At 68.5% G+C, this 53,564-nt stretch carries 63 protein-coding genes and 3 tRNA genes (2 of these 66 only partly in view); 33 read left to right on the top strand and 33 right to left on the bottom strand.

The window, feature by feature from the left end; genetic code table 11:
- The 21 genes from K0H49_RS30430 to K0H49_RS00525 form a co-directional block, all read right to left on the bottom strand.
- Positions 1 to 983, bottom strand: partial view of a phage major capsid protein gene (locus K0H49_RS30430; protein ID WP_257624520.1) — the 5' portion only. It extends 304 nt beyond the left edge of the window; only the first 983 of its 1,287 coding nucleotides appear in the window; it begins with the start codon at positions 981 to 983; its stop codon lies off the left edge, out of view.
- Between the two features lie 2 nt (positions 984 to 985).
- Positions 986 to 1,822: a head maturation protease, ClpP-related gene (locus K0H49_RS00620; protein ID WP_219209210.1), complete on the bottom strand. Its 837-nt coding sequence runs from the start codon at positions 1,820 to 1,822 to the stop codon at positions 986 to 988.
- Complete coding sequence (locus K0H49_RS00615) at positions 1,819 to 3,141, bottom strand: phage portal protein (RefSeq protein WP_219209209.1); 1,323 nt, start codon at positions 3,139 to 3,141, stop codon at positions 1,819 to 1,821. The genes K0H49_RS00620 and K0H49_RS00615 overlap by 4 nt, the downstream gene beginning before the upstream one ends.
- Positions 3,142 to 3,152: 11 nt before the next feature.
- Positions 3,153 to 4,898 (bottom strand): terminase large subunit, encoded by a 1,746-nt coding sequence (locus K0H49_RS00610; protein ID WP_219209208.1) that lies wholly within the window; start codon positions 4,896 to 4,898, stop codon positions 3,153 to 3,155.
- Complete coding sequence (locus K0H49_RS00605; protein ID WP_374122281.1) at positions 4,898 to 5,446, bottom strand: terminase small subunit; 549 nt, start codon at positions 5,444 to 5,446, stop codon at positions 4,898 to 4,900. The genes K0H49_RS00610 and K0H49_RS00605 overlap by 1 nt, the downstream gene beginning before the upstream one ends.
- Positions 5,447 to 5,730: 284 nt before the next feature.
- Positions 5,731 to 6,060, bottom strand: coding sequence for an HNH endonuclease (locus K0H49_RS00600; protein ID WP_257624519.1), 330 nt, complete (start codon positions 6,058 to 6,060; stop codon positions 5,731 to 5,733).
- A gap of 127 nt (positions 6,061 to 6,187) precedes the next feature.
- Positions 6,188 to 6,263, bottom strand: a tRNA-Gly gene (locus tag K0H49_RS00595).
- 455 nt (positions 6,264 to 6,718) lie between these two features.
- Positions 6,719 to 7,438, bottom strand: coding sequence for a zinc finger-like domain-containing protein (locus K0H49_RS00590; RefSeq protein ID WP_219209207.1), 720 nt, complete (start codon positions 7,436 to 7,438; stop codon positions 6,719 to 6,721).
- A gap of 32 nt (positions 7,439 to 7,470) precedes the next feature.
- Complete coding sequence (locus K0H49_RS00585) at positions 7,471 to 7,719, bottom strand: hypothetical protein (protein WP_219209206.1); 249 nt, start codon at positions 7,717 to 7,719, stop codon at positions 7,471 to 7,473.
- A complete protein-coding gene (locus tag K0H49_RS00580; RefSeq protein WP_219209205.1) occupies positions 7,716 to 8,036 on the bottom strand; it encodes a hypothetical protein in 321 nt (106 codons plus the stop codon). The genes K0H49_RS00585 and K0H49_RS00580 overlap by 4 nt, the downstream gene beginning before the upstream one ends.
- Entirely contained in the window at positions 8,033 to 8,593 is a 561-nt protein-coding gene (locus tag K0H49_RS30930) for a nuclease domain-containing protein (protein WP_219209204.1), read from the bottom strand. The genes K0H49_RS00580 and K0H49_RS30930 overlap by 4 nt, the downstream gene beginning before the upstream one ends.
- Entirely contained in the window at positions 8,590 to 9,030 is a 441-nt protein-coding gene (locus K0H49_RS00570; protein ID WP_219209203.1) for a hypothetical protein, read from the bottom strand. The genes K0H49_RS30930 and K0H49_RS00570 overlap by 4 nt, the downstream gene beginning before the upstream one ends.
- Positions 9,027 to 9,230 (bottom strand): hypothetical protein, encoded by a 204-nt coding sequence (locus tag K0H49_RS00565; RefSeq protein ID WP_219209202.1) that lies wholly within the window; start codon positions 9,228 to 9,230, stop codon positions 9,027 to 9,029. The genes K0H49_RS00570 and K0H49_RS00565 overlap by 4 nt, the downstream gene beginning before the upstream one ends.
- Complete coding sequence (locus tag K0H49_RS00560; protein ID WP_219209201.1) at positions 9,227 to 10,318, bottom strand: phosphoadenosine phosphosulfate reductase domain-containing protein; 1,092 nt, start codon at positions 10,316 to 10,318, stop codon at positions 9,227 to 9,229. The genes K0H49_RS00565 and K0H49_RS00560 overlap by 4 nt, the downstream gene beginning before the upstream one ends.
- Complete coding sequence (locus K0H49_RS00555; RefSeq protein ID WP_219209200.1) at positions 10,315 to 10,764, bottom strand: hypothetical protein; 450 nt, start codon at positions 10,762 to 10,764, stop codon at positions 10,315 to 10,317. Before K0H49_RS00555 ends, K0H49_RS00560 begins: the two co-directional genes overlap by 4 nt.
- Entirely contained in the window at positions 10,761 to 11,327 is a 567-nt protein-coding gene (locus tag K0H49_RS00550) for a hypothetical protein (RefSeq protein WP_219209199.1), read from the bottom strand. The genes K0H49_RS00555 and K0H49_RS00550 overlap by 4 nt, the downstream gene beginning before the upstream one ends.
- On the bottom strand, positions 11,320 to 12,177 hold the full coding sequence (locus K0H49_RS00545) for a hypothetical protein (protein WP_219209198.1): 858 nt from the start codon (positions 12,175 to 12,177) through the stop codon (positions 11,320 to 11,322). The genes K0H49_RS00550 and K0H49_RS00545 overlap by 8 nt, the downstream gene beginning before the upstream one ends.
- A gap of 29 nt (positions 12,178 to 12,206) precedes the next feature.
- Positions 12,207 to 12,473 (bottom strand): winged helix-turn-helix domain-containing protein, encoded by a 267-nt coding sequence (locus K0H49_RS00540; RefSeq protein WP_219209197.1) that lies wholly within the window; start codon positions 12,471 to 12,473, stop codon positions 12,207 to 12,209.
- A 2-nt stretch (positions 12,474 to 12,475) separates the two neighbouring features.
- Positions 12,476 to 12,865: a hypothetical protein gene (locus K0H49_RS00535; protein ID WP_219209196.1), complete on the bottom strand. Its 390-nt coding sequence runs from the start codon at positions 12,863 to 12,865 to the stop codon at positions 12,476 to 12,478.
- Between the two features lie 180 nt (positions 12,866 to 13,045).
- Positions 13,046 to 13,297: a hypothetical protein gene (locus K0H49_RS00530; protein ID WP_219209195.1), complete on the bottom strand. Its 252-nt coding sequence runs from the start codon at positions 13,295 to 13,297 to the stop codon at positions 13,046 to 13,048.
- A gap of 36 nt (positions 13,298 to 13,333) precedes the next feature.
- Positions 13,334 to 13,543, bottom strand: coding sequence for a hypothetical protein (locus tag K0H49_RS00525; RefSeq protein ID WP_257624517.1), 210 nt, complete (start codon positions 13,541 to 13,543; stop codon positions 13,334 to 13,336).
- Between K0H49_RS00525 and K0H49_RS00520 the strand changes: the two genes are divergently transcribed.
- The 19 genes from K0H49_RS00520 to K0H49_RS00430 all read left to right on the top strand — a co-directional run bounded on the left by K0H49_RS00520 (position 13,536) and on the right by K0H49_RS00430 (position 27,215).
- Positions 13,536 to 14,294, top strand: a complete 759-nt coding sequence (locus tag K0H49_RS00520) for an XRE family transcriptional regulator (protein WP_219209194.1) — start codon at positions 13,536 to 13,538, stop codon at positions 14,292 to 14,294. The genes K0H49_RS00525 and K0H49_RS00520 overlap by 8 nt on opposite strands.
- Before the next feature lie 30 nt (positions 14,295 to 14,324).
- Positions 14,325 to 14,609 (top strand): zinc-ribbon domain-containing protein, encoded by a 285-nt coding sequence (locus K0H49_RS00515; RefSeq protein WP_219209193.1) that lies wholly within the window; start codon positions 14,325 to 14,327, stop codon positions 14,607 to 14,609.
- A gap of 277 nt (positions 14,610 to 14,886) precedes the next feature.
- The gene (locus K0H49_RS00510) at positions 14,887 to 15,102 is read left to right on the top strand and encodes a hypothetical protein (protein WP_219209192.1); all 216 of its coding nucleotides are present in this window, start codon (positions 14,887 to 14,889) and stop codon (positions 15,100 to 15,102) included.
- Positions 15,099 to 15,431: a hypothetical protein gene (locus K0H49_RS00505; protein ID WP_219209191.1), complete on the top strand. Its 333-nt coding sequence runs from the start codon at positions 15,099 to 15,101 to the stop codon at positions 15,429 to 15,431. The genes K0H49_RS00510 and K0H49_RS00505 overlap by 4 nt, the downstream gene beginning before the upstream one ends.
- Positions 15,428 to 15,742 carry a hypothetical protein gene (locus K0H49_RS00500; RefSeq protein ID WP_219209190.1) on the top strand — a complete coding sequence of 105 codons (315 nt, stop codon included), beginning with the start codon at positions 15,428 to 15,430 and terminating at the stop codon, positions 15,740 to 15,742. Before K0H49_RS00505 ends, K0H49_RS00500 begins: the two co-directional genes overlap by 4 nt.
- Positions 15,739 to 15,918, top strand: coding sequence for a hypothetical protein (locus K0H49_RS00495; RefSeq protein ID WP_219209189.1), 180 nt, complete (start codon positions 15,739 to 15,741; stop codon positions 15,916 to 15,918). Before K0H49_RS00500 ends, K0H49_RS00495 begins: the two co-directional genes overlap by 4 nt.
- Entirely contained in the window at positions 15,915 to 16,181 is a 267-nt protein-coding gene (locus K0H49_RS00490) for a hypothetical protein (RefSeq protein ID WP_219209188.1), read from the top strand. Before K0H49_RS00495 ends, K0H49_RS00490 begins: the two co-directional genes overlap by 4 nt.
- Before the next feature lie 8 nt (positions 16,182 to 16,189).
- On the top strand, positions 16,190 to 17,002 hold the full coding sequence (locus tag K0H49_RS00485) for an ERF family protein (RefSeq protein ID WP_219209187.1): 813 nt from the start codon (positions 16,190 to 16,192) through the stop codon (positions 17,000 to 17,002).
- Between the two features lie 2 nt (positions 17,003 to 17,004).
- Positions 17,005 to 18,708: a YqaJ viral recombinase family protein gene (locus tag K0H49_RS00480; RefSeq protein ID WP_219209186.1), complete on the top strand. Its 1,704-nt coding sequence runs from the start codon at positions 17,005 to 17,007 to the stop codon at positions 18,706 to 18,708.
- Complete coding sequence (locus K0H49_RS00475) at positions 18,705 to 18,878, top strand: hypothetical protein (RefSeq protein WP_219209185.1); 174 nt, start codon at positions 18,705 to 18,707, stop codon at positions 18,876 to 18,878. The genes K0H49_RS00480 and K0H49_RS00475 overlap by 4 nt, the downstream gene beginning before the upstream one ends.
- Positions 18,875 to 21,121, top strand: coding sequence for a DNA cytosine methyltransferase (locus tag K0H49_RS00470; protein WP_219209184.1), 2,247 nt, complete (start codon positions 18,875 to 18,877; stop codon positions 21,119 to 21,121). Before K0H49_RS00475 ends, K0H49_RS00470 begins: the two co-directional genes overlap by 4 nt.
- The gene (locus tag K0H49_RS00465; RefSeq protein WP_219209183.1) at positions 21,118 to 23,631 is read left to right on the top strand and encodes a DNA methyltransferase; all 2,514 of its coding nucleotides are present in this window, start codon (positions 21,118 to 21,120) and stop codon (positions 23,629 to 23,631) included. Before K0H49_RS00470 ends, K0H49_RS00465 begins: the two co-directional genes overlap by 4 nt.
- Positions 23,632 to 23,704: 73 nt before the next feature.
- Positions 23,705 to 24,943 (top strand): recombination-associated protein RdgC, encoded by a 1,239-nt coding sequence (gene rdgC, locus K0H49_RS00460; protein ID WP_219209182.1) that lies wholly within the window; start codon positions 23,705 to 23,707, stop codon positions 24,941 to 24,943.
- Positions 24,944 to 24,952: 9 nt separating this feature from the next.
- Positions 24,953 to 25,546 (top strand): J domain-containing protein, encoded by a 594-nt coding sequence (locus K0H49_RS00455; RefSeq protein ID WP_219209181.1) that lies wholly within the window; start codon positions 24,953 to 24,955, stop codon positions 25,544 to 25,546.
- 8 nt (positions 25,547 to 25,554) lie between these two features.
- On the top strand, positions 25,555 to 26,067 hold the full coding sequence (locus K0H49_RS00450) for a hypothetical protein (RefSeq protein ID WP_219209180.1): 513 nt from the start codon (positions 25,555 to 25,557) through the stop codon (positions 26,065 to 26,067).
- Positions 26,064 to 26,342 carry a hypothetical protein gene (locus tag K0H49_RS00445; protein ID WP_219209179.1) on the top strand — a complete coding sequence of 93 codons (279 nt, stop codon included), beginning with the start codon at positions 26,064 to 26,066 and terminating at the stop codon, positions 26,340 to 26,342. Before K0H49_RS00450 ends, K0H49_RS00445 begins: the two co-directional genes overlap by 4 nt.
- A complete protein-coding gene (locus K0H49_RS00440; RefSeq protein WP_219209178.1) occupies positions 26,342 to 26,641 on the top strand; it encodes a hypothetical protein in 300 nt (99 codons plus the stop codon). The genes K0H49_RS00445 and K0H49_RS00440 overlap by 1 nt, the downstream gene beginning before the upstream one ends.
- Positions 26,641 to 27,015, top strand: coding sequence for an ASCH domain-containing protein (locus tag K0H49_RS00435; protein ID WP_257624516.1), 375 nt, complete (start codon positions 26,641 to 26,643; stop codon positions 27,013 to 27,015). The genes K0H49_RS00440 and K0H49_RS00435 overlap by 1 nt, the downstream gene beginning before the upstream one ends.
- Positions 27,012 to 27,215: a helix-turn-helix transcriptional regulator gene (locus K0H49_RS00430; protein ID WP_219209177.1), complete on the top strand. Its 204-nt coding sequence runs from the start codon at positions 27,012 to 27,014 to the stop codon at positions 27,213 to 27,215. The genes K0H49_RS00435 and K0H49_RS00430 overlap by 4 nt, the downstream gene beginning before the upstream one ends.
- Here the strand turns inward: K0H49_RS00430 and K0H49_RS00425 are convergent.
- The 6 genes from K0H49_RS00425 to K0H49_RS00400 all read right to left on the bottom strand — a co-directional run bounded on the left by K0H49_RS00425 (position 27,180) and on the right by K0H49_RS00400 (position 32,572).
- Positions 27,180 to 28,346, bottom strand: coding sequence for a tyrosine-type recombinase/integrase (locus K0H49_RS00425; RefSeq protein ID WP_219209176.1), 1,167 nt, complete (start codon positions 28,344 to 28,346; stop codon positions 27,180 to 27,182). The genes K0H49_RS00430 and K0H49_RS00425 overlap by 36 nt on opposite strands.
- A gap of 176 nt (positions 28,347 to 28,522) precedes the next feature.
- A tRNA-Ser gene (locus K0H49_RS00420) sits at positions 28,523 to 28,610 on the bottom strand.
- Positions 28,611 to 28,675: 65 nt separating this feature from the next.
- Positions 28,676 to 30,007 (bottom strand): serine--tRNA ligase, encoded by a 1,332-nt coding sequence (gene serS, locus K0H49_RS00415; protein WP_219209175.1) that lies wholly within the window; start codon positions 30,005 to 30,007, stop codon positions 28,676 to 28,678.
- Between the two features lie 55 nt (positions 30,008 to 30,062).
- Positions 30,063 to 31,034, bottom strand: a complete 972-nt coding sequence (locus tag K0H49_RS00410) for a threonine/serine dehydratase (RefSeq protein WP_219209174.1) — start codon at positions 31,032 to 31,034, stop codon at positions 30,063 to 30,065.
- A 111-nt stretch (positions 31,035 to 31,145) separates the two neighbouring features.
- Complete coding sequence (gene ispH / locus K0H49_RS00405) at positions 31,146 to 32,117, bottom strand: 4-hydroxy-3-methylbut-2-enyl diphosphate reductase (RefSeq protein WP_219209173.1); 972 nt, start codon at positions 32,115 to 32,117, stop codon at positions 31,146 to 31,148.
- Entirely contained in the window at positions 32,114 to 32,572 is a 459-nt protein-coding gene (locus K0H49_RS00400; RefSeq protein ID WP_219209172.1) for an FKBP-type peptidyl-prolyl cis-trans isomerase, read from the bottom strand. Before K0H49_RS00400 ends, ispH begins: the two co-directional genes overlap by 4 nt.
- A gap of 108 nt (positions 32,573 to 32,680) precedes the next feature.
- On the opposite strand from K0H49_RS00400, the gene radC reads away from it, so the two are divergent.
- Together radC and K0H49_RS00390 are read left to right on the top strand one after the other, a co-directional pair.
- On the top strand, positions 32,681 to 33,358 hold the full coding sequence (radC, locus tag K0H49_RS00395; protein ID WP_219209171.1) for a RadC family protein: 678 nt from the start codon (positions 32,681 to 32,683) through the stop codon (positions 33,356 to 33,358).
- A 93-nt stretch (positions 33,359 to 33,451) separates the two neighbouring features.
- Entirely contained in the window at positions 33,452 to 34,108 is a 657-nt protein-coding gene (locus tag K0H49_RS00390) for a Smr/MutS family protein (RefSeq protein ID WP_219209170.1), read from the top strand.
- 80 nt (positions 34,109 to 34,188) lie between these two features.
- Here the strand turns inward: K0H49_RS00390 and K0H49_RS00385 are convergent, their stop codons facing one another.
- The 3 genes from K0H49_RS00385 to K0H49_RS00375 form a co-directional block, all read right to left on the bottom strand.
- Entirely contained in the window at positions 34,189 to 34,566 is a 378-nt protein-coding gene (locus tag K0H49_RS00385) for a helicase SNF2 (protein WP_219209169.1), read from the bottom strand.
- A gap of 267 nt (positions 34,567 to 34,833) precedes the next feature.
- The gene (locus K0H49_RS00380; RefSeq protein WP_219209168.1) at positions 34,834 to 35,244 is read right to left on the bottom strand and encodes a group II truncated hemoglobin; all 411 of its coding nucleotides are present in this window, start codon (positions 35,242 to 35,244) and stop codon (positions 34,834 to 34,836) included.
- Positions 35,245 to 35,288: 44 nt separating this feature from the next.
- Entirely contained in the window at positions 35,289 to 37,805 is a 2,517-nt protein-coding gene (locus tag K0H49_RS00375) for an ABC transporter permease (protein ID WP_219209167.1), read from the bottom strand.
- Positions 37,806 to 37,906: 101 nt separating this feature from the next.
- On the opposite strand from K0H49_RS00375, the gene K0H49_RS00370 reads away from it, so the two are divergent.
- The 11 genes from K0H49_RS00370 to K0H49_RS00320 all read left to right on the top strand — a co-directional run bounded on the left by K0H49_RS00370 (position 37,907) and on the right by K0H49_RS00320 (position 51,240).
- On the top strand, positions 37,907 to 38,281 hold the full coding sequence (locus K0H49_RS00370; RefSeq protein WP_219209166.1) for a hypothetical protein: 375 nt from the start codon (positions 37,907 to 37,909) through the stop codon (positions 38,279 to 38,281).
- A 113-nt stretch (positions 38,282 to 38,394) separates the two neighbouring features.
- The gene (gene fdnG / locus K0H49_RS00365) at positions 38,395 to 41,469 is read left to right on the top strand and encodes a formate dehydrogenase-N subunit alpha (RefSeq protein WP_219209165.1); all 3,075 of its coding nucleotides are present in this window, start codon (positions 38,395 to 38,397) and stop codon (positions 41,467 to 41,469) included.
- Between the two features lie 186 nt (positions 41,470 to 41,655).
- Positions 41,656 to 42,648, top strand: a complete 993-nt coding sequence (gene fdxH / locus K0H49_RS00360) for a formate dehydrogenase subunit beta (protein ID WP_219209164.1) — start codon at positions 41,656 to 41,658, stop codon at positions 42,646 to 42,648.
- 17 nt (positions 42,649 to 42,665) lie between these two features.
- Entirely contained in the window at positions 42,666 to 43,289 is a 624-nt protein-coding gene (locus K0H49_RS00355; protein WP_219209163.1) for a formate dehydrogenase subunit gamma, read from the top strand.
- A 76-nt stretch (positions 43,290 to 43,365) separates the two neighbouring features.
- Positions 43,366 to 44,400 (top strand): formate dehydrogenase accessory protein FdhE, encoded by a 1,035-nt coding sequence (gene fdhE, locus K0H49_RS00350; RefSeq protein ID WP_219209162.1) that lies wholly within the window; start codon positions 43,366 to 43,368, stop codon positions 44,398 to 44,400.
- A complete protein-coding gene (gene selA / locus K0H49_RS00345; protein ID WP_219209161.1) occupies positions 44,400 to 45,848 on the top strand; it encodes an L-seryl-tRNA(Sec) selenium transferase in 1,449 nt (482 codons plus the stop codon). Before fdhE ends, selA begins: the two co-directional genes overlap by 1 nt.
- 24 nt (positions 45,849 to 45,872) lie before the next feature.
- A complete protein-coding gene (locus K0H49_RS00340; RefSeq protein ID WP_219209160.1) occupies positions 45,873 to 46,988 on the top strand; it encodes an acyl-CoA dehydrogenase family protein in 1,116 nt (371 codons plus the stop codon).
- A 184-nt stretch (positions 46,989 to 47,172) separates the two neighbouring features.
- Positions 47,173 to 48,033 (top strand): phosphate/phosphite/phosphonate ABC transporter substrate-binding protein, encoded by an 861-nt coding sequence (locus K0H49_RS00335; RefSeq protein ID WP_257624515.1) that lies wholly within the window; start codon positions 47,173 to 47,175, stop codon positions 48,031 to 48,033.
- Positions 47,999 to 49,204, top strand: a complete 1,206-nt coding sequence (locus K0H49_RS00330; RefSeq protein WP_219209159.1) for a ferritin-like domain-containing protein — start codon at positions 47,999 to 48,001, stop codon at positions 49,202 to 49,204. The genes K0H49_RS00335 and K0H49_RS00330 overlap by 35 nt, the downstream gene beginning before the upstream one ends.
- Before the next feature lie 16 nt (positions 49,205 to 49,220).
- Complete coding sequence (gene selB, locus K0H49_RS00325; protein WP_219209158.1) at positions 49,221 to 51,131, top strand: selenocysteine-specific translation elongation factor; 1,911 nt, start codon at positions 49,221 to 49,223, stop codon at positions 51,129 to 51,131.
- A gap of 16 nt (positions 51,132 to 51,147) precedes the next feature.
- A tRNA-Sec gene (locus K0H49_RS00320) sits at positions 51,148 to 51,240 on the top strand.
- A 25-nt stretch (positions 51,241 to 51,265) separates the two neighbouring features.
- Here K0H49_RS00320 and K0H49_RS00315 read toward each other — a convergent pair.
- The 3 genes from K0H49_RS00315 to K0H49_RS00305 form a co-directional block, all read right to left on the bottom strand.
- Positions 51,266 to 51,487: a hypothetical protein gene (locus K0H49_RS00315; RefSeq protein ID WP_219209157.1), complete on the bottom strand. Its 222-nt coding sequence runs from the start codon at positions 51,485 to 51,487 to the stop codon at positions 51,266 to 51,268.
- A gap of 61 nt (positions 51,488 to 51,548) precedes the next feature.
- Positions 51,549 to 52,034 carry a GNAT family N-acetyltransferase gene (locus K0H49_RS00310; protein WP_219209156.1) on the bottom strand — a complete coding sequence of 162 codons (486 nt, stop codon included), beginning with the start codon at positions 52,032 to 52,034 and terminating at the stop codon, positions 51,549 to 51,551.
- A 60-nt stretch (positions 52,035 to 52,094) separates the two neighbouring features.
- Positions 52,095 to 52,991: a LysR family transcriptional regulator gene (locus tag K0H49_RS00305; RefSeq protein ID WP_374122280.1), complete on the bottom strand. Its 897-nt coding sequence runs from the start codon at positions 52,989 to 52,991 to the stop codon at positions 52,095 to 52,097.
- A 109-nt stretch (positions 52,992 to 53,100) separates the two neighbouring features.
- On the opposite strand from K0H49_RS00305, the gene K0H49_RS00300 reads away from it, so the two are divergent.
- On the top strand, positions 53,101 to 53,564 hold the 5' portion of the coding sequence (locus tag K0H49_RS00300) for an SDR family NAD(P)-dependent oxidoreductase (RefSeq protein ID WP_219209154.1). It continues 277 nt past the right edge of the window; 464 of the gene's 741 nt are visible here — the first part of the coding sequence; its start codon is at positions 53,101 to 53,103; its stop codon lies beyond the right edge, outside the window.

Here is a 53,564-nt window from a genome sequence, read left to right as displayed (position 1 = left end):
CGGAAGGCCGCCTGCGAGCTGCGGTTCATCACGAACTTGGCCTCGCCGGTGTACTCGTTCGGCAGCGCCGTGATCAGGTCGATCACGCTGTCGGCCGTCACCGCGGCGGCCTGACCGGTCGGCACGACCTTGATGTCACCCCACGGGTGAACAGCAGCTGCGGCGCCGCCCGTCACGTACGTGAGGATGCCGCGCGGCTTGTTGGTGCCGTTGCCCGTCAGGAACGCCACGCCTTCCTGGTATGCGAATTCGGTCTCGACTTCGGCCGCCAGCCAGGCTTCGAGGTCGATTTCGGAGTCGTCCAGCATCTGCTGCGTGGCGGCCGGGTTGGCGTAGATCTCGCCCGGGGTGTAGGTCAGCGGGCTGAAGGTCGGCGTGTTGGTCTGCGGACGTGCGTCCGTCTCGCCCACCCAGCCCGAGGTCGTGCCGCGGTTGTTGAACAGCTTCGAGAAGCCGGCCGTCGAGATCTTCTGCACCTGGGCGATCTGGCGCATCGGCGACACGCGGATCAGGCGATCGGTGATGGTGCGGTCCCACTCGATGGGGGCCAGATAGCCGCCCTCGGTGGCGACGCCCTTGTTCAGCGCCGCCTGCACGTCGCCCTTCTTCATGTGCGCATTGAAGGCGCCGGTGTACTCGGCGTCCTTGATGGTCTTGCCGCCACTGCCGGCACCCATCTGCTGGGCCGCCATCTTGACGTTCGTGTCATCCACCTCGCGCTGGAGGCGGGCGATGTCCGCGTTGATGGTGTCCACCTTCAGGGCCTGCAGGGCGTCGGCATTGCCCTTCTTGACTTCTTCGAGCTGCTTGGTGTGCTCGGCCTTGAACGTAGCGAAGGCAGTGTTGAGCGCATCGACGGTGGCCTTGATGTCGCCGGGAGCGGCATCGGCGCGGACCGCGATGAGGCCGCGAGCGGGTGCCGACGAGGCGGCGGCGAGTGCCAGAGCCGAGAAGGCCAGGCGGAGTGCGTGTTGCTTGTGCATGGTCATACTTTCAGTGCGTTGGTGAGGGAGAGCAGCAGAGCTGCGTTTTCGCCAGCGCTCGGCATGGCATCGTCTCCAGCAGCGCTCGGCGTGCCGGGGAACAGGGACTTGAAGACCTCGCGGCGCGAAGCACGGGAATGCCCGGCGCGCGCCATGGAGGCTTCAACGAGCGCGAGCGTCTTGCGACCGCCCTGCGCCTTGGTGTCTTGGGTGATGTCGGCCCGCTCGATCAGGCCGGTGGCAAAGCCGTCTTCGACGGCCTGCGTGGAGTTGATCCAGGTTTCCTTGTCCATGAGCGCCGCGGCCTCGGCCACGCTCAGACCAGAGCGCGAGGCGTAGACCTGGGCCATGGCGGCATCGAACGGCTCGAGGCGCGCGGCAGCGTCGGCCATGTCGTGCCGGTTGCCGATGGCCACCGCCCAGGCGTTGTGCACCATGAGGAATGCGCCGTCGCCCATCAGGATCTCGTCGCCCGCCATCGCGATGACCGACGCGGCCGAAGCGGCCAGGCCCATCACGCGGATCGTGACCTTCGCTTTGTGCTCGCGCAGCATGTTGTAGATCGCGACGCCCTCGAAGAAGTCGCCACCCGGCGAGTTCACGTTCACGACGACATCGCGCGCTCCGATGCTGCGCAGGGCGGCGCTCATGCGCTTAGAGGTGAAGCCCTGGCCGTCCCACGACTCGCCGATCGAGTCATAGATGGAAATCGAGGCCTCGCCCTCGACGGCGGCACGCACTTCCGGGTGCCAGCGCTCGAGGGCATCGGGTCGGACGTCGAACTGGGCGGCGCCGAGGCGGTGATCGGCCCGGATGGCGGGCAATGTGAGCAGGCTCATGGCTTTCCTTCCGGGTTCGCCGGTTCTGCCGGCTTGGCCGGCTGGGTCATGGGGTTGCGGAGCTTGTCGGCGTTCTCGTCGTCTGAACGCGGCATGTCGCTTACCTCGCGGACCTCGTTCTGGGTCATCCACGGGGCTTGTCCACCGGCGCCGAGCGCCTTCGCGAAGAAATCGGCCTGGTCTTTCAGCGTTCCGCGCAGCAGGGCGCGCTCGTTGAACTTGAACTGCATGCCATCGGCCTCGGTCTCGCTCAGCAGCGAGCGGGACAGCGCCTGTTCCCAGGCCGTGAACCAGTGAGAAAGTGCGTACTGCACGAAGAAGATGGCCAGCTGCTCGATGCCGCTGCCCCAGCTGGTGTCGTCCATCATCAGAAGAGGCCGAGGGACGCCGAATGCGCGTGCGACCTCTTCGATCTGGTGATTCCGGTTCTCGATCTGCTGTGATTCGCGGCCGGTGCTGGACCACTTGCTTGCCTTGGCGCCCTCTTCCAGCAGCATCCATTTGCCGGCGTTTTCAGCGCCGGTGTAATCGCTGCTCAGCGACTCCTTCATGCGGGTGTAGGCGTTCTCCGAGAGCTCTTTCTCCACCTCGATTGCGCCGCCGGCCATCACGCCGGTGCGGAACGTGCGCGATGCGGCGCGCTCGGCTTGCTGGGCCAAGTCGATGGCCTCGCGAGCCAACTTGATGCGCGATAGGCCGACGATGCCGTCGAGCGAAAGGTCGCGGAGATGCAGCACCTCGCGCGCCGGCAAGGTGATCATGTTGCCCTCGGGCGTGGTGTAGTCGTACACCATGTCCCAGGTCGAATTCAGCCGGGGCTTGACCGCCAGCGGCTCCATGGGGATCAGCCGAAGCGGACGGGCTCCGGATCCGGACCAGACGATCCGCGCATAACCGTTGCCGTGCAGAAGCGCGTGCAGCTGCAGCAGCGCTTTGAACTCGTAGGGCGTCTGCCAGGAGTTGGGCTTGACCTTGAGCAGGCGGTACGCGGGGTGCGTGGTGGCATATGCCTTGGCCGGCCCGTTCACGATCAGGTTCAGCGGCAGCGTGCCGATTGCCTCGGAGATCAGCGTCGTGCACCGCATGATCGCCATATTCCGGAGGCTCCTCGCACCCGGGGTGTCCAGCCCGCCGGCCACGTTGCCACGGATGTACTCGAGCAGTGCCGGGTCGTCCAAACCGTTGAAAAGCGTGCCGGGCGTGGCTTCGGCACGTGGTCGGCTCTCCGCCTCAGGCATGGCCGGCTCGATGCGGGCCGCTTCCGGGCGTGGCTGCGCCGCCGACGCAGCGCTACGTCGGAAGAAGTCAGAAATGCCCATTCGGTCGGTCCTTAGAGGAAGCGGATTCCTCGGCTCTCGTAGACGGAGTTGCCTCGCGCCTCGGGATTGAGTGACAGCAGCGTCACTGCGTTGAATGAGGCCATCAGCGGGTCGATCTTTGCGGTCCCGGATGCCTGCTTGGTGATCACCACGGCATTGCCAGACGGGGTGACCTTCGCGTTTCCGACGCACCAGTTCATGAGCGGCTGCCCGGCATGGATCAGCACGTGCTCGGCGAGCTTTCGCTCGGTCGTCTTGATGGCGCCGGTCATCTTCCAGCCCTGGCTGATGCCGATCACCTTCTCCTGCGGAATCTTGGCCTCGACAAGAGCGTCCAGAATGGCGCCGATGCCGGCCGGGTCGCATCCCACCTTGTCGAGAAGGCCGGAGGCCTCGCACCTCTTCACAAGGGTGGCGACGCCCTGGACGTCGTCGCCCATCGCCTTGACCAGCACCAGGTCCCCGGTCTTCGCGAAGTCCATCAGCCGAGGTGCGATGTCCTTCCGACGCTCGAGCACGGACGGGTGCGCAAACGCTCGGGTCCACAGCATCCAACGCTTCTTGATCACGGTGCGCGCCGGGATGAATTCCTTCGTGTCCTCGTCGATGTGCGCCGGCACCTCGAACTCCTCCGCCTGACGGCGCCGGCCTGCGACTGCCAGGCCCAGCAAGTCATCGAGCCCGCCGCCGTCGATGCCCACGTCGACCACCTCGCACTCGTTGAGCAGCTGCTCAAGCGTCATGCCCGGCGCGCCCTGCGCCTCCCAGAACTCGGCCCCGGCCCAGCGGTCGGACCGGAGGTTGACGCCGATCTCGACGTTGCCGTGCTTGGCCAGGAAGCCGCGGATCGACTCCACGCCGGCCAACGACGCCTTCTTGAACTCGCGCTCGAGGTACTCCTCGTCGACCGACACGCCGTAGTTCGGGTTCACCATCGGCAGGTTTTCGAGCTTCAGGTGCTCGCCGCTGGCCACCATCTCAGGCGGGTGCTCGTAAAGCACCGGCAGAAACGCCTTGTCCTCGATCTTTCCGTCGCGCACGTCGCGTGCGTACTGCAGGTCTTGCCGGAAGATGCCAGCGGGCGGCTCGTCGGACTGGGTGCTCAGCTTGATCACCATGCCCTCGGGCCGCGAAGCCAGGCCACCGGCCGCCTCACGGAACATCGCCTCGGAGTTGATGCGCTTGCCGAAGATCCATTCTTCGTCGATGAGCACCCAGCTCGCCTTCTTGCCGCCGACGGTATCGCTGTCGGCCGCAACCACCTTCAGCGTCGACCCCATCACGCGGTGCGTGATCGTCCGGACGTGGTCCTGAACGTGGAACAGGTCGATCAGCTCCTCGTCGGCCTTGATCATGTCGCGGGCCGGCGCGTAGGCGTTGTTCGCGATCTCGACCGTCGGGGCCAGGATGATCATTTCCGCCGACACCCGCCAGTTCAGGATCAGCGCTGTGAGCATGATGCCGGCCGCGAGCGTCGACTTCGAATTCTTCTTCGGGATGAGCATCAGCGCCTCCCGAATCAACCGGCGACCCGTCTCCACGTCGTAGGCACCGAAGATGGCCGCGACGAAATCGAAGACGAACTGCTCGCACGACTCGCCGAAGGTCGGGCTGCCCGGCGCGTCGACGATCCTCAGCTCGCGGAAGATGGCCAGCGCCTCCGCCGCAGGCGCCGCGAAGATCGGTGCCGGGATGATCGACCGCCGCGCGCGCAGCCGGGCCGCCCAGTCTGGGCACGCGGTCGACCATTCAGCCATCAGCGCTTACCGACCAACTTCAGCGGCGGCGCGGATGCGGCGAACTTTCCGGCGCCGGCCTTCTTCGCCGCCGTGGCCTGGCCATCCTTCTTGCCTTGGTCCGCAACCTTGCCGTGCACGAAGGGCAGTAGCGCGCGCGCCGCGATGATCCGCTGCTTCGGGTCGAGCGCGATGTCATTCATCGCCGCGGTCAGGAACGCTTTCGGGTCGGTGTGCTGCATCGCGGCAGCCAGGTCGAACTTCGGTCCGTCCTGCACCTCGGCCGGAGCCGGGGCGACAGGATCCTGCGCAGCCTTCGCCCCCTTGCGCACGCTCGCCGCCGGCGGCTCAGCAGCGGGCCGCTTTTTCGCCAGATACGCGACCACTTCCGGGTCTTTCGCGAGCCGAGAGCCGGCCGGCGAGGCCGTGGCCACGCTGTAACCGGCCAGGATCGCGGCCGCCTTGTTGGTCTTCCCCGAGAGGACGGCGTCGGCGAAGGCCTTCTTCTTCCCTGTTAACGCCATTAACACCACCTCGAATCCAGATTTATTGTCCGAATGGGGAACCACATGGTTTCCAACCCTGCCAGGCCGAGGACTTCTGACCACCCCCGGCCCCCTCGATGAGGCCGCCGTGACCGCGATGGAAGGGGTCGAAGGGTCGACCCGCACCTCGAAGGCAAGCGCCTCCTGGGGGCTGCTGGCCCCTCCTGGGGCGATGGGGCTGAGTCGCCCCCTCGTGGTGCATCGAGTGCGAAGCAACTCAGTCACCTCGGAAAATCGACTTCCTGACAGGGTTAGCCGTCATAGCTTTTCTACTCGCGGGCAGCGCAGAGGGTTACGGCCCACGGCTTTCACACTCGGTCGGGCCTGAATCCGGCCTTGCCGCCCTTCTCGACCGTGGTCTTGGCCTCATGGCACTCCAGGCACAGGGGGCGAAGGTTGCTGTCTGCGTTGGTGCCGCCCTGCTCGAGCGGCTTGGTGTGGTCGATGTGGTCGCGGCTCGCGATCCAGACGCGGCCGCAGCCAGCGCACCGGTGACCGTGAGCCAGCGCGACGCGCTCCCGGGTTGCCATCCATGCCCGGCCTCGGATGCGCTCGGTCGTCCCGGCCTTGGCCTGGAGCGTCGGAGTGCGGGAGAGCTGCGCCGTCTGGAGGCGCGGCCGAAGTGTGGTGAGAGCCATGAGGACTTCCCTTGTGGGGTGGCTGTCTGCCCGGTGTCGCTCGCCTTGATGACGCTAGCGCATGCGCGGAAACCTCGCCGCTCCCAAGCCCCGGAGCGGACCGGCTCAAGTTGCCGGAAGACGTGGATGGAGCATCCCGAGGGAATCGAACCCTTCTCTGCTCAGCGTGGAAGACTGGCGGCACGGCCCGCGTGCTGGGATGCGGAAACGAAAAAGCCGCCGGGCATTGCTGCCGGGCGGCTGGATCTGCTGCGACCTACTTGCGGTATCGCCCCTTCTCGCACCAGAACCTGGTCTGAGCTTCGGGCTGCGCTTGGAAGAGGCGTTGCGCTTGTGCGCAGTTCTCGGCGTTGTAGCCGCCACGATCTGCGGCGTCGAAGGTGGCGATGTGGATTCGCTCCGCCGGGGACACCACGCTAGATCGGTAGAGGGTGTACACGTCGCTGTCGCTGCAAGCCGTCAACAACGTCGCGAAGAGGAGAAGAGATGCTCGCATCACCGAAGCATACGAAAAAGCCGCCTCGGTGGGCGGCTTGCTGCGGAGACACCTTCCCCGTCAGGGGCGGCGGCCGGCGCCGGAGCGGCGGCAGGGTGTTCAGCAGAGATTCGAGGGCAGCAGCCTCAGCAGGCTGCGCGTTCTCGGGCGCGAGTATAGCGGCTACTTCGCGCAGCCAGCAACGCCTTTCGGTTTGCGCAGGAAGATCCGCGGCATGGAGCCATCGGCGCGCGGCACCGCGCCGGCCCGCTTCGCCTCCACCACCTGGCGGCCATGGACGCGCAGCCCGATCTGCGCACGGTTGCGCGCACGGCAGTGGTCCATCCATTCCACGGCGCGCCCGCCGAGGGATTCGTGCGGCGTCACGCTCTTGCCGGTGCCGTGGCACTCCGGGCAGGCCTTGCCGTTCTGCCGGCCGGTGCCCTCGACCACCTGGAACTTCGTGCCGTTGCAGACCGGGCAGCGCTGGTGCAGCCACCAGCCGATGATCTCCACCGCCTTCGCGGTCGCCTCCTCGGCGCCCCAGCGCAGCAGCTGCAGCGCGAGCTGGTCGCGCACGTCGGGCAGCGACTTCAGGCGTTCCATGAACAGGCCGAGCTGCTTGCGGTTGAACTCGTTGGCCTGGCGGCCGGCCAGCTTGCGCTGCTCCTTCGTGCTCTTGCCGGCGGGCAGGAAGTACTCGGCGCCCAGCAGCCGCGGCCGCTCGCCCGAGTCGTATTCGGTGTGCAGGCGCATCACGGCGCCGCCGACGCGCATCTGCGACCAGCCGGCCGCGATGATCACGTCGGCGTCGCCCAGGCGGTCAGCCTCGACGCTCAGGTCGGATGAGCTCATGGCCGAGGTGTAAGCCTCTTCGATACCGCGTTTTTCGTCGTTCAACATGGGTTCCTCCTAGGTGTCGTTGTGGTGATGGGTCAGGGGGCCGGCTCGACGGCGACCGATGCCGGCGGCATGGTCTGGCCGACGATCCAGAGGGCGATGGAGCCGCCTGCGTTCAGCGCGGCCAGGTCCGCGGCGTCGGGCTTCCAGAAGGAAACGACGTGCGGCATGCCGTCGACCTGGACGTCGGTGATCGCCAGCGCGCTGCAGGGCAGCTCTTCCTGCTTCCAGCCGGCGGGCGCGCCGAGCACGCGGGTGTTCGAAGGGTGCTGCGTGGGCCTCATGCCGGAACTGCCTCGCGCGGCGCGGGCAGGCGCTCGGCGTCCTCCGCGCCGTCGTCGGCCTTGGGATCGATGCGGCGCAACCAACGGTCCTCGATCTCGCAGATGGCACCCGGCAAGACGTAGTCCGACCTCGCGATGCCGCTGTCGCCCCAAGAGAGCACCTTGACCCCCTGCAGCACCTTCACTGACCACACCACGCCACGATTCCATGGCGCGATCTTGTCGGCCGCGGCCTGGCGGACCACTTCGACGAGCGCGCCATCGTTGGGGTCGAGCGAGCATTCGAACTTGGCGAAATCGCCGGGCTTCACGTTCATAGGGTCTCCATGTGCCCGACGGGCGTTGCGTTGAGGTGTGCCAGGGCCCAGCGGGCCGCGGCGATGTCTTTCGGATCGGCGGCCGCGCTGCCGGCGATGGCGCGCCACTCGCAGACCTGGGCCAGGTGGCCCAACATGAAGGCCGCGCGCTTCTGCGCCTTCGTCGCGCCGGCGTACGCGTCCGTGTAGTGGTTGCAGGCGCTGCAGCCCCAGCACGTCAGGGCGTCGCTGACCTTGCAGGCCATGCCCTTCCCGTTCTCGACGCCCCCGCCATGGCACGCGACCGTGGTCTCGGCGTCGTAGTTGCAGATGGGGCTGCGGATCAGGCAGGGCTTGCCACGGGCCATGCGCAGCAGGTGCGCGTTCTCGGCGCGAGGGTGCTTCGGCACGCTGGTGGCCATGCCGCTGCAGTCGGCGAGCACAGCGCGACGCGGCGCAGGCCGCGGCACCGCTGGAATAATTTCCGGAATAATTTGCACATCGTTTTGCACTCGGGCGCGCGACGTCGGCCGCTTGAAGCCGGTGCCGCGCTTCATGGGTTTGCGTGTGAGCGTCACCGGTATTCCTCCCAGTCACGCACGCTGAACGACGCGCCGAGCTCGATGCCGTAGGCGGTGCACTGCTCGATGTAGGCGCTGTACGCGCGGATGCCGAGGTCCTCGCTGCTGACCCGGTCCTTCCGGCGGCGCTTCTTGCCCGTGATCGGGTCGAGGTTCGACACCCAGCGCGCGCCGAGGAACTTCTCGCGGCAGTGCTCCTTCCACACCTTGGCGGCGAAGGTCTTGCCCTCGACGCGGATCTGCTCGGCCATCTCCTTGAAGATGACACCGTGCAGGTACTTGCGCTGCTGGATCGACTTCGCGTCCTCCAGCTCCTCGCCCTTCACCACCAGTTTGTGGCCGGCCAGCAGCATCTGCTTCGCCCACGGCCAGAAGGACTTCGACATGACGTCGTGGCCCTGGGCCGGGTCGTGCATGACAACGATGTGGTTCATCCGATCGCCCTTTCGCGCGCGGCGACAGTGGCCGGCGTGGCCGGCGCGAAGTAGCGGAACCGGCAGGCGTTCGTCGGCGCGAACGATCGCGCGGCGCGCGTGCGCTCATCAGGATCCGCCTTGCACAGGCCGAAGCCCGAGGCCCGTAGCGGCGAGCCCTTCAGGTTCCAGTGCTTGCAGTCGATGCAGGTGCCAGTCATGCGGCCTCCAATGAGGATTGGTCGCAAAGGCCGTAGCTCGAGCTGCAGCCGCCAGCATCGTCGAGGTCGATCAGCAGGTCGCGCTGCTGGCCGCCGCGGGTCGTTTTCGACCACTCGATCCGCGTCCAGATGTTCAGATCGGCGAAGATGACCCGGCGGTCCTTGGCGTCGTGGGCGTCGGCCATGAAGGTGCTGAATCCGCGCTTCGAGCACATCGAAACGATCCGCTCCCACTCCGCGATGCGCGCTGGGTGCTCAGGGAAGCGCAGCGCGATCGCGCGCAGCTCGTCCTTCCGGCAGTTAATGCAGGGCATGCAGCCGACGCGCCCCATTCCCTGCAAGTACAGCGGGTTCGGACGGATGCCGCGGGCGGCAGCAAATTCGAATACCTGCTCAGCGGTCCATTCGACGATGGGCCTGAATATCCACAGGCCGCCGCCGACGCGTTCCGAAAGCTTGGCGTTGCGACGGTTCTGCGATTCGTTCCGACGGATGCCCTGCCAAGAGATGACCTGGTGGCCGGCCTCCATCAGCTCAAGTTGGAACTCGACGGCCATCGCCGTCTTCAGCTCCTGCGTGCAGAACTGAGCCTTCCGAGACGGGAAGCGACCCTTCCACATGCAGAGGTCGAGGAACGGGTTGCCGCTGGGGTACATGACCGACAGCGCGCGACGCTTGGCCCGATTCGACCAACGAACCTTCCGGCCCGTGCACTTCCGCGTCTTGATGACCGGCTTTCCAGCCGCGTCGAAGATCAATGCGCCGTCGCCAGGCCGACGCGCCTGGACTGGTCGGCCCTGCGCATCCACGACCTCGCGCCGCACGGCTTCGCGCCGGGTGCGCACGTCGCGCGCGATGAACTGGCGCTTTGCGCCCAGCTGCTCGGTGAAGTCCGCTTTCAGTCTGGTGATCTTGATGTCGAGCGCCAGCTCAAGGTAGTCGAGATAGGCGTAGGTATCGGCGTGCTCGTTGCCGGTGTCGCAGAAGATCGGCAGGACATCCTCGCGCGGGCAGCGCTCCAGCGCGATCAGCAGCGTGGCGGTGCTGTCCTTGCCTCCCGAAACGGAGACGACGTGTTTGATGCTCATGCTCCCGCTCCCGCTTCCTGCCGTGTACCGACCCAGGCTGCATGCAGAGGGTGCAGCTGTGCCAGGGCCAAGCCGACGATGGATGTCGCGCCAGGCTGCGCACACATGCGCACCTCGACTCGGCGCTCCAGCGAGTGCGCTTTCTGCGACGGCGGGCGCGAGGCCTTGCGGAAGCTCTGCGCCTCCCGCCGAGCCTTCACCAGCGCGAGGTCGCGCGCGGCGCGCGCCTCTGGCGCGAGGAACACCTTGCGGTGCCCGATCGAGGCCACGCCGGCGGAGGTGATCTGGAAGGTGTGGCGCTCCTCGGCCAGGCTGCGGCTTCGGATGTCGCGCAGCGTGGCGACGATCCTGGGACGGCCGATGTCGGGCAGCGCGGCGACGATCTCGTCGGTGGTGCGCGCCTTGCCGTCGGACAGGAGGTCGATGACCTGGTGGGTGAGCGTCATGCTGCAGCTCCTTGGAACATGCGATCGAGCCGGAGCAGCTCACGCGCCTCGTCGCCGCCGGCCGCGCCCACCGCGTTCGCGATGGCGCGCTTCAGGCCCTCGAGGCCCGAAGGCAGCGGCACGTAGCCGGTGAGCTTCTGGCGCGCGGCCTGGGCGAACGCCTTGTTCCTGGCGCGCGCGGCCGCGGCGTGCTTGCCGCGCAGCTCGTCGCTCATGCCGATCGCGTTCTCGAACGTGAAGGCCTTGCGCGGCTCGCACGCGATGCACAGCGTCACGAACTGCGGCAGGCTCGGCGGGAATTCAGGGTGCCGGGCCTGACACTTTTCGAGCGCAGAGACCACGACCGCCTCGGCGAAGCGGTGCAGGCTGAAGGCCCACACGGTGCGTGCGCTGGCCACGCCCATGTCCCGTTTGCGCGCATCGAGCACGCCGGACGCGAACTTGCTCAGGAACAGGTTGCCGTAGTAGCCGTGCATGACCTTGAAGACGTTGTTGATGACCGTCTCGTCGGGCTGCGACTGGGCGGCGCGGATCGGGTCCGCGTGGGTGACTGGCCTAAGCATCGAAGGTCTCCTGTTGGTCCATGTCGAAGATCGCGGCGGCCGCGCCGGCATGGCGGTGCGGTGCTGCAGCGGTGCGCTGCGCGGTGGGCGTGAAAGCCCAGTCCGCGCGGAAGTGATCGCCGGGTCCGAAGAAGGTGGCCGGCTGCTTGATGAACTGCGGCTCGGTGCAGGAGGAGCGGCAGAACGCGGCATAGCGCTGCGCGCCGGCCAGCAGGTCTGCCACGTCGGCGCCGGCCTTGACCCGCGCATTCCAGGCCTTCAGCGTGTCGGCCTTCGACGCGCCGGGCCGCTTCGGGTAGGCGGTCCACGCGGCTTCGAAGTCGGCCGAGTACTTCGGCGCCGGACCCGACGAGATACCTTCTGAACGAAGTGAAGAAAGGGTTCCGGTTCCGGTTCCGGTGGCGTCTCTCCCAGGGTCACTCCCATGGGAGTCCCCTGGTAGTCCCGTGGTTGTCCCGTGGGACAAATCGGGACTCCCATGGGACGCTGCCGTCCTTTCCGCGTCCATCCGCGCCCTGTACGCGGCCTTCCGCGACCGCTCCTTGTCCTTGGCGCCGAGCATCTCGATCACGCGCTCGACGAGGGTGTCGTGGTACATGCGGCCGTCGTCGGCGCACCACCAGCCGCGCATCAGGCAGGCCCGGTGCTTGGCGAAGGTCTTCATGGGCATGCCGATGCGCGCGGCCACCAGCTCGTCGGCGGCCGGCAGCGAACCGCACGGCGCCTGCTCCCAGGCGGTCATCCAGAGCATGAGCAGCCAGGGCTTGATCTCGGCCGGCGCGAGCGCCCACGTGTCCGACTGGCGGATGCGCTCGTGGTCGAGCTCGAACCGCCAGCCTTTCGCGCGCACGTCTGCGGGGTATGGGGCCACTCGAGCGATCAACGCGCCCTCCACACGGCGCACCTGTCGCGCCGGTCGTCGGTCTTCTCGATGCCGCCGGTCTCGGAGATGCGCCGCTGGACCTCGTAGTAGTCGATGCCGGTGAACTCGGCGATCTCGCGCGCGGTCATCGGCCCGCGGCGCAGCGCGGCCAGGATCTGCAGGCGCTCCCCCGCGGCCTTGTCGGTGGTCGCGTGGCGCCCCGCTGCGCGGCTGGTCTGGCCATCCGTGCGGCGGCTGCGCGTGTCGGCGAAGGACGTCCGCATCGCTACTGGCCTCCCAGCGATTCGAGCTGGCGCATGGCCTTGGCCAGCTGGTTGCGGATGTCCTGCACCTCCTGCGCGTTCTTGGGCCGCGCGTCAGGGGCCAAGAACTTCTCGACGAGATACATGATGGGCGTGTTGTCGCCCGTCTTTTCTATGTAGAGCTCGAGGCTGTCGACGCTGAACTTGCGCGAGGTGTCGTCGCTGATCTGCACGGACAGGTTGCCGGGCGCCAGGTCCAGGTCGATGGCCACCCGGCCCAGGCCGCGCTGGTAGACGCCCGCGCCGACGCATTCACGCAGCGACCGGTATCGCTCGAGCAGGCCGGGCACGAAGTCCAGCGTCAGCTGGTCCTTCTTCTCGCCTTCATGGCGCACGAGGCTCACATTTGCCATGTGGCCTCCCTGCGCGCGCGCTCTATGGGATAGACCTCGCGGAGGTCTTCACGACCCGGCGCCGGAGCCCGGCATTGGGGTCGATTGATAAGTGGCGATAGCATTCTTTATCCGTGCTTCTCAGTAGTTATCAATGGGGTGCAAAAAAATGGAGGCATGGAACAAGCACACACCGCCGCCTTACGCGCCCTCGCCTCGCTGGGCATCTGCATGCCTGCGAGCTGCCTCAGCCATGAGCCGACGGAAGTCGGCGGCATCGGCGAAGGTCACAGCCAGGAAGGCGAAGCCCAACATGCAGAAGATCGCGATGCCGGCCGGGCCGTACGCGCCGCAGGCAGCAGCGAAGGCCGCGCAGGCGGACGCGGAGAACATGGCGGCCACGGACAGCAGGTATTCCCAGTTCTGAATGAGGCGAGCGAGAAGCGACTTCATCGGTCGTTCTCCTGGCGTGCGTGGGCGCTGGGCATCTCAGGCCGTGGCCTTCGCCTCACGCACCAGCAGCTCGGCCGGGACCTTCTTCCCCTTGCGGACAAGGGCAGCGATCACGCGGTCGTCGATGCGACCGGGGAGCATCTCCGGCCACTTGTCGACCGCTTGGTAGGTGATACCGAGAGCTTCGGCGGCGGAGGCGATGGAGCCTCCGAGCACTTCAATGGCTTTTGATTTCTGCATGCGCATGATTGAACCACAGTTCAATATCACAAGCAACCGCAGTTTAGTCGCAATCTGTCACGATTCAACCATGGTTGAACTTGGAGAGCGCCTGAACTCGGCGATGAAGGCCCGCGGCGTGAGCATCACGGCGCTGTCCCTGGCCGTCGGTATGTCGTACCAAGGCATCCGGAAGATCGTTCGGCAGGAAACCAAAGAGATGGCCGCGTCGAATTGCGACAAGATTTCTGCCTTCCTCAAGATCAACAGCAAGTGGCTGTCGACCGGCGAAGGCCAGATGGATCTCGTGAGCGAAGGCATCCCGCCGCCACCGGCCATGCCAGATGAAGCGATCGCGATCGCGTCGTCTAGAACAACTCGCATCCCAGTCATTGGCAAAGGAGCGGGCGGGCTCCCGGAGCGGATTTGGGATGACGCGGGGCACCCAGTGGGCGAATCCGATCGGTTTGGAATGGTCTACAGCTCGGACCCGCACGCCTTCCTAGTAGAGGTCAGCGAAGAGAGCATGCTCCCGAAGTACACCCCCGGGGACTTCGCTCTCGTCGAACCCAGCAGCGAGGCAGAGCTCGAGGATGATGTGCTGGTCCGGCTCGCCACCGGGCAGACGATGATCAAGAGGCTGCTGTCCCAGCGCGGCGCCTATCGCTTCGGCAGCTACAACAACACTGCCGTGCTGCACTACCGTTTTGAAGACGTCACGTGGGTCTACTACGTGCCGTACCCCGTCCCGCGTCGCAAGATCAAGGACCACTGGTAAGCGGAAACTGACCGCAAGAGAAGGAGACAAATGGCACTGATTGCCTGCACCGAATGCCGAGCCGAAATCAGCGACAAAGCCGCGGCGTGCCCGTCATGCGGAGCCAAGATCAAGCGCTTCAAATGGTGGTTGTGGCTGCCGCTGGCCGCGGTGCTCGCCTTCTTTGCACTTGGCGCCAGCGTTCCCCAGTACGAATCGGATGCTCGGGCCGCCAGGAATATCTGTGAGCAGAGTTTCGCCAGAGGCGCGGTGTCCTCGCTGTCGGAGTGCAATCGCCTCTACGACGACATGATTGTCAAGGGCAAAAAGCCCTGAGTCCGGCCGCCGATTCCAGGCGCTCAACCCCCGGCATCGGTCACTCCTCCAGCCCGCCATGTGCGGGCTTTTCTTCGTCTGTTGCCTGAATACTACTTTTGAGTAGTACGCCTGATTAACTATCTTGGGGTAGTAGATCGGGCTCGCTGTGCCCTTCTTTGAACCGCAGATGCGAAAACAACGTTCAAAGTCTTAAACTGTGGTTGCACAACCTTATTGAACTGTGGTTCAATTCTTTCCATGCCGCTGCATCCCGCAGCCAGTCATGGAGAGAACGATGATCCGCATTACCGATTCGCGCGGCCAGAAGGGGCACCTTGCGCCTGCTGCCATCGCGCAGGTCACCGAGGCCGGTGCTTCCTCGCAATGGCACGGCCATCAATCCCTGGAGGCGCTGACGAAGCGCGAGCAGGAGAACCTGTTCGGCGCGATCGCGGCTGGTGTGCTGCTGCTGGGCGCGCTGGGCGGCCTGGCCATGGCGGTGTTCCTGTGAGCGCCGCGAAGCACACGCCGGGCCCGTGGCTCCGTGACCGCGCCTCTGGCGTCGGTTGCGACGTGCGCGCCGCCAACGGCCGCAAGATCGCGGCCTGCTGGGGTTTGTCGACCAGCGCAGCGGCGCGAAAGAACACCCCCTCGTATCGCGCCGAGTGCGATGCGAACGCAGTGCTCATTTCCGCATCGCCGGAAATGCTCGAAGCCGGCAAGTTGATCTTGGCGGCCGACGCACTGGCGGATGGCGACCCGCAGTTCGATGAAGCCATGGAGCGCGGCATCCGTGCCATGTCCGAGGCCATCGCCAAGGCCACCGGGAGCGCATCGTGAGCGCCGCCCACGCCACAGTCAGTTGCAGCCAGTGCGGCGGCAGCTTCGGGCCCGGCACCAAAGGCTTCTCGCACTGCGCGGGCCATGCCGCCGCGGCCCGCGACACGCTGACCATCAGCCTGACGGTCGACGGCAAGACCATCGACGCATCGTTCTCCCTGGAGGGTACGAGCGCGCGATGCCTCACGGGGCCCAAGTCGTTCCGCCGTGACGAGGCGCTTGACCACATCGTGCGTTTCGCCACGAGCCGCCTTGACCGCGCGCTCAGCGCTCGCCTCAAGGAGGGCGCCAGCACGGCGCGTGCCGCATGAACGTCGTCCTCCTCCGCTGTCTGCTCGGCACCCTGCTCGCCTTCCTCATCGGCGCGAGCGGCCCGCTGCTCGACGGCCCCACCGAGTTCGAGGCCGCCCTCGACACCGCCGCCGCGGCACGCGACATCGAGCGCGCCGATCTCCCCGACCTCATCGCATCGAAAGGCACTCCATGAGCACCGCCAATTCCGCGCCGCGCCCGGCCATGCCGCGCGCCGAGCGCTCCGGCCGCACCACGCCCGACTTCACCTTCGACCCGACGGTGCGCAAGCAGGGCCCGCGCATCGAAACCGCCGACGAGCGCGCCGAGCGGCTGATGGCCGGCCTGCGCGTGGCCGAAGGCAACGCCAGCGCCTGGCAGTGCTTCGCGACGGCTGCCGTCTTCCTCCTCGGCGCGAGCGGCGTGATCGCCGCCGTCGTCCACCTCTTCCGTCCCTGAAAGCAACCATGCCCGCAGCAACACTCGACCGACCGAAAGCCCGCACGCACGCGGCACCGCGCCGCGCCGCCGCGAAGACATCGCCGCCGAAGGCGCCAGCGCGCGACACCGCCTCCAACGACCCGCTCGTGAACGCGCTGGCGTTCATGGGCGCGGGCGGCACCTCCGACCACTACCTGAAGGTGATGGAAATGCGGGAGGCGCATCGCCAGCGCGAGGCGTTCACCGCGTTCCACGATTCGATGGCCGCGTTCAAGAGCAACGCGCCCGAGATCATGAAGGACCGCGAAGGCATGACGGCCGATGGCGACGCCTACCGGTATGCCTCGCTCGGCGGCGTGACCGCGGCGATCATCGGCGCGCTCGCGGCCCAGGGCATCACGCACCGGTGGGAGATCAAGCAGGACATGGGCCTCGTCGCCGTCAGCTGCACGCTGGTCCATCGGCTCGGGCACTCGGAAAGAGCTGAGATCTCCGGCCCGCCCAGCACCGACCCCAACCTGACCCCGACGCAGCAGATCAACTCGACGGTCACCGTGCTGCAGCGCTCCACGCTGCTCGCCGCGACCGGCCTGTCCACCAAGGACATGGACGACGACAACGGTCGCGGGCCCCGGCCAGAGCCGCGCACCGCCGCCGCGCCGGCGCCAGCGGCCACCTACCCCGCCGAGGCCTTCGCGAAGAGCGCGCCGACCTGGCGCAAGGCCGTCGAAGCGGGCACCAAGACGCCCGAGCAGCTGATCGCCATGTTGCAGGCCAAGCACCCCCTCACCAACGACCAAAAGCAAACCATCGCCTCCTGGGCACCGAAGGGCAACTGATCATGGAAATCCTCGAACTGAAGCAAGGCTCGCCCGAGTGGCATGCACACCGCGCCGCCCACCGCAACGCCAGCGACGCGCCGGCCATGATGAACTGCTCGCCGTACAAGACGCGCACGCAGCTGCTGCACGAGATGAAGACCGGCGTCACCGCCGCGGTGGACCCGGCCACGCAGCGCCGCTTCGACGCGGGCCACCTCTTCGAGGGGCTGGACCGGCCGCGCGCCGAGGCGGTGATCGGCGAGGAGCTGTTCCCGGTGGTGGGCGCGGAGGGGATTCTGTCGGCCTCGTTCGACGGCCTGACCTTCGGCTGGGACATCAACTACGAGCACAAGACCCTCAACGACGAGCTGCGGGCCGTGATGGTGCCGGGCTGCACCGGCGCAGTGCTGCCGCTGATGTACCGCGTGCAGATGGAGCAGCAGACCATGGTGTCGGGCGCCAAGAAATCGCTCTTCCGCGCGACGAAGTGGAAGGGCAAGGAGCTGGTCGAAGAGCGCCAATGCTGGTACGAGCCGGACGCGGCGCTGGCCGCCGAGATCTTGGCCGGCTGGGAGCAGTTCGAGAAGGACCTGGCCGCCTACGTGCCGGCCGAGCCTGTCGCGCCGCGCGCGCTCGGCGCCACCCGCGAGCGCCTGCCCGCGCTGGTCTTCGAGGTGCGGGGCGAGATCGCCGAGAGCACCCTCGATGCGTACAAGGTGAAGGCCCTGGCCGTCATCGGCGACATCCCCTCGAAGCCCGAGACCGATCAGCAGTTCGCCGACGCCAAGGAGGATGCCAAGTTCTGCCGCGAGATCCAGGAGGCGATGGGCTACGCCGAGGCCGCCGCGCTGGGCCGCATGGTCACCGTCGACGAGGCGCTGAAGGTGATGCGGTTCATCGGCGAGACCGCCAAGCGCAAGGCGATCGACCTCGAGAACGCCGTGACCGCCGAGGAGAAGCGCCGCAAGCAGCAGATGGTGATCGACGCCGCGACCGCGCTGCGCGAGCACGTGGACGCTCTGGACAAGCGCCTGGGCCATCCGTACATGCCCGGGGCATCGCGCTCGGCCGACTTCGACGGCGCCATCAAAGGCAAGCGCTCCGTGCCGAGCATGCAGGACGCCGTGGACAGCACGCTGGCCCAGGCCAAGATCGCCACGAACGCCACGGCCGAGCGCATCGACGCCAACCTCAAGCACCTCAACGCCGAGGCCGGCGAGTTCCTGACGCTGTTCCCTGACGTCGGCGTGCTGGTGCTCAAGCAGGCCGACGACTTCGCGGCGGTGGTGAAGCTCCGCGTCGCCGACCAGCGCGCCAAGGACCAGAAGAAGGCCGACGACCTGCGCGAGAGCCTGGCGCAAGAGGCGCGCAACACCGCCGCGGCCGAGGCGCAAGCTGCCGCGGTGGTGCAGCACGCCGTCGCCACGCCGCCGCCGGCCTCCCCCACTGCGCCCTCCGCCGCTGTCGCGCCGCTGCGCACGACGCCAAGTAGCGGCTCCGCCGCTCCTGCGCCGGCGCCGGCCGCCGCGAACCTGCTGATCGGCGGCATCAACCGGCGCCTCGGCTACGACGTCAACGCGGTGCTGCTGAAGCAGCTCGGCTTCGAGCCCGTGCGCATCGACGGCGCCCGCCGCTTCTACCGCGACAGCGACCTGCCGCTGATCGGCCGCGCGCTGGCCGCGCACTCCATCCGCGTGACCCAACTCGAGGCCGCTACTGCGTGAACGATGTGGCAAAGCACAAGATCATTTCTGCCTACGTCCGCTCCAGCGAGCTGGCGCCCGACCATGACCAGGCGTGCGCCGCTGTGGCCCAGGCCCTCGGCCGCGACGTCGAGACCGTGCGCGGTGTCGTCGATGAGTACCTGGCGCTGAGCCACGAGGAGCTGGCATGAAGCGCGACAACTTCACGCTCCCGATCGGCTTCGCCGATGAGCTCATCATCGACAACTTCGCCGGCGGCGGCGGCACCAGCACTGGCCTCGAGGCTGCCTTCGGCCGCCCGGTCGACATCGCGATTAACCACGATCCCGAAGCGCTGGCCATGCACGCCATGAACCACCCGCTGACGCACCACCTGCTCGAGAGCGTCTGGGACGTCGATCCGATCAAGGTGACGCGCAACCAGCCGGTGGGCCTGGTGTGGCTGTCGCCCGACTGCAAGCACTTCAGCAAGGCCAAGGGTGGCACGCCGGTGGCCAAGCACATCCGTGGGCTGGCCTGGGTCGGCATGCGCTGGGCCGCGCTGACGAAGCCGCGCGTGCTCATGCTGGAGAACGTCGAAGAGTTCACCACCTGGGGACCGCTGCTGGTCGGCGCCGACGGCATGGCGCGGCCTGACCCGGCACGCCGTGGCCAGACCTTCGACAGCTTTGTGCGCCAGCTGCGCGCCCACGGGTACGCCGTCGAGTGGCGCGAGAAGCGTGCATGCGACGACGGCGCACCGACGATCCGCAAGCGTCTGTTCCTGATCGCGCGCCGCGACGGCCTGCCCATCGTGTGGCCCGCGCCGACGCACGGCGACCCGAGCAGCACGGCCGTGATCTCGGGCAAGCTGCTGCCCTGGCGCTCGGCGGCCGAGTGCATCGACTTCAGCCTGCCCTCGCAGAGCATCTTCGGCCGCAAGAAGGCGCTGGCCGACAACACCCTGCGTCGCGTGGCAAAGGGCCTGTGGCGGCACGTGCTCACCAGTCCGAAGCCCTTCATCGTGGGCGTGGGCGGCCGCATGGGCCAGAGCCCGGCGCGCGGCGTGCACCAGCCTGTGCAGACCATCACCTCGAAAGCCGACTCGGCCGTAGCGGTGCCGATGCTGGCGCCCTTCATCGGCGAACATGCCAACGCCAGCAACCAACGCAACATGGCCGCTGACGAGCCGCTGCGCACGATCTGCGCACAGGTCAAGGGCGGGCACTTCTCGATCATCGCGCCAACGCTGCAGCCGCTGCGCGGCACGAGCGAGAGCCACCTGCAGGGCGACGACGTGGCCGCGCCCCTGTCGACGATCTCGGCCGGCGGCATTCACCACGCCCTCGCCAGCGCGCACCTGATCCAGACCGGCTACGGCGAGCGGCCGGGCCAGGAGCCGCGCGCGCTCGACATCGACAAGCCGCTGGGCACCGTGGTCGCGGGCGGCGTGAAGCACGCGGTGGTCGAAGGCGCCTTCATGACGAAGTTCCGCACCGGCAGCGTGGGCCACGACCTGCAGGAGCCGATGCACACCATCACTGCGAACAGCCACGTGAAGCGCCCGGGCGGCAGCGTGCCAATGGGCGTGGTCGCCGCCCACCTGGTGGACATGGGCCACGGGGAATCCTGCTCGACCGGCGCGAAGCGCTGGAGCGACGGAGCGCGTAGCGTAGACGTGCCGCTCAACACGATCACGGCCAGCAGCGTGCCGAGCGCCGTGTCCGCAATCCACCTCACGCACCTGACGCACCACGGCAACCGCGCGGGCAACGACCCTGCCGAGCCTCTGCGCACCATCACCGGCGCGCACCGCGGCGAGCAGGCGATGGTGGCCGCATGCCTCGAGCAGGCGAACGGCGGGTTCTACGAAGGCGACGGCCGCGCAGCGGATGCGCCGATGTCGACCATCACCTCTGCCGGCAGCAACCAGCGCCTGATCACCGCCTACTGCGTGAAGTACTACAGCAGCGGCGGCCAATGGCAGGGCCTGGCCGAGCCGATGCACACGCTGCCCACGAAGGGCCGCATGGGCCTTGTGCAGTGCGTGCAGGTGTCGTCCGACTGCCTGGCGCCCGAGCTGCGCGAGCGCGCGCGCCAGTGCGCCGCCCTGCTGCACCTGTACCTGCCCGAGCACTTCCCCGAACCCGCCGACCTGGTGCTCGTCGGCGACTGGGTGCTGGTCGACATCACGCTGCGCATGCTGAAGGCGCCCGAGCTGTTCCTGGCGCAGAGCTTCCCAGCCGACTACGTGATCCACGAGATCCCAGACCCGAAGCTGCTCTTCGCGGGCGGCGTGCAGGCCGCCGACCCGCTGTCGGTGCCGCGCATCCCACTGACGGCCACGGCCCAGGTCCGCATGTGCGGCAACAGCGTGGCGCCGGCCCAGGCCGAGGCGCTGGCCCGCGCCAACTTCGCGCACGAAGCACAGATCGACCGGAGGGCCGCCGCATGACCAGCTACACCGAATTCCTCCGCCAGAAGATCCGGCTGGCCCAGTTCAAGGGCTTCGACGTGCCCGCGACGGAGATCAACCCGCACCTGAAGCCGCACACCCGCGACATCGTGCGCTGGGCTGTGCAGGGCGGACAGCGCGCGATCTTCGCCAGCTTCGGGCTGCACAAGACCGCTACCCAGCTCGAGATCCACCGGCTGATCGGCCGGGCCCGGCCCGAGCTGTACCGCCTGCAGGTCGCGCCGCTGGGCGTGCGCCAGGAGTTCCGCGCCGAGATCGAGGCGCGCTTCCAGGGCGAGCACGCCATCGACATGCGCTTCGTGCGCCGCGACAGCGAGATCGACGACCCGGCCACCCTGTACCTGACCAACTACGAGGCGGTGCGCGAGGGCAACATCACGGTGCCGCGCTTCGGCGTCACCAGCCTCGACGAGGCCAGCGTGCTGCGCAGCTACGGCAGCAAGACCTACCAGGAGTTCCTGCCCGCCTTCGCGCCGGTCGAGTTCAAGTTCGTGGCCACGGCCACGCCGAGCCCGAACCGCTTCAAGGAGCTGATCCATTACGCCGGCTACCTGGGCGTGATGGACACCGGCCAGGCCCTTACCCGCTTCTTCCAGCGCGACAGCGAGAAGGCCGGCAACCTGACCCTCTACCCACACAAGGAGGAGGAGTTCTGGCTGTGGGTGGCGAGCTGGGCGGTCTTCATCCAGCGCCCGAGCGACCTGGGCCACAGCGACGAGGGCTACGTGCTGCCGGAGCTCGACGTGCGGTATCACGAGGTGCCGAGCGACTACGCGGCGGCCGGCAACGAGAAGAACGGGCAGGGTCTGCTGATCCCCGACGTGGCCATGGGCCTGTCCGCCGCGGCCAGCGAGAAGCGCGGCAGCATGCCGGCGCGCGTCGCCAAGGTGCAGGAGCTGGTCTGCACGGATCCTGCTGATCACTTCATCGTCTGGCACGACCTCGAGGACGAGCGCCACGCGATCCAGCAGGCCATCCCGGAGGCGGTCAGCGTGTGGGGCACGCAGGACCTCGACGAGCGCGAGGACCGGATCGTGGCCTTCGGCAACGGCGCGCACCGCGTGCTCAGCACCAAGCCGGTGATCGCCGGCAGCGGCTGCAACTTCCAGCGCCACTGCCACCGCGAGGTCTTCGCTGGCATCGGCTTCAAGTTCAACGACTTCATCCAGTCGATCCACCGCGTGCACCGCTTCGGCCAGGCCGCGCGCGTGCGCATCGACATCGTCCACACCGAAGCAGAGCGCGAGGTGCTGCGCACCCTGCAGACGAAGTGGGCCCAACACGAGGAAATGGGAAAGAAGATGACCGACATCATTCGCAAGTACGGGCTCACGCAGCTCGCCATGCAGGACGCGCTGGCCAGGTCGATCGGCGTGAAGCGCATCGAGGTGCGCAGCGACCTTTTCAGCGTCGCCCAAAACGACTGCGTCGAGGAAGCGAAGCTGCAGCCCGAGGGCTCGGTCGACCTGATCGTGACCAGCATCCCCTTCGCCAACCACTACGAGTACACGCCCAGCTACAACGACTTCGGCCACACCGAGGACAACGCGCACTTCTGGGCCCAGATGGACTACCTGACGCCCGAGCTGCGCCGGATCCTGGCGCCGGGCCGCATCTACTGCTGCCACGTGAAAGACCGGATCAACTTCGGCAACGTCACCGGCGCCGGCGTGCCCACCGTCAGCCCGTTCCACGCCGAGGCGCTGTTCCACGGCATCAAGCACGGCTTCGACTACCTCGGGATGATCACCATCGTGACGGACGTGGTGCGCGAGAACAACCAGACCTACCGCCTGGGCTACACCGAAATGTGCAAGGACGGCACGAAAATGGGCGTGGGCTCGCCGGAATACGTGCTGCTGTTCCACAAGCCGCAGACCGACCGGGGCCGGGGCTACGCCGACAAGCCGGTGGTGAAGTCGAAGGCCGAATACAGCCTGGCGCGCTGGCAGGTCGACGCGCACGCCTTCTGGCGCTCGAGCGGCAACCGCCTGCTGACGGCCGAGGAGATGGCCGGCTACGGCCCGGCGAAGCTCGCCAAGCTCTTCACCGAGCACAGCCTGGCCAACACCTACGACTTCGACTTCCACGTGAAGATCGGCGAGGAGCTGCTCGCGCGCCAGGCCTTGCCCAGCACCTTCATGAGCCTCGCGCCCGGCAGCCACCACACCGACGTCTGGCATGACGTGGTGCGCATGCTCACGCTCAACGGCGAGCAGTCGAATCGCGCCGTCGAGAAGCACGTCTGCCCGCTGCAGTTCGACATCGTCGACCGCCTGATCGAGCGCTACAGCATGAAGGGCGAGCGCGTCTACGACCCGTTCTGTGGGCTGGGCACCGTGCCCGTGCGCGCGATCAAGCTGGGCCGCACGGGCGGCGGCAGCGAGCTCAACCCCGCCTATTTCCTCGACCAGGTGCACTACCTGAAGGCGGCCGAGCGCGAGCACAGCATGCCCACCCTCTTCGACCTCGAGGAGCTCACGGCTTGACCACACCCGCAGACCCGTGGGGCTACCCGCCTCCGGTCAATCCCAAGCCCATCGGACCAACGGATATCTGACCATGAAGCTCTCCAACGCCATCATCTACCGCAGCATGTTCCCAGTCGAGGCGACCCTCGACGGGATCGAAGAGGCCATGCGCGCGACCGCCTTCGCGCCGTGCGCGCCCTCCCAAGAAAGCTCGATCGGCTGGGTGCCGCCGCGCGCGGCCAACGGCCCGCTGCTCGAATCCGTCGGCGGCCAGTGGATCGCCCGCCTGATGATGGAGTCGCGCAGCGTGCCGGCGGCCGTCGTGCGCCAAAAGCTCGACGAGCGCTGCGAAGCCATCGAGAAGGAAACCGGCCGCAAGCCGGGCAAGAAGGAGCGCAGGGACATCAAGGAGGATCTGATCCACGAGCTGCTGCCCATGGCCTTCCCGAAGACCTCCGCCATCGACGTGTGGATCGACGCAGCGAAAGGCGTGATCGTGATGAACACGCCGAGCCAGGCCAAGGCGGACGCCGTGGCCACCGCGCTCGTGCGCTCCGTTGCCGGCATCGCGCTCTCGCTGTTCAACACGCTGCAGGCGCCGAGCGCGCTGATGACCCGCTGGCTCATGGAGGGCGAAGGCGGGGACGGCTTCGACCTGGGTCGCGACCTCGAGCTGCAGGCCACCGACGAGACGCGCTCGAAGGTCCAGTACACGAACCACCCGCTGGACGTGCAGGAGATCAAGGACCACATCGCGCAGGGCCGCCGACCGGTGAAGCTGGCGGTCACGTGGGAGGACCGCGTCGCCTTCACGCTCACCGAGGGAATGACGCTGCGCTCCCTCACCTTCCTCGAGGGCACGAAGGAAGCCGTGCTGTCGTCGAACGACCAGGCGGCCGACAACTTCGACGCGGACGTCGTGATCTCCACCGGCGAGACGGCCGCGCTGATCGCCGCGCTGGTGAGCGTGTTGGGCGGCGAGCAGCAGATGACGCTGACCGACCGCGCGCCGCCGGCGCAGGCGGCCGAAGTGGCCAGCGCGCGCGCCGCGGCCCGCGGCCTGGAAGAGTCCGCGCGCAACAGCGGATCGAAGATCACCGTCGAGCACGGCGGCCGCACGCTGCTGACCTTCGGCGCCGGCCCCGATCCGCTGCTGGCCCAGGCGCGAGCGATCGTGATCGAGCACCGCAAGCCGAGCATCTCGCTCGTGCAGCGCCACCTGCAGATTGGCTACAACCGAGCCGCGCGCCTGCTCGAAGAGCTGGAGAAGGCGGGTGTCGTGTCGGCCATGAGCGCGGGCGGCCAACGCTCCATTTTGGCCGCGGCGTAGGGGATCAGCATGCACACCGCATTTCCCCTCACCTGGCCGCTGCACAAGCCGCGCACCGCGCACTGGAAGATCGAGCGCTCCGGCTTCGATCGCCGCCGGTCTTTCGCGACCGTCCGCGATGAGCTGGTGCGCGAGATCGAACGCCTGGGCGGCAAGAGCCTGATCATCAGCACGAACATCCCGCTTCGGCAGGATGGCCTGCCCTACGCCACCTACAGCAGGATCCGCGACTTTGGCGTGGCCATCTACTTCAAGCGCGAGGGCAAGGACATGGCTTTCGCGTGCGACCGATGGGACCGCATCGAAGACAACATGCACGCGATCACGAAGACGATCGATGCGCTGCGCGGCGTGGCGCGCTGGGGCACCGGCGACATGATGCAGGCCGCCTTCACCGGCTTCACTGCGCTGCCGCCGCCGATCGTCGCCGGCATGTCCCGCACCTGGTGGGATGTGCTCGGCCTTGGCCAGGGCGCCGGGCGCGCCGAGATCGATGCCGCCTACAAGCGCCTCGCGAGCCAGCACCACCCCGACAAGGGCGGCAGCACCGCCGCCATGACCGAAATCAACCAGGCCCGAGACGAAGCGCTCAGGGCCGCATGAGGACCACCATGCCCAGCACCACCACCACGAAGAAGCCGGCCCTGCCGAAGGCCGCCCTACACGCCAACGAGCCGGCGACCCGCTTCTGCCCTGGCTGCGGGAGCGTCGGCGAGGTGCCAGACACTTTCCGCGACTGCTGCCCTGATGGCGCGCGCGCCCGGGTCATTCCAGCCGCGCTGGCAAACCATTGCCGCGAACTGTTCAAACTCGCTCTGGGCGCCGCCAGCGCCCAGCCCCAGGCAAATGCGGCCGACCTCTGGTACTTGCAGGACACCCGGCAGTTCGTCGGCAACGATGTGCTGTGGTGGGCAAAGGACGGAAAGGGCTACACCACCGACCTGAGCAAGGCCCACGTCTTCGGCGCGGCGGAAGCAGCGCGACAGGAGGCGGCGCGCGGCGTGGATCGCGCTTGGCCGAAGGCCTACATCGACGCCAAGGCCCGGCCCGCCGTCGACTTCCAGCACATCAACCACGTTGATGCAATCGCAGCACAGGCACCGGGTGCGCGGGGTCAGGCATGAGCGGCATCAGCACGGGAAACACTGTCGCCCTGGTGCAAGCCGGGCGAGGCCTCGACATCGAGACGTACAGCAGCCCGCTGGACTGCGTGCTCAAGCTCGTCAACAACGGCCGGCTCGGCACCGGCGTCGACCCCAAGGCCATCGGCTGGGGCAGCGACGCGCATAAGCAGGCCGTCACGATGGTCGAGGCGCAGATCGCCAAGGTGCGCGCCGGCTTTGCCGAGCAGGATCGCGCAGAGGCCGAATTCCAGCGTGCGGCGCGAGGAGGTGCGTGATGGTGGACCTGAACAAGCTCTCGCCGCCCGCACTGCGCGCCGCAATGAAGGGCGGCACCGCCGGCTGGGGCACAGTGGCCAGCGCAACCGAGAACGTGCGTTATGTGCAGGCGCTGCCGAAGATCAAGGCCCGCCGCCGGTGCTACTGCGGCTGCGGCAACAAGGCGACGCACCTGGGCATGGCGAACGGCATGGGCCTCACGCGCGGGTGCGAGCTGTCCATGCAGCGTTGGGCCAAGACCGGCCACGCTCGCGCGGTCACGCAGGCGCCCAGCGCCGCGCACGGGGACGCATCGTGATGCCGCCCGAGATCATCAGCACCCGGCCGCTGCGCGCGCACCGCGTGGTGCGCACCCTGACGCTGCCCCTGAAGGGCATCTACTTCGACCAGATCAAGCGCGGCGAGAAGCTGCGCGAGTTCCGGCTTGTGACGCCCTTCTGGCGCAAGCGCCTGCAGGGCCAGCGCTACGACCGCATCGTCCTGACGCGGGGCTACCCGCCGCGCGGCGACCAGGCCCGGCGTCTGGTGCTGCCGTGGCTGGGCTACCGCCTGCAGACCCTGCAGCACGAGCATTTCGGGCCGGCGCCGGTCGAGGTGTTCGCCATCGACGTTTCCGGAGTACCACTCAACGGTGGTATTTCCAATTCACCACCTGGAGGTAGTACGGCATGAGCCCGCACACGAACGAAACCCAACGAACCGACCGGGTGATCTACCGCTCGGACCTGTGCAAGATGCTCGGCGTCGGCAGCGAAGCAATGCGCCGATGGATGAAGGCCGGCAAGGTGCCGCCGCCCGATGTGGCAATCAGCCGGCGCACGGTCGGCTGGCGCCTTTCAACCCTGCAGGCTGCTGGTATCGGGCTTGTCTAGCCAATCGGCGAATGCCTGCATCATGGCGCGGCGTTCCTTCAGGTACTCCGCGCGGTTGTAGGCAGAGCGCACCTTGTCATCGGGCGTGTGCGCGAGTTGGCGCTCGATGGCATCGCGGTTGTACCCGTGTTCGTTCGCCCAGGTGGACGCCACAGAGCGCCACCCGTGCCCCGTCATCTCACCCTTGTAGCCCATGCGGTGCATCAGGTAGAGCACGGCGTTCTCGCTCATGGGTCGATCGGCGCGCCGGTCATTCGGGAAGACGTAGATGCTGCCGCGGCTCCGGGCACGCAGCTTCTCGATGATCTCGACGGCCTGGCGGGCGAGCGGCACGATGTGATCCTTGTCCCGCTTCATCACCTCTTCAGGCAACCGCCAGACGTTCCCGTCGATCTGGTCCCAGAGCATCATGCGCAGCTCCTGCGTGCGAACCCAGGTCAGCGCCATCAGCTTGCACGCGAGCACCGACTGAATCTCCTTCTCCAGGCTCAGGCGCAGCAGGAAGTCCGCGACCTCCGTCAGCTCGAGCGAGGCATGGGGTTTGGTCTTGGACTTCCCGAAAGCCTTCTTCGGCTGAATGGTGGCGGGGATGTTGATCGCCGCGTGCTCGTGCTCTACAGCCCAGTCCCAGACCTGCGAGGCCCACATCCGGACCTTGCGCACGTACACATGGTGGCCAGCGTTGTCGGTGATCATCAGCGCGGTCAGCAACGTCGGCCGGTCGATCGAGCCGATGGGCAGATCGCCGATGGGCTTGTAGAGGTGCATTTCGAGCGCGCGCAGGGCATTGGCCCGATAGCCGTCGGCGACGTCCTTGCGCCCGTTCCAGTAGATCTCCGCCGCCTCCTTGAAGGTCACTGCGTTGCGCTTCGGCTTCTTCGGGCTGACGCCTTGCGCCATGCCCTTGCGGATCTCGGCCGCCTTCTCGCGGGCCAGGGCCAGGGAGACATCCGGGTATGCGCCCAGCGATGCGGTCTGCGGCTTGCCGTCGAGCCGATAGGCCAGCCGCCACGTCTTCGCGCCCTTGGGGGAAACGAAGAGGTGGAGACCTTGGCCGTCGAAGATTTTCTGGGGCTTGTCGGTCGGCTTGGCGGCGCGGACCTTGTTGTCAGAGAGCTTGAATGTAGGCATCGGGAAGGATGCCGCACTGCGTGCCTACAAAAATGCCTACCGATGGCCCGTGCGTATGGGTTGTGTCGGGTGGGGTTTGCAGGTCTTCGGGGGGACGCGAGAGCGGCTAACCCGTTGATTTTGCACGCTATTGGGTGGGGTACAGGCAAAAAAATAGCCCCTTGTTGGGGCTATCTTGGAGGAGAGGGAGGGATTCGAACCCTCGGTACGTTACCGTACGCCTGATTTCGAGTCAGGTACATTCGACCACTCTGCCACCTCTCCGGTGTCTGTCGAGTCTGCGATTCTAGCAGTATTTTTCAGCCCCCTTCAAGGCCTCGCAGAAGAAATCAGGCGCGCAGCGTGTCGAGGCCGCGCAGGTAGGGTCGCAGCGCCACCGGCACGCGGATCGAACCGTCCTCGTTCTGGTGGTTCTCCAGCACCGCGACCAGCGCACGGCCCACCGCCAGGCCCGAGCCGTTGAGCGTGTGCACCAGTTCGTTCTTGCCCTGCGCGTTCTTGAAGCGCGCCTGCAGCCGGCGCGCCTGGAAGGCTTCGCAGTTCGACACCGAGCTGATCTCGCGGTAGGTGTCCTGCGCGGGCAGCCAGACCTCGAGGTCGTAGGTCTTGCTCGAGCCGAAGCCCATGTCGCCGGTGCACAGCAACACCACGCGGTAGGGCAGCTCGAGCGCCTTCAACACGGCCTCGGCATGCGTGGTCATGGCCTCGAGCGCTTCGTAGCTCTGCGACGGGTGCGTGATCTGCACCATCTCGACCTTGTCGAACTGGTGCTGGCGGATCATGCCGCGCGTGTCGCGCCCGGCACTGCCCGCTTCCGAGCGGAAGCACGGCGAATGCGCCGTGAGCCTGATGGGCAGCTGGGCCTCGGGCACGACCTCGTCACGCACGAAGTTGGTCAGCGGCACTTCGCTGGTCGGGATCAGGTAGAGCGCCTGGTGGTCGGGCACCGGCTCGCCGTCCTGGCCGCCCTTCTTCGCGGCGAACAGGTCGCCCTCGAACTTGGGCAGCTGGCCCGTGCCGCGCATCGAGTCGGCGTTGACGATGTAGGGCACGTAGCACTCGGTGTAGCCGTGCTGCTCGGTCTGCAGGTCGATCATGAACTGCGCCAGCGCGCGGTGCAGCCGGGCGATCGGGCCCTTGAGCACGCTGAAGCGCGAACCCGCGAGCTTGGTGCCCATCTCGAAATCGAGGCCCAGCGGCGCGCCGAGGTCGACGTGGTCGCGCGGCGTGAAGGCCAGCGGCACCGCGCCACCGCCTTCACCGCCCTGCGGGCTCCAGCGGCGCACTTCGACGTTGCCGGCCTCGTCCTCGCCCACCGGCACGCTCTCGTGCGGCAGGTTGGGCACGGCGAGCAGCAGCGCCTGCAGTTCGGGCTGGATGGCGTCGAGCCGGACCGACTGCGATTCCTGCTCGGTCTTGAGCGCGTTGACCTCGGCCATCAGCGCGTCGGTCGATTCGCCCTTGGCCTTGAGCGGGCCGATCTGCTTGTTGAGGGCGTTGCGGCGCGCCTGCAGTTCCTCGGTGCGAACCTGCAGTGTCTTGCGTTCGGCTTCCAGCGCACTGAAGGCATGGACGTCGAGGAAGGTCTGGTTCTTCTTGCGCGTTTCGAGACGGGCGACGGCCGAAGCCAGGTCTTTGCGGAGCAGGGTGATGTCGAGCATGCCCCGATTTTAGGTGGCGCTGCCGCGGTCTCGCGCGGCAGGCCCATCGGCCGGATCAGGCCAGGCTGGCCGGGTCGAGATTGGCGCCGCAGACGATCAGGCAGACCTTCTCGCCGGCACGCGGCACATAGGCGCCGGTCTGCAGCGCGGCCAGCGGCAACGCGGCCGCGGGCTCGACGGCCAGCTTCATCTCCTTCCAGAGCCACAGCTGCGCCGCGCGGATGGCCTCGTCGGACAGCAGCAGCGCATCGCGCACCTCGCGCTGCGTGATGTCCCAGGCGAAGTCGCCGATGCGCTTGGCGCCCAGCGAATCGGCAGCCACGCCGCCGACCTCGACGTCGACCGGATGGCCGGCTTCGCGGGCGCGGAACAGCGTGGGCGCGCGTTCGGGCTCGAGCGCGACCACGCGGCTGCGCTGGCCGAACCAGCCGGCCAGCCCGCCGATCAGGCCGCCGCCGCCCACGCTCACCAGCACCGCATCGGGCAGGCCGCCCTGCTGTTCGATCTCGCGGCCCAGCGTGCCGGCACCGGCTACCACTTCGAGCTGGTCGTAGGCATGGGTCAGCAGCGCGCCGCTCTCGCGCTGGCGCGCCAGGCAGGCGGCCAGGGCATCGGCGTAGGCCTCGCCGACCACCGTGACCTCGGCGCCCAGCGCACGCAGCCGCGCGCGCTTGGCTTCGGGCGACACGCCCGGCAGGAAGACCTCGCAGCGCACGCCCAGCGCGCGTGCGGCGGCCGCGGTCGCGATGCCGGCATTGCCGCCCGAGGCCACCACCACGCCGGCCGCCGGGATCGGCTGGGCCAGCAGGCGGTTCATCATGCCGCGCGCCTTGAAGCTGCCCGCGATCTGCAGGTGCTCGAGCTTGAGCCAGACCTCGGTGCCACCGGCCTCGAGCGCCGCCGGCAGGCCAAGGCTTGCGGGCGAGAGCTTCCACAGCGGGGTTTCGCGCAGGTAGGCGCCGCGGTGCGCGGCCAGGCGGCACGCAGCCCCTTCGATTTCATCGTGCCAGTCAATCGTCGTCTGCATGGTTGCTGTCTCTTCTTCTTGGAGGGAAGCGGTGGTGCCGAACCGTGGCTGCGGCACGCCGCGAAAGGGAAAGTCGCCGCGGCGCGAGCGGCGCGCGCGGCCTGTGGACGCTCAGGAAATATGGCCCGGCGCAGGCCGGTCTTCGAGCTTGAGGCCCTTGGGCAGCGGGAACTTGATGGTCTCCTCGATGCCGTCCATCTTGCGCACCGAGACCGCGCCCAGCGCCTTCACGCGGTCGATCACCTCGCGCACCAGCACCTCGGGCGCCGAAGCGCCGGCCGTCAGGCCGACCCGCGTCTTGCCCTCGAACCACTCGGGCTGGAGCTCGTCGGCCGAATCGACCATGTAGCTCTCGGTGCCCAGCCGTTGCGCGAGCTCGCGCAGGCGGTTGCTGTTGGAGCTGGTGGGGCTGCCCACCACGATCACGATGTCGACCTGCGGGCTCATGATCTTCACCGCGTCCTGGCGGTTCTGGGTGGCGTAGCAGATGTCCTGCTGCTTGGGCTCGCGCACCTTGGGGAAGCGCGCGCGCACCGCGGCCGCGATCTCGGCCGCGTCGTCGACCGACAGCGTGGTCTGCGTGACCACGGCCAGCTTCTCGGTCTGGCCGGGCTGCACCTTGGCCACGTCGGCCACGTCCTCGACCAGGTGGATGCCGTGGGTCAGCTGGCCCATCGTGCCCTCGACCTCGGGATGGCCCTTGTGGCCGATCATGATGAATTCGTAGCCCTCTTTCGCGAGCTTGGCGACCTCCACATGCACCTTGGTCACCAGCGGGCAGGTGGCATCGAAGACGTCGAAGCCGCGGGCCTGGGCTTCGGCCTCGACGGCCTTGCTCACGCCGTGCGCGCTGAAGATCAGCGTCGAGCCCGGCGGCACATCGGCCAGGTCCTCGATGAAGATCGCGCCCTTGGCCTTGAGCTCGTTGACCACGTAGGTGTTGTGCACGATCTCGTGGCGCACGTAGATCGGCGCGCCGAACTTGGCGATGGCGCGCTCGACGATCTCGATCGCGCGGTCGACGCCCGCGCAGAAGCCGCGCGGCTCGGCCAGGATGATCTCGTTGACGGAAGGCTCGCTCACAGCACGCCGATCAACTGCACTTCGAAGCTCACCGGCTGGCCGGCCAGCGGATGGTTGAAGTCGAACTGCACCGCGGTGTCGCTCGAGGCGATCACGGCGCCGGCGTAGCTGCCGCTGCCGTCGGGCGTGGGGAACTGCACCACGTCGCCGACCGCATAGCGCTCGTCGGGGTCGCCGATCTTGACCAGCAGCGTGCGCGCGACCCATTGCTGCATCTCGGCATTGCGCTCGCCGAAGGCTTCGCCGGCCGGCAGCTCGAAGGTGGTGTGCGCGCCCTCCTCCAGGCCCAGCAGACGCTGCTCGACGGCCGGCGACAGCTCGCCGGTGCCCAGCGACAGCGTGGCGGGCTTGTCGGCGAAGGTGTTGATGATGTCGCCCGCCGGACCCGCCAGGCGGTAGTGCAGCGTGAGGAAGGAGTCGGCGGTCACGACGGCGGCGGTGGTGGACGAGGTCAAGGTGGCGCGATCGGTAGAGAGTGCTGGAAAGCGCAGCGAAGGCCCGGGGGGCCGCCGCTACACTGGACCCGCCATTTTAGGGAGTGGGGCCCAAGCCCCGTCTGCGCCATGTCTTTCAAGGATCTGCCTGCGCAAGCCAGACCGCGCGAGAAGCTGCTCGCCCGCGGCGCATCGGCGCTGGGCGACGCCGAGCTGCTGGCCCTGCTGCTGCGCACCGGCATGGCCGGGAAGAACGTGCTGCAGCTGGCGCAGGAACTGCTCGACACCTTCGGCGGCATCGCCGGCCTGCTGCAGACCGACACCGCGGCGCTCAAGGCCGTCAAGGGCCTGGGCGGCCCGGCCAAGCGCGCCGAACTCAGCGCCGTGCTGGAGCTCGCGCGCCGCGCGATGGCCGAGCGGCTCAGGGAGCGCGCGGTGTTCGATTCGCCGGAAGCGGTCGCCCACTACCTGCAGCTGCACATCGGCTCGCGCCCGCACGAGGTGTTCGCGGTGCTGTTCCTCGACGCCCAGCACCGGCTGATCGCGATGGAGGAGCTGTTCCGCGGCACGCTCACGCAGACCAGCGTCTACCCGCGCGAAGTGGTGCTGCGCGCGCTGCACCACCATGCCGCGGCCGTGGTGCTGGCCCACAACCACCCCAGCGGCGGTGTGGAGCCTTCACGCGCGGACGAGGCGCTCACCCAGACGCTCAAGACCGCGCTCGCGCTGGTCGACGTGCGCGTGCTCGACCACCTGGTCGTGGCGCGTGGCCAAAGCCTGTCGATGGCGCAACGCGGGCTGCTCTGACGCCGGCCCCGGCCGGCCTTGCGTACGATGCGGGGACAATGGGTATCGGCGTGTGCACCGACGCCCTGCTCCCCGCCTGAAAGCCGTCTCGCCATGCCACGTTCCAGCAGCCCCCTCAAAAGCCTTGCCGACCTGCAGCAGGTGCAACGCACCCTGGCCGAAACCCGCGCACGCGAAGCGGCGGCGGCGGCCGAGCGCGCCATCGCCGAGAAGAAACGGCTGGCCGAGCAGGACCTGTTCAGCCGGGCCATCGGCGCGACCCAGCCGCTCAAGCGTGTGGCCGCGGTGCCGCTCTCTCCCGAGCCGCCCGCCCCGATCCCGGTGCAGCACCAACTCGACGAGCAGCGCGTGCTGCGCGAGTCGCTCTCCGACGAGTTCGACGTGAGCACGCTGCTCGACGTCGACGACGCCATGAGCTTCCGCCGCCCCGGCATCGGCACCGACGTCACGCGCAAGCTGCGCGCGGGCGAATGGACCATCCAGCGCGAAGTCGACCTGCACGGCCTGCGCAGCGACGAGGCGCGCGAGGCCCTGGGCGCCTTCATCCGTACCGCCTTCAAGCAGGGGCTGCGCTGCGTGCGCGTGGTGCACGGCAAGGGCCTGGGCTCGCCCGGCAAGCAGCCGGTGCTCAAGACCAAGACCCAGCGCTGGTTGATCCAGAAGAGCGAGGTGCTGGCCTTCGTGCAGGCCAAGCCGGCCGAAGGCGGCGCCGGCGCCCTGGTGGTGCTGCTCTGCCCCAGCAAGCGCTGACCGGGGCCGCTCCATGAAAAAAGCCCGCGGCCTGAAGGGCGGCGGGCTTCGCAGAGGGGCTGGGCCCCGCTGGTGACTGCTTACATCGAAGCGCTGTTGCTGCGTGCGGCGGCGCGGGCTTCGGCCTGCACCGTGGCGCGGTCGAGGCGGCTGCCGGCCACCGACAGGACGCCGGCCGAAGCGTTGTCACCGTAGATGTTGCCCAGGCGGGCGGTCTGCACGGCTTGACGGCTGACCGTGGCGCGGTCGATGCTGTTCGTCAGGGCCGGTGCCACGCCAGCGAAGGCTGCGTCGCTGTAGATGTTGCCGGCACGGGCGGTGGCTTGGGCTTCGGCAGCCACGGCGGCACGGGTGCGCACCGAGTTCACGGTCTGCACGCCTTGGTACGTTTCGGCTTGGGCACCAGCGATGGTCAGCAGGGACAGGGCGGCAACAGCCAGGATCTTCGAGGTCTTCATTTCAGTTTCCTTATTGGGTAGGGATGATTCGAACCGGTATCGGGGAGGCGTCGTCCCTTTCGGGGGCGGCCGCCGCGCTCGGTGCCAAGCTCACCCAGAGCAGTTGCTTCTTTCTTGATGCTTTCTGCTCTGTTGGACGAATCTTAACCCAGCTCCTAAGTAGAAACCCTTAAGGAAATGATACGCGGTGTTCACGAAACGGGAACAATGTCTCAGTAGGCACCGCCAGCGAGGTAACAGATTGTTCGCGACCGACGAAATAGCGGTTCAGTGACGCATCCAGTCCGCGGTCTTGAAGAAGGAATCGCGCAGCCGGGCGCGCAGTGCCTCGTCGACGCCGGTTTCGCCCATGGCCTGGTCCATGCAGGCCAGCCACTGGTCGCGCTCGGCGATGCCGATGGCATGGCCCCCGATGCTCTGCGGCATGTGGCGCGCCCGCAGCATCGGGTGGCCGAAGCGGTCGGTGTAGTGCTGCGGCCCGCCCAGCCAGCCGCAGAGGAACCAGAACAGCCGCTGGCGCGCGTTGTCCAGCGAGCTGCCGTGCACGGCGCGCAGCCGCGCGTAGGCGGGCTCGAGGTCCATCAGGTCATAGAAGCGCGTGACCAGCGCATCGACGGCGGCCTCGCCGCCGATCCATTCGAAGGGCGTGTCGAACTTGGGTTTGTCCTGGATTTGCATGGCCCGGATTGTCGGGGGCCGGGCCTGCCCCTGCGAGCGCAGACCTATTCAGCGGCCCGGCGCAGCGTGTCGACCACCGGGCGGTTCAACACCTCGCGCAGCCCCCACCAGCCGGCCGCCAGCGCCAGCACCGCACCTGCCGCCGCACCGGCCAGCGGCACCAGCGGCGAAGCGGTCCAGCTGAAATCGAACACATAGCGCGCCAGACCCCAGCCGATGGCCGAGGCGGCGATGCTGGCCAGGAAACCGGCCAGCAGGCCCACGCCCACCAGTTCGGCGCGCTGCACCTGGCGCAGCAGGCTGGCGCGCGCGCCCACGGCGCGCATCACGGCGAACTCGCGCGCCCGCTCCTCGCGCGTGGCCGTGACGGCCGCGAATAGCACCACCAGCCCGGCGGCCAGCGTGAAGCCGAACAGAAACTCGACCGCGCGGATCACCTGGTCGAGCACGCGCTGCACCTGGCCGATGGTGGCGCTCATGTCGACGTTGGTGACGTTGGGATAGGTCCGCACCAGCGCGTTGTCGAAGCCCGGCGTCTCGGGCGCGCGGAAGGCGCCCATGTAAGTCACGGGCACGTCGGGCAGCGAGGCCACGGTGTACATCACGAAGAAGTTGGCGTGCAGCGAACCCCAGTCGACCTTGCGCAGCGAGGTGATGTGCGCATCGTTCTGCATGCCGCCGATGTCGAAGCGCAGCGTGTCGCCGAGCTTCAGGCCCAGCGTCTCGGCCAGGCCTTCCTCCACGCTGACCTCGTCCTTGGCGCCCGGTGTCCAGGCGCCGGCGGTGATGCCGTTGTGCGGCGGCGCCTCGGCGCTGTTGCTCAGGTTGAACTCGCGGTCGACCAGGCGCTTGGCGCGGTCCTCGGTGTAGTCGTCGGGCGTCACCGGCTTGTCGTTGATGGCGACCAGCCGGCCGCGGATCATCGGGTACCAGTCGAAGTTCGACACGCCGCCGTCGCGCAGCGACTTCTGGAAGGCCTCGCTCTGGTCGGGCATCACGTTGATCACGAAGCGGTTGGGCGCATCGGGCGGCGTGGCCTTGCGCCAGCTCGCCACCAGGTCGGTGCGCAGCAGCACCAGCAGCACCAGCGCCAGCAGGCCCACCGCCAGCGCGCTGACCTGCACCACCGCATAGGCCGGCCGCGCCGAGATCTGGCGCGTGGCCAGCACCAGCCAGCGCGGCGCGGTGGTCTCGTTGACGCTGCGGCGCAGCACCTTGACCGCCACCCAGCTGAGCACGGCGAACACCGCCACCGCGCCCGCGAAGCCGCCGACCGCGATCAGCCCGAGCTTGAGGTCGCTGCTGGCCGCCAGCAGCATGGCGACGAAGCCCGCCGCACCGATGCCCAGCACCGCGAGCGAAGCCGGCTTGAGCCCGCCCACGTCGCGCCGGATCACGCGCAGCGGCGGCACCTTGGCCAGCTGCAGCACCGGCGGCAGGCCGAAGGTGAACAGCAGCACCAGGCCCATGCCCAGGCCGAAGGCCACGGGCCACAGCGTGGGCGCGGGCAGCGCGGTCTCGACCAGCCCTGCCAGCAGCAGCACGAAGGCGTAGTGCACGCCGAAGCCGATCGCAACGCCCAAGCCGCTGGCCACCAGCCCGACGATCGCGAACTCGAAGGCATAGGCACCCGCGATGGTGCGCTGGCTCTGGCCCAGCACGCGCAGCATGGCGCAGTCGTCGAGGTGGCTGGCCGCGAAGCCGCGCGCGGCCAGCGCCACGGCCACGGCGCTCAGCAGCGCGGCGAGCAACGCCACCAGGTTGAGGAATTTCTCGGCGCGGTCCAGCGTCTGGCGCATCTCGGGCCGGCCGCTTTCCAGGGACTCGAGCCGCGCACCGCGCAGCTCGCCCTTCTTGAGGCTGGCGTCGGTCTCGTCGCTGAAGGCCTTGACCGCGCGATCGCTGCCGGCCACCGCGAAGCGGTAGCTGACACGGCTGGCCGGCTGCACGAGCGCGGTGCGGGCCACGTCGGCCTGGTTGAGCATCACGCGCGGCGAGAAGCTCGCGAAGCCGCCGCCGCGGTCGGGCTCGAGCGTGATCACGCGGCTCACGCGCAGGCCGGCGTCGCCCAGCAGCAGCGTGTCGCCGATCTTCAGGCCCAGCGCATCGAGCAGCGGCGGATCGACCCACACTTCGCCCGGCGCCGGCACCTCGCGCGTGACCGCGCCCTTGCCCTCGCTCGACGCCGCCACCTGCACGTTGCCGCGCAGGGGATAGCCGGCGGTCACGGCCTTGAGCGACACCAGCTTGCTGGCACCGCCCTGCGCATCGCTGGCGCGCGCCATCGTCGGAAAACCGTAGGTGGTGGTCGACTCGAGGCCCAGCGCCTGGGCGCGCGCGATGAAGGCGGCCGGCGTGGGGTTGTCGCTGGTCAGCACCGCATCGCCGCCCAGCAGCTGGCGCGCATCGCGCTGCAAGCCGCCCTTGAGGCGGTCGGCAAAGAAACCCACGGCGGTGAGCGCGGCCACGGCCAGCACCACCGCGACGATCAACAGGCGCAGTTCGCCGGCACGCAGGTCGCGCCAGAGCGTGCGCCAACCCAGGCGAAGAGAAGAGTTCATAGGGCCGACGATAGCCGACGCCGGTACGGGTCCACCCTAGTAGGGTATAGATGGTCAGGGGCGATGATGTGTCGCTAAACTGTGACGCAAAGGAGCACGCCGTGATCCCTCGATGTCCCTGCGGTCCGAAGACCGCCGCCGTCCTGGCGCTGGTCGCCGCCGCGGCACTCGCCGGTTGCGACCGCAAGCCGTCGTCGCCGCCCAAGCCCGCGGCCAGCATCGCCGGCGAAGGCCCGACCGCGGCATCGGGCGGCCCCCCCTCCAGCAGCTACCCCGCCGGCATCAAGGCCGCGCCCTCGGGCGACCAGGTGGCCACGGCCGCCCCCCAGAAAGGCCCTGCCGAAGGCGGCACCGCGATCGGCGGCATGACCGACAACCAGGGCGGGTCGGCCTCCGGTGGCGCCGGCCCCGCGGCCCCGACCGGCGGCGATGGCCGCAGCGCACCGGCACCCGCCGCCGCCTCTCCGCCCAAATGAAGAAGACCTGACAGGCCGGCGGCGCCTGGCCTGGCCCTTGTGATTTGTGATTCCTGACGACTTCAAAAAAAGACCACGATGAAACACACCGCACTGCCACAGGAGGTTCTGTCATGGACATGAGCCGCCGCCAATTCTTCCGCGTCAGCGGGGCCGGGCTGGTCGGCTCCAGCATGGTGGTGCTGGGCTTCTCGCCCACCGCCGCGCTGGCCGAGGCCCGCAACTTCAAGCTGGCCCGCACCACCGAGACGCGCAACACCTGCCCCTACTGCTCGGTGGGCTGCGGGATCATCATGTACAGCCTGGGCGACAAGGCCAAGAACGTGGTGGCCGACGTGCTGCACATCGAGGGCGACCCGGACCACCCGGTGAACCGCGGCACGCTGTGCCCCAAGGGCGCCGGGCTGCTCGACTTCGTGCACAGCCCGAACCGCCTGAAGTACCCCGAGGTGCGCGAGGCCGGCAGCAACGAGTGGAAGCGCATCAGCTGGGATTCGGCCTTCGACCGCATCGCCAAGCTGCTCAAGGCCGACCGCGACGCCAACTTCCAGCCGACCAACGCCGCGGGCGCGGTGGTCAACCGCTGGACCAGCACCGGCATGCTGTGCGCATCGGCCTCCTCCAACGAAACCGGCTACATCACCCACAAGGCATTCCGCTCGCTCGGGATGCTGGTCTTCGACAACCAGGCACGCGTTTGACACGGACCGACGGTGGCCAGTCTGGCCCCGACGTTCGGCAGAGGCGCAATGACCAACCACTGGCAGGACATCCAGAACGCGGATGTCGTGCTGATCATGGGGGGCAACGCCGCGGAAGCGCATCCGTGCGGTTTCAAGTGGGTGATCGAGGCCAAGAAGCAGAACAAGGCGCGGCTGGTCGTGGTCGACCCGCGCTTCACACGCTCGGCGGCCATGGCCGACTACTACGCGCCGGTGCGCGCCGGCTCGGACATCGCCTTCCTCGCGGGCGTGCTGAACTACCTGCTGTCCAACAACAAGATCCAGACCGAGTACGTCCGGCACTACACCAACGCGACCTTCATCGTCGGGCCTGACTACACCTTCGAGGACGGCCTGTTCAGCGGATACAACGCCGACAAGCGCAACTACGACCCCAAGTCCTGGGGCTATGCGCTCGACGAGGCGGGCATGGCCAAGGTCGACATGACCATGCAGGACCCGCAGTGCGTGCTGCAGGTCATGAAGCGCCACTACGCGCGCTACACGCCCGAGCTGGTGAGCCGCATCACGGGCACGCCGCAGGACAAGTTCCTCAAGGTCTGCGAGTACATCGCGAGCACCAGCGTGTCGAACCGCACGATGACCGTGATGTACGCCCTGGGCTGGACGCAGCACAGCACCGGCTCGCAGATGATCCGCACCGCGGCCATCATGCAGCTGCTGCTGGGCAACATCGGCGTCGCGGGCGGCGGCATGAACGCGCTGCGCGGCCACAGCAACATCCAGGGCCTGACCGACCTGGGCCTGCTGTCGAACTCGCTGCCGGGCTACATGTCGCTGGCGCGCGATGGCGAGCAGTCGCTCGAGACCTACTACAAGACCCGCGCGCTCAAGCCGCTGCGGCCCAACCAGATGAGCTACTGGCAGAACTATCCCAAGTTCTTCGTCAGCATGCAGAAGTCGTGGTGGGGCAACGCGGCCAAGGCCGAGAACGACTGGGCCTTCCACTACCTGCCCAAGATCGACAAGCTCTACGACGTGCTGCAGGCCTTCGAGCTCATGAACAAGGGCGCGATGAACGGCTACATCTGCCAGGGCTTCAACCCGGTCGGATCGTTCCCGGACAAGAAGAAGATCGTCGACGGGCTGTCCAAGCTCAAGTTCCTGGTCACGATCGATCCGCTGATCACCGAGACCAGCGAGTTCTGGCGCAACTTCGGCGACTTCAACGACGTGAAGACCGCCGACATCCAGACCACGGTGTTCCGGCTGCCCTCGACCTGCTTCGCCGAAGAAGAAGGCTCCCTGACCAACTCGAGCCGCTGGCTGCAGTGGCACTGGAAAGGCGCCGAGCCGCCGGGCGAGGCGATTCCCGACATCGAGATCGTCGCCGGCCTGTTCAGCCGCATCCGCGCCGCCTATGCCAAGGACGGTGGCGCCTTCCCGGACCCGATCGTCAACCTGACCTGGCCCTACAAGATTCCGCACGCGCCCTCCCCCCAGGAGCTGGCGATGGAATACAACGGCAAGGCGCTGACCGACCTGCTCGACCCCAAGGACCCGACCAAGGTGCTGGCCAGGGCCGGCGAGCAGCTCTCGGGTTTCGGCCTGCTGCGCGACGACGGCAGCACGGCCTCGGGCTGCTGGATCTACTCGGGTGCCTGGACCCAGGCCGGCAACCAGATGGCGCGGCGCGACAACGCCGATCCGTACGGCATCGGCCAGGCCCTCAACTGGACCTGGGCCTGGCCGGCCAACCGCCGCATCATCTACAACGCGGCCTCGGTCGACCCGACCACCGGCCAGCCCTGGATTCCCAAACGCACGCTGGTGCGCTGGGACGGCAAGGCCTGGAGCGGCTCGGACGTGCCCGACATCCGGCCCGACGCGAATCCGATGGACGCCGACGCGGTGCGGCCCTTCATCATGACCGCCGAGGGCGTGGCCCGGCTGTTCGCGCCCACCGGCATGGCCGAGGGCCCGCTGCCCGAGCACTACGAACCCTTCGAGTCGCCGCTGGTCAACAACCTGATGCACCCGAAGAGCGAGGTGGCGCGCGCCAACCCCGCGGCGCGCATCTTCCAGGGCGACCTCGAACGGCTGGGCGTGCCCAAGGACTTCCCGTACGTGGCGACCAGCTACCGGCTCACCGAGCACTTCCACTACTGGACCAAGAACGTGCGCACCTCGGCCATCATTCAGCCGCAGCAGTTCGTCGAGATCGGCGAGGAACTGGCGAAGGAGAAAGGCATCGAGAACGGCAGCTGGGTCAAGGTCAGCAGCAAGCGCGGCTTCATCAAGGCGGTGGCGCTGGTGAGCAAGCGCATCAACGCGCTGCAGGTGGACGGCCGAACGGTGCACACGGTCGGGCTGCCCAACCACTGGGGCTTCATCGGCCTCGCGAAGCCGGGCTACCTGGTGAACACGCTGACGCCCTTCGTGGGCGATGCGAACACGCAGACGCCCGAGTACAAGTCGTTCACGGTGAACATCGAGAAGGCATGAGATGACACACCGCCTTTTCCCCGTTCTCTCACGACCCGCATCCCTGACTTGCCCCCTCTCCCTCCGGGAGAGGGCGGGGGTGAGGGCCTGCAGCGATGGCCAGGCACACGACGGTGATACGGCCGCGGCCCTCACCCTGCCCCTCTCCCGAAGGGAGAGGGAACAAGACCAGATCCGGAGCCGCTGATGTCCTCCCTTCAAACCCTCGACATCGCCGCCCGCTCGGCCACCACCACGCCTTCGCCGCATGCGCGCAGCCGCCCGCAGGTGCAGGAGGTCGCCAAGCTGATCGACGTCTCGACCTGCATCGGCTGCAAGGCCTGCCAGGTCGCGTGCATGCAGTGGAACGACCTGCGCGACGAGATCGGCGACGTGGGCGGCAGCTACAACAATCCGAACGACCTCACGCCCGACTCCTGGACCGTGATGCGCTTCGCCGAAGTCGAGCCCGAGCCGGGCAAGCTCGAGTGGCTGATCCGCAAGGACGGCTGCATGCATTGCGAGGATCCAGGCTGCCTCAAGGCCTGCCCCGCGCCCGGCGCCATCGTCAAGTACAGCAACGGCATCGTCGACTTCATCAGCGAGCACTGCGTGGGCTGCGGCAACTGCGTGACCGGCTGCCCCTTCGACGTGCCGCGCATCAGCAAGACCGACAACAAGGCCTACAAGTGCTCGCTGTGCTCGGACCGCGTGGGCGTGGGCCTGGAGCCGGCCTGCGTCAAGGCCTGCCCCACGGGGGCGATCCACTTCGGCACCAAGGACGCGATGCACGAGTACGCCTCGGAGCGCATCGTCGACCTCAAGGACCGCGGCTTCGCCAACGCGGGCGTCTACGACCCGGCCGGCGTGGGCGGCACGCACGTGATGTATGTGCTGCAGCATGCCGACCGCCCCGGGCTCTACAGCAACCTGCCCACGAATCCGAAGATCAGCCCGCTGGTCTCGCTGTGGAAGGGCGTGGCCAAGCCGCTCGCGGTGTTCGCGATGGTGGGCGCGGTGGTCGGCAGCTTCTTCCACTACATGAAGGTCGGACCGATCGAGGCCAAGGAAGACAAGGGCACCGAGGACGACGACGGCGACGTGGTGATCATCGAGGCCCCGCCCGAGCACGGCGTGGTCGTGACACCGGTCGACCCTTCGCCGCGTGACGCGGCGCCCGACGGCCGCCCGCGCGCCTGAGCCTCAAGGAGCATGCGATGACCCAGCGATACCTCCGCCGCTACCGCGACGCCACGCGCATGAACCACTGGTTTGTCGCGCTGATGTTCTTCGCCGCCGCGCTCTCGGGCCTGGCCTTCTTCCATCCCTCGCTGTTCTTCTTCAGCGCGCTGTTCGGTGGCGGCCCCTGGACGCGCATCCTGCACCCCTTCATGGGCGTGGCGATGGTGCTGGGCTTCGTGTTCCTGTTCTTCACCATGTGGCGCGAGAACCTGCTGGACCGCAGCGACCGCGAATGGATCGCCAACGCGCCCAAGATGCTCGCGGGCGACAAGTCCTCGATGCCACCCGTGGGCAAGTACAACGCCGGCCAGAAGCTGGTGTTCTGGGCCTTCGGCCTGAGCCTGCTGCTGCTGTTCGTGACGGGCTTCATGTTCTGGAGTCCGTGGTTCGTCCACTTCTTCCCGATCACGGTGCGGCGCATCGCGGTGCTGGTGCATTCGGTGTCGGCGGTGGTGCTGATCCTCTCGGTCATCACGCACATCTATGCAGCGATCTGGGTCAAGGGAACGTTGCGCGCGATGACACGCGGCACGGTCACCGAGGGCTGGTCCAGGCTCAACCATCCGCTGTGGCATCGCAAGATGACAAGAGACCGGTGATCCGTATCGCGCATCCGGCCACGACCTCTGGTTTCCGCTCAACCCGCGGCGCCCCAGGCGCTGTAGAGTGCATCGCATGACCCGCCCCGACAGCAGCCCGGCGCCCGTGCGCAGCACGCGCGTTCTCAGCCCCGAGGAAATCGCCATGCAGGCCGGACGGCAGATGCCGTTCGTGCGACTGCCGGTGCGGGCCCTGGTGTTCTCCGATCGGCAGTTGCGGCTGCGTCAGCTGGCCGCCTCGCACCCGATGCGCGAGTACCTGCTGTTCGTGGCCGACCTGGCCGTGGCGCAGCACCAGGCGCTGCAGGACCATCCGCGGGTCGCGGTGCCCGATGCCTCTGCCTGCGCGGCCGCGGCCAAGGCCCTGAAGCCGCCGATGCCCGCCTTCGGCTGGCCGCGCGACCCGGCATGGCAGGCCACGCTGCGCCGCGTGCTCACGCTGTTCGCGGCACCGCTCCAGGCGGGCCCGGTGCGGGACACGGCCGAGCGCCTGCTCGCCAGCCCGGCCGAGTGGATCGACGCCCAGGCCGACCGGCTGTCGCGCCGGATCACGCTGGGCCTGGACCTCGCGGCCGCGCCGCTGATCGCCGCGGGCCTGCAGACCTACTGGGCGCACCTGGCCCTGCAGACCGCCGACACCCACGGCGAACGCGTGTTCGGCCACACCGACCCCGGCACCGAATGCCCCTGCTGCGGCAGCCTGCCCACGGCCAGCATCACGCGCATCGGCGCCGACGACGGCGGCTTCCGCTACCTGCACTGCTCGCTGTGCAGCACCCAGTGGCACTACGTGCGCATCAAGTGCACGCATTGTGAAAGCACCAAGGGCATCCAGTTCCAGGCACTCACGCCCGAACCGGGCGTCGCGGTGCCGGCCACGGGCGCGCGCCCGGGTGCGGCCAAGGCCGAGTGCTGCGACGTCTGCCATCACTACCTCAAGCAGGTCGCGATGGAGAAGGACCCGGAGGTCGAACCCGTGGCCGACGACCTGGCCAGCATCACGCTCGACCTGCTGGTGTCCGACGCGGGCTACGAACGCAGCGGGCACAACCTGATGCTGCTGTTCGGCGACCCCGATTCCGACCCCGACAACGACGGCGGAGGCGGCTGATGGCCGCGCCCGAAGAGTCCGTGGTCCACGGCTCGACGGCAAGGCCCCAGGATCTGCCTTCTGTCGATCAACTGCTGCGCGCCGACGCAGCCTCCGCCCTGCTCGCCACGCACGGCCGCACGCTGGTCGTGACCGAAGCCCGCGCGCTGCTCGACGGGCTGCGCCAGCGTGCGCTCACCGGCCAACTCCCCTTGGTCGACGTCGATGCGGCACGGCTCGCCGAGGCGCTCGCGGGGCGCGTCGAACGGCGCCTGGCCCCGCGCATGCGCGGCGTGCTCAACCTCACGGGCACGGTGATCCACACCAACCTGGGCCGCGCGGTGCTGGCCGATGCCGCATTGCAGCGCCTGCTGACGGTCATGGCCTCGCCCAACAACCTCGAGTACGACCTGCTCTCGGGCGGCCGCGGCGACCGCGATTCGCTGATCGAGGACCTGCTGTGCACGATCACCGGCGCCGAGGCCGCGACCGTGGTCAACAACAACGCGGCCGCGGTGCTGCTGACCATCGCCGCGCTCGCGCGTGACCGCGAAGTCATCGTCTCGCGCGGCGAGCTGGTCGAGATCGGCGGCGCCTTCCGCATGCCCGACGTGATGGCCAGCGCGGGCGCACTGATGGTCGAGGTCGGCACCACCAACCGCACGCACCCGGCCGACTACGAACGCGCGATCACCGAGCGCACCGGGCTGGTGATGAAGGTCCACACCAGCAACTATGCGGTGCAGGGTTTCACCGCCGCGGTCGACGAGAGGACGCTGGCCGGCATCGCCCATGCGCGCGGCGTGCCGCTGGCCACCGACCTGGGCAGCGGCTCGCTGGTCGACCTCGCGCACTACGGCCTGCCGCGCGAGCCGCTGCCGCAGGAGATGCTCGCGGCCGGCTGCGACGTCGTGACCTTCTCCGGCGACAAGCTGCTGGGCGGCCCGCAGGCCGGGCTGATCGTCGGCAGCAAGGCCGCTGTCGGCCGCATCCGCAAGTACCCGATGAAGCGCGCGCTGCGCATGAGCAAGCTGCCGCTGGCCGCGCTCGAAGCCACGCTGATGCTCTACCTGCGGCCCGAACGCCTCGCAGAGGACCTGCCCACGCTGCGGCTGCTGACGCGGCCGGCCGACGCGATCCGCGCGCAGGCCGAAGCGCTGCAGCCCGCGCTCGCTGCGGCCGTGGCGCCGCGCTTCACGGTCGAGGTGGTGGGGCTGCTGGGCCAGATCGGCTCGGGCTCGCTGCCGGTCGAACGCCTGCCCTCGGCCGGCCTGGCGCTGGCGCCCGCAGGCACGGCCAAGAAAGGCACGGGCACCGCGCTCGAGGCGCTGGCCACGGCGCTGCGCCGGCTGCCCTTGCCGGTCATCGGTCGCATCGCGGGCGACCGCCTGCTGCTCGACCTGCGCTGCCTCGAGGACAGCGCCCCCTTCGTGGCCCAGTTGCCCGCGCTGCGCGAACAGTTGCAATAGTTTTTCAACTCACCGGAGACACCGATGCGCCACCTCGATCTGCTCGCCCCCGTCCTGAGCGACACCCTGGCACCGCTGGCCCAGCGCATCGACAGCGAGGCCCGCTTTCCGCGCGAGGTGCTGCGCGCGCTCGGCGACGCCGGCCTGCTCGGGCTGGTGTCGGCGAGCTCCGTCGGCGGCATGGGGCTGGGCCTGGCCGAAGCCGCGCAGGTGGTCTCACGCATCGCGCAGAGCTGCCCGTCGACCGCGATGGTCGTCTGCATGCACTACTGCGCCACGGCGGTGATCGAGCAGCTCGGCGACACGCCGGTGCGCCAGGCCATCGCCCAGGGCAAGCACCTGAGCACCCTCGCCTTCTCCGAAGCCGATTCGCGCAGCCATTTCTGGGCGCCCACGGGCACGGCACGCGGCGACGGCGATGGCGTGGTGCTCGATGCGCGCAAGAGCTGGGTCACCTCGGCCTTCGAAGCCGACAGCTACGTGTGGTCGAGCAAGCCGCTCGCGGCCGAGGGCGCGAGCACGCTGTGGCTGGTCGACGCCAAGGCCGACGGCCTGAGCCAACCCGGCCACTTCGACGGCCTGGGCCTGCGCGGCAACGCCTCGACGCCGATCACCGCCAAGGGCGTGCGCCTCCGGGCCGGCGACCGCCTGGGCGAGGACGGCAAGGGCTTCGACACCATGATGGGCGCGGTGCTGCCCTGGTTCACCACGCTGAGCGCGGCCTGCTCGGTCGGCCTGATGGAAGGTGCGCTGTCGCGCGCCATCGGCCACGTGGGGCAGACGCGCCACCTGCACCTCGACAGCTCGCTGGCCGACCTGCCGACCATCCGCGCCTACCTGGCGCGTGCGCGCATCAAGACCGACATGGCGCAGGCGCTGCTCGACGACACCGTCGCGGCCATCGGCGCGGGCCGGCCCGACACCATGCTGCGCGTGCTGGAGGTCAAGGCCGCCGCGGCCGAGACCGCGCTCGAGGTGACCGACATCGCGATGCGCGTGTGCGGCGGTGCGGCCTTCCGCAAGGAGGCCGGCATCGAACGGCTGTTCCGCGACGCACGCGCCTCGAGCGTGATGGCGCCGACCTCCGATGTGCTCTACGACTTCATCGGCAAGGCCATCACCGGCCTGCCACTTTTTTGATGGCCCACCCCCGTTTCTTGCTCACTTCGTGTAGCCGGCTCCCCCCTCAAGGGGGCGCACCCGTTGGCCCGGCAAAGCCGGCTCCACGGGCGCTCACGAACGGGCTTCGCGGCGCTCGCCTCGCACCGAATGCGCGCGCGCCTGCGCAAACCCGTCCCATACCCCAACACGCCGGGAGCCTCCGATGAGCGAAATTCTCGTGATGGGCGCCGTCGCCTACGCGCCCAAGGTCGTCACCATCTGGGAGGGCTTCAAGGCCTTCTTCGTGGCGCATGGCCTGCCCTTCGACTACGTGCTGTATTCCAACTACGAGCGTCAGGTGGAAGCGCAGTTCGACGGCGCCATCCACGTTGCCTGGAACTCGCCGCTGGCCTGGGTGCGTGCCGAGCGCATCGCGCGCAGCAAGGGCCTGCAGGTGCACTCGGTGGCCATGCGCGACACCGACCTCGACCTGCGCTCGGTGATCGTGGTGCGCACCGACAGCGGTATCCAGAGCCCCGCCGACCTGCGCGACAAGACGATCGGCGCGGGCGCGCTCGACTCGCCGCAGGCCACGCTGATCCCGCTGGACCATCTGCGCATCGAAGCGGGCCTGGTGCAGCGCGACGACTTCACGCTGCGCTGCTTCGACGTGCTGGGCGGCAAGCATGGCGACCACATCGGCGGCGAACGCGATGCGGCGCGCGCGCTGCTGGCCCACGAGATCGATGCCTGCTGCCTGATCGCGGGCAACCACCTGGCCTTCGGCCTCGACGGCACGCTGCCCGCGGGCAGCACGCGCGTGATCGCACACACCGCGCCCTTCGACCACTGCAACTTCACCACCAGCCCGGGCGCGCCCGAAGGGCTGATCGAGCGCTTCGTGACGCTGCTGCTGTCGATGCGCTGGGACGATCCGCAGGTGCGCCCGCTGCTCGAACTCGAAGGCCTGCGCGAATGGCGCACCGGCCGCACCAGCGGCTACGCGCAGCTCGCACGCGCGGTGGACAACGAGAACTTCTACAGCCGCGATGGCCGCATCCTCAACGCCGACTATCGATATTGAGTCGCTGGGCCTCGAGCAGGGGGCCCTGCTGCTGATCCGGCGTGCGCTCGCCGAGCTGCCCGCGGGCGCCGTGTTGCGCGTGCAAGGCACGGCACCCGCATGGGAACTGCATCTCGAAGCATGGTGCCGGCAGCAAGGCCACGGCATCCAGATCCTGCGGGATGCGTCCGGCCCTCCGCAGGCCCGGATCACGCGCGCGATGCAGGCCGAAGGCCGCTGGCACGGTGCGCAGCGCACCGGCGAGGCAGCCCAGGACCCGGCCGCAGAAGCGCTCGCCGGCTGGGGGCTGGCCGCGCGCGGCGCCACGGTCGAAGCCGGCAGCCCGCCCTTCGCCTTCGCGCTGCACCGGCGCAACGAACTCTGGGCCGCCACCGCGGGCGAGCTCTATGCGCAGGCCGCAGCGGCGCAATGGGACCCGGCCACGGCCGTCGACTGGGACGCCGCCTTCGAGCTGCCGCCACCGGTCGAGGCGGCCGTGGTCCAGGTCATGACCTACCTGATCGAGAACGAGAACGCCGCGCTGCTGGTGCCCGCCCGCCACCTGGGCCAGGTGCATCCGCACTACCGCGAGGTGCTGCAGCTGCTGGCGCTGCAGTGCGCCGACGAGGCGCGGCACATCGAGGTCTTCACGCGGCGCGCGACGCTGCGCGGCGCCCGCCCGGCGCTGTCGACCGCGGGCGGCCAGGCCAGCCTGCAGACGCTGTTCGAGGCACCGGACTTCTCCATCGCGACCTTCCTGCTGTCGGTGCTGGGCGAAGGCAGCTTCATCAACCTGCTGAACTTCCTGCACGCGCACGCACCCGATCCGGTGACGCGCCAGATCGCCCGGCTGGCCGCGCGCGACGAGGCGCGGCACGTGGCCTTCGGCATGGCACATCTCGAGTACCGGCTGGCCGAAGAGCCCGACTACCAGATCCGGTTGCGCAACGCGATCGAGCAACGCTACGACGCGCTGGCCCACACCGCCGGCCTCAACGAGGAGGTGTTCGACGCCCTGGTGCTGCTGGCCGCGGGCGAACTCACGTTGCCGGCCGTCCAGCGCGGCCACGAGGCCGTGCAGCAGCTGCAGCGCGACATGGCGTCAGGCCGTCGTGCGCGGCTGGGCCGGCTGGGCTTCGAACGCGCCGAGGCCGATCGCCTGGCCGACCTGCACACGCGCAACTTCATGTGAGGCCGGAGCACAGCCCATGATCATCGGCACCGCCGGCCACATCGACCACGGCAAGACCACGCTGGTGCGCGCGCTCACCGGCGTCGACACCGACCGGCTGCCCGAGGAGAAGCGGCGCGGCATCTCGATCGAGCTGGGCTACGCCTACCTGCGCGCGGCCGAGGGTGTGTCGCTGGGCTTCGTCGATGTGCCCGGTCACGAGCGCCTGCTGCACACCATGCTGGCCGGCGCCACCGGCGTCGACCATGCGCTGCTGGTGGTGGCCGCCGACGACGGCGTGATGCCGCAGACCCGCGAGCACCTGGCCGTGGTCGCGCTGCTGGGCCTGCGGCACGGCACGGTGGCGATCACCAAGATCGACCGCATCGATGCGGCCGAGCGCGCGGCGCGCATCGCGCAGGTGCGCGCGGAGATCGAGGCCCTGCTGGCGCCCACGCCGCTCGCGGGCGCGCCGGTGTTCGCGCTGTCCGCGGGCACGGGCGAAGGGCTCGATGCGCTGCGCGATCACCTGATCGCGCAGGCCCGCACGGTTCGCCTGCACGACGACGCGCTGGCCTTTCGCCTGGCGGTCGACCGTGCCTTCACGCTGCCGGGTGTGGGCACCGTGGTCACGGGCTCGGTGATGGCGGGCCGCGTGCGCATCGGCGACGAACTGCTGATCGTTCCAGGCAAGCGCCCGGTGCGCGTGCGCGGCATCCACGCGCAGAACGAACAGGCCGAGGCCGCGCACGCGGGCCAGCGCTGCGCGTTGGCCCTGGCCGGCGTCGCCAAGGACGAGGTCCACCGCGGCCAGTGGGTGTGTGCGCCCGGGATCGCGCTCGCCACCGAACGCATCGACGTGCAGCTCGGGCTGTGGCCCGGCGAGGCGCATGCACTGCGCTCGGGCACGATCGTGCACGCGCACCTGGGCGCGAGCGACGTGATGGCCTCGGTCGCGCTGCTCGACCGCGACACGCTCGCGCCCGGCGACACCGCGCTGGCCCAGCTGGTGCTGCGCGAGGCCGTGAGTGCGTGGCACGGCGACCGCGGCGTGCTGCGCGACGCCTCGGCCACGCGCACCGTGGCCGGCGTGCGCGTGCTCGATCCCTTTGCGCCGACGCGCTACCGGCGCACGCCCGAACGGCTGCAGGCGCTGGCCGCCTGGGCGATGGACGACCGCAGCGAACGCATCGGCGCATTGCTTGCAAGCGCACCGATGGGCCTGGACACCGACCGGCTCACGCGCGCGCTCGCGCTGTGCGATGCGCCGCCATGGCCGGCCGATGCATTGCAGCTCCCGCAGCGCGCGATCGCGGGCCCGCACCTCGATGCGCTGCGGCAGCAGATCCTCACGCGTCTCGAAGAATTTCACCGCGCCTCGGCGGAGGAAGTCGGCCCCGACCTGCGCCGCCTCAAGCGCCTGGCCGGGCCGCGCGTGGGCGACGCCTTGTGGCAGCACGCCGTCGAGTCCTTGCTGGCGCAGGGCACGCTTGCCCGCAGCGGCCACTGGCTGCACCTGCCCGCGCATGCAGCCGTGCTCAGCGCCACCGAAGAACGGCTGGCCCAGAAACTGTTGCCGCAGATGGCCGACGGCGGCTTCGATCCGCCCTGGGTGCGCGACCTGGCCAAGAACAACAATGTGGCCGAGCCCGTGGTGCGCCAGACGCTCGCGAGCCTGGCGCGACGCGGCCAGGCCTTCCAGGTGATCAAGGACTTGTACTATCCGGCAGCGACCATCGAACGGTTGGCCGCGCTGGCACGCGCCTGCATGGCGAGCGCCGAAGGCCTGCAGGCCGCGAGCTTTCGCGATGCCACCGGCCTGGGCCGCAAGCGGGCGATCCAGCTGCTGGAGTTTTTCGACCGCGTCGGCTACACGCGACGCGTGAAGGATGTGCACCTGCTGCGCCCCGACACCGTGCTGTTCGGTGCGCGGGAAAGCAGTGGGTGATCCCATGAGATTGCATGGGAGGGAATCGTCCCTGGTGGGGCGGCCGGGCTTCAAACCCGGTGGGTGGCGCCACGCGTCGCCGGGAGGGTTCGACTCCCTCTCCCTTCCGCCCTCGGGCAAGAAGGACGGCGCGTTCAGCCCTTGCGACCGCCCATCACCAGCAGCAGCCCACCCACCACGATCGCACCGATACCGGCCCACATCGGCACGTTGACCCGCTCCTTCTCCTTGGCCGAGATCTCGAGCGGACCCAGCTTCACGACCGTCGTGTCCTTGGTGTAGCTGAAGCCGCCATAGGCCAGGGCGAGGCCGCCCGCGACGATGAGGACGATCGCGATGATTCGGGTGGCGTTCATGTGTCTTCCTCCTGGGTTGCGACGCCTGCCACTCTACCGCCGATGCGCGGCCCGGCCGCGCTCACGGCCTGCCGTCCGACGCGAGAGGCAAGGTCATGAAGACGCTGTGCGGATCCTCGGCGTAGTCGCCGAAGGGACCGCAGCGCGTGAAGCCCGCGCTTTCGTAGAGCCGTTGTGCCGGCGCGAAGGGCGCCGTGGCACCGGTCTCCAGGCTCAGGCGTTCATAGCCGCGAGCGGTCGCCACCGAAATGATGTGTTCGAGGATCGCCCTGCCCGCGCCCTGGCCTCGGCGCGCCTGCGGTGTGCGCATGGACTTCAGCTCGCCATGCTTGGCGTCCAGTTCCTTCAACGCGCCGCAGCCGAGCAGTTCCCCGGCCTCTCCGAAGTCGGACCAGGCCGACCAGAAGGTGATGCCGGGCTGGCGCAGCTTGTCCAGGTCGAGCGCGTGCACGCTCTCCGGCGGCGACCATGCGCGCATGCTCTGCAGGTGCTCGTCGAGCAAGGCATGGATGGCGGGGCGGGAGAGGTCGTCACGTTCGATGTGCATGGGTCGGAGGTCGGGGGGTTGATCTTCTGTGGTGCAGAGCAAGCCGCGTGCCTTGCAGGCTCAGCGCGGGTTCAGGCGCTGCTGCATGAAATCGATGAACACGCGCAGCTTGCGCGACACGTGAATACGGCTCGGGTAGTAGAGATAGAAACCCGCAAAGGTCGGCCACCAGGGCTTGAGCAAGGGCACCAGGCGCCCGGCCGCAATGTCGTCCTGCACCTGGGCCTCGAACGCGCAGGCGATACCCGCCCCGGCACGCACGGCGGCCAGCAGCACGTCGCCATCGTTGGTCAGCAGCGGGCCGGTGGTCTCGATGTCGAAGTCGCGGCCCTTGTGGGAGAACTCCCAGCGATAGACGCTGCCGCCCAGCCGTACGTTGATGCAGCGGTGCGCCTTCAGGTCCTCGGGCGTGCGCGGCGGCGTGCGGCCTTCGAGGTAGCGCGGGGCGGCCACGGTCGCGATCCGGCGCCGGCCGCCCAGCGGCACGGCCACCACGTCCTGCGCCAGGTTCTCGCCGAGCCGGATGCCGGCATCGAAGCCGTTGCCCACCAGGTCGAGCAGTGCGTTGTCGCAGTGCATCTCCAGCGTGATCTCGGGGAAGGCCGCGTTGAATTCGATCAGGTGCGGCAACACGAGGATATCGGCCGCGGTGCGCGACAGATTCAGGCGCAGCAGGCCCACGGGGCGTTCGCGGCTCTCGTTCACCGTGTCGATCGCAGTCTCCAGCGCGGACAGACCCAGCCGTGCATCCGACAGAAAGCGCTGTCCGATCTCGGTGACGCCGACGCGGCGCGTCGAGCGGTCGAGCAAGCGCACGCCGAGCCGGCCCTCGAGCGTGCGCACGGTCTGCGACAGCGCCGAAGGCGAGACGCCGAGCTCCGCCGCCGCGCGCGTGAAGCTGGCGTGATGGGCCACGCGCGCAAAGGCCGCGATGGCTGGAAAGAGGTCAGAGGACACGCCGGAATTATGAAGCTCAGCTTCATGCCGCATGCGGCGTCATGCCATTTATCCGGGACTTCTTCGGGACTACCGTTGCGCCTTCACTCCTTCACTCTTCAGGAAACCCATGCGCAATCTCTCCGGCAAGGTCGCCCTCGTCACCGGCGCGTCCAAAGGCATCGGCGCCGGCATCGCCAAGCGCCTGGCGGCCGACGGTGCGTCGGTCATCGTCAACTATTCGCGCAGCGCGGAAGATGCCGAGGTCGTGGTCCGGGCCATCGTCGCCACGGGTGGCCAGGCCTTCGCGGTCAAGGCCGACCTGGGCCGGCCCGAAGACATCCCGCCGCTGATCGATGCGGCCGTGAAGCGCTTCGGGCGGCTCGATATCCTGGTCAACAACGCGGGCGTCTACAAGGTCGACTCGCTCGAGTCGATCACGGCCCAGAGCATCGACGAACACTTCCACATCAACGTGCGCGGCCTGCTGCTCGTGACGCAGGCCGCTGCGCGCGTGCTGCCGCCGGGCGGCGTGATCGTCAACATCAGCTCGGGCGTGGCCACGAGTCCTCAGCCCATGGTGCATGTCTACTG

This window comes from Variovorax boronicumulans, assembly GCF_019352895.1.
Lineage (GTDB): Bacteria > Pseudomonadota > Gammaproteobacteria > Burkholderiales > Burkholderiaceae_C > Variovorax > Variovorax boronicumulans_A.
Note: the sequence above shows the minus strand (reverse complement) of the source record. Positions and strands in the feature narration are given on the sequence as shown.

Coding starts and splice junctions, on each gene's coding strand:
- K0H49_RS00620 (WP_219209210.1), bottom strand. CDS start 1,822: ATGAGCCTGCTCACATTGCCCGCCATCCGGGCCGATCACCGCCTCGGC.
- K0H49_RS00615 (WP_219209209.1), bottom strand. CDS start 3,141: ATGGGCATTTCTGACTTCTTCCGACGTAGCGCTGCGTCGGCGGCGCAG.
- K0H49_RS00610 (WP_219209208.1), bottom strand. CDS start 4,898: ATGGCTGAATGGTCGACCGCGTGCCCAGACTGGGCGGCCCGGCTGCGC.
- K0H49_RS00600 (WP_257624519.1), bottom strand. CDS start 6,060: ATGGCTCTCACCACACTTCGGCCGCGCCTCCAGACGGCGCAGCTCTCC.
- K0H49_RS00590 (WP_219209207.1), bottom strand. CDS start 7,438: ATGTTGAACGACGAAAAACGCGGTATCGAAGAGGCTTACACCTCGGCC.
- K0H49_RS00585 (WP_219209206.1), bottom strand. CDS start 7,719: ATGAGGCCCACGCAGCACCCTTCGAACACCCGCGTGCTCGGCGCGCCC.
- K0H49_RS00580 (WP_219209205.1), bottom strand. CDS start 8,036: ATGAACGTGAAGCCCGGCGATTTCGCCAAGTTCGAATGCTCGCTCGAC.
- K0H49_RS00570 (WP_219209203.1), bottom strand. CDS start 9,030: ATGAACCACATCGTTGTCATGCACGACCCGGCCCAGGGCCACGACGTC.
- K0H49_RS00565 (WP_219209202.1), bottom strand. CDS start 9,230: ATGACTGGCACCTGCATCGACTGCAAGCACTGGAACCTGAAGGGCTCG.
- K0H49_RS00560 (WP_219209201.1), bottom strand. CDS start 10,318: ATGAGCATCAAACACGTCGTCTCCGTTTCGGGAGGCAAGGACAGCACC.
- K0H49_RS00555 (WP_219209200.1), bottom strand. CDS start 10,764: ATGACGCTCACCCACCAGGTCATCGACCTCCTGTCCGACGGCAAGGCG.
- K0H49_RS00550 (WP_219209199.1), bottom strand. CDS start 11,327: ATGCTTAGGCCAGTCACCCACGCGGACCCGATCCGCGCCGCCCAGTCG.
- K0H49_RS00540 (WP_219209197.1), bottom strand. CDS start 12,473: ATGCGGACGTCCTTCGCCGACACGCGCAGCCGCCGCACGGATGGCCAG.
- K0H49_RS00535 (WP_219209196.1), bottom strand. CDS start 12,865: ATGGCAAATGTGAGCCTCGTGCGCCATGAAGGCGAGAAGAAGGACCAG.
- K0H49_RS00530 (WP_219209195.1), bottom strand. CDS start 13,297: ATGAAGTCGCTTCTCGCTCGCCTCATTCAGAACTGGGAATACCTGCTG.
- K0H49_RS00520 (WP_219209194.1), top strand. CDS start 13,536: ATGCGCATGATTGAACCACAGTTCAATATCACAAGCAACCGCAGTTTA.
- K0H49_RS00525 (WP_257624517.1), bottom strand. CDS start 13,543: ATGCGCATGCAGAAATCAAAAGCCATTGAAGTGCTCGGAGGCTCCATC.
- K0H49_RS00515 (WP_219209193.1), top strand. CDS start 14,325: ATGGCACTGATTGCCTGCACCGAATGCCGAGCCGAAATCAGCGACAAA.
- K0H49_RS00510 (WP_219209192.1), top strand. CDS start 14,887: ATGATCCGCATTACCGATTCGCGCGGCCAGAAGGGGCACCTTGCGCCT.
- K0H49_RS00495 (WP_219209189.1), top strand. CDS start 15,739: ATGAACGTCGTCCTCCTCCGCTGTCTGCTCGGCACCCTGCTCGCCTTC.
- K0H49_RS00490 (WP_219209188.1), top strand. CDS start 15,915: ATGAGCACCGCCAATTCCGCGCCGCGCCCGGCCATGCCGCGCGCCGAG.
- K0H49_RS00485 (WP_219209187.1), top strand. CDS start 16,190: ATGCCCGCAGCAACACTCGACCGACCGAAAGCCCGCACGCACGCGGCA.
- K0H49_RS00480 (WP_219209186.1), top strand. CDS start 17,005: ATGGAAATCCTCGAACTGAAGCAAGGCTCGCCCGAGTGGCATGCACAC.
- K0H49_RS00470 (WP_219209184.1), top strand. CDS start 18,875: ATGAAGCGCGACAACTTCACGCTCCCGATCGGCTTCGCCGATGAGCTC.
- K0H49_RS00465 (WP_219209183.1), top strand. CDS start 21,118: ATGACCAGCTACACCGAATTCCTCCGCCAGAAGATCCGGCTGGCCCAG.
- rdgC (WP_219209182.1), top strand. CDS start 23,705: ATGAAGCTCTCCAACGCCATCATCTACCGCAGCATGTTCCCAGTCGAG.
- K0H49_RS00455 (WP_219209181.1), top strand. CDS start 24,953: ATGCACACCGCATTTCCCCTCACCTGGCCGCTGCACAAGCCGCGCACC.
- K0H49_RS00450 (WP_219209180.1), top strand. CDS start 25,555: ATGCCCAGCACCACCACCACGAAGAAGCCGGCCCTGCCGAAGGCCGCC.
- K0H49_RS00445 (WP_219209179.1), top strand. CDS start 26,064: ATGAGCGGCATCAGCACGGGAAACACTGTCGCCCTGGTGCAAGCCGGG.
- K0H49_RS00440 (WP_219209178.1), top strand. CDS start 26,342: ATGGTGGACCTGAACAAGCTCTCGCCGCCCGCACTGCGCGCCGCAATG.
- K0H49_RS00435 (WP_257624516.1), top strand. CDS start 26,641: ATGCCGCCCGAGATCATCAGCACCCGGCCGCTGCGCGCGCACCGCGTG.
- K0H49_RS00430 (WP_219209177.1), top strand. CDS start 27,012: ATGAGCCCGCACACGAACGAAACCCAACGAACCGACCGGGTGATCTAC.
- K0H49_RS00425 (WP_219209176.1), bottom strand. CDS start 28,346: ATGCCTACATTCAAGCTCTCTGACAACAAGGTCCGCGCCGCCAAGCCG.
- serS (WP_219209175.1), bottom strand. CDS start 30,007: ATGCTCGACATCACCCTGCTCCGCAAAGACCTGGCTTCGGCCGTCGCC.
- K0H49_RS00410 (WP_219209174.1), bottom strand. CDS start 31,034: ATGCAGACGACGATTGACTGGCACGATGAAATCGAAGGGGCTGCGTGC.
- radC (WP_219209171.1), top strand. CDS start 32,681: ATGTCTTTCAAGGATCTGCCTGCGCAAGCCAGACCGCGCGAGAAGCTG.
- K0H49_RS00390 (WP_219209170.1), top strand. CDS start 33,452: ATGCCACGTTCCAGCAGCCCCCTCAAAAGCCTTGCCGACCTGCAGCAG.
- K0H49_RS00385 (WP_219209169.1), bottom strand. CDS start 34,566: ATGAAGACCTCGAAGATCCTGGCTGTTGCCGCCCTGTCCCTGCTGACC.
- K0H49_RS00380 (WP_219209168.1), bottom strand. CDS start 35,244: ATGCAAATCCAGGACAAACCCAAGTTCGACACGCCCTTCGAATGGATC.
- K0H49_RS00375 (WP_219209167.1), bottom strand. CDS start 37,805: ATGAACTCTTCTCTTCGCCTGGGTTGGCGCACGCTCTGGCGCGACCTG.
- fdxH (WP_219209164.1), top strand. CDS start 41,656: ATGTCCTCCCTTCAAACCCTCGACATCGCCGCCCGCTCGGCCACCACC.
- K0H49_RS00355 (WP_219209163.1), top strand. CDS start 42,666: ATGACCCAGCGATACCTCCGCCGCTACCGCGACGCCACGCGCATGAAC.
- fdhE (WP_219209162.1), top strand. CDS start 43,366: ATGACCCGCCCCGACAGCAGCCCGGCGCCCGTGCGCAGCACGCGCGTT.
- selA (WP_219209161.1), top strand. CDS start 44,400: ATGGCCGCGCCCGAAGAGTCCGTGGTCCACGGCTCGACGGCAAGGCCC.
- K0H49_RS00340 (WP_219209160.1), top strand. CDS start 45,873: ATGCGCCACCTCGATCTGCTCGCCCCCGTCCTGAGCGACACCCTGGCA.
- K0H49_RS00335 (WP_257624515.1), top strand. CDS start 47,173: ATGAGCGAAATTCTCGTGATGGGCGCCGTCGCCTACGCGCCCAAGGTC.
- K0H49_RS00330 (WP_219209159.1), top strand. CDS start 47,999: ATGGCCGCATCCTCAACGCCGACTATCGATATTGAGTCGCTGGGCCTC.
- selB (WP_219209158.1), top strand. CDS start 49,221: ATGATCATCGGCACCGCCGGCCACATCGACCACGGCAAGACCACGCTG.
- K0H49_RS00315 (WP_219209157.1), bottom strand. CDS start 51,487: ATGAACGCCACCCGAATCATCGCGATCGTCCTCATCGTCGCGGGCGGC.
- K0H49_RS00310 (WP_219209156.1), bottom strand. CDS start 52,034: ATGCACATCGAACGTGACGACCTCTCCCGCCCCGCCATCCATGCCTTG.